Annotated in this window: 45 protein-coding genes, 1 tRNA gene, 1 other RNA gene and 1 pseudogene (1 of these 48 running past the window's edge); 39 read left to right on the forward strand and 9 right to left on the reverse strand. The window is 45.7% G+C overall.

Features of this window, described 5'->3' with window-relative positions; translation table 11 throughout:
- The 7 genes from ACTNDQ_RS05255 to ACTNDQ_RS05285 form a co-directional block, all read left to right on the forward strand.
- Positions 1 to 223, forward strand: the 3' end of a protein-coding gene (locus tag ACTNDQ_RS05255; RefSeq protein WP_015525637.1) for a class I SAM-dependent methyltransferase. The gene continues 947 nt to the left of window position 1, outside the view; the window shows 223 of its 1170 coding nt (coding positions 948-1170); its start codon lies off the left edge, out of view; its stop codon occupies positions 221 to 223.
- 1 nt (position 224) lies between these two features.
- The gene (locus tag ACTNDQ_RS05260; RefSeq protein WP_441064039.1) at positions 225 to 2678 is read left to right on the forward strand and encodes a hypothetical protein; all 2454 of its coding nucleotides are present in this window, start codon (positions 225 to 227) and stop codon (positions 2676 to 2678) included.
- Positions 2679 to 2817: 139 nt separating this feature from the next.
- A complete protein-coding gene (gene galT, locus ACTNDQ_RS05265; RefSeq protein WP_441064041.1) occupies positions 2818 to 4308 on the forward strand; it encodes a UDP-glucose--hexose-1-phosphate uridylyltransferase in 1491 nt (496 codons plus the stop codon).
- Positions 4309 to 4362: 54 nt separating this feature from the next.
- The gene (locus ACTNDQ_RS05270) at positions 4363 to 5844 is read left to right on the forward strand and encodes an InlB B-repeat-containing protein (protein WP_278795180.1); all 1482 of its coding nucleotides are present in this window, start codon (positions 4363 to 4365) and stop codon (positions 5842 to 5844) included.
- 203 nt (positions 5845 to 6047) lie between these two features.
- The gene (gene asnS, locus ACTNDQ_RS05275; protein ID WP_022426258.1) at positions 6048 to 7439 is read left to right on the forward strand and encodes an asparagine--tRNA ligase; all 1392 of its coding nucleotides are present in this window, start codon (positions 6048 to 6050) and stop codon (positions 7437 to 7439) included.
- Between the two features lie 111 nt (positions 7440 to 7550).
- Complete coding sequence (locus tag ACTNDQ_RS05280; RefSeq protein ID WP_278795178.1) at positions 7551 to 8657, forward strand: metallophosphoesterase family protein; 1107 nt, start codon at positions 7551 to 7553, stop codon at positions 8655 to 8657.
- Positions 8639 to 10186 (forward strand): ATP-binding protein, encoded by a 1548-nt coding sequence (locus ACTNDQ_RS05285; protein ID WP_441064044.1) that lies wholly within the window; start codon positions 8639 to 8641, stop codon positions 10184 to 10186. The genes ACTNDQ_RS05280 and ACTNDQ_RS05285 overlap by 19 nt, the downstream gene beginning before the upstream one ends.
- Before the next feature lie 163 nt (positions 10187 to 10349).
- Here ACTNDQ_RS05285 and ACTNDQ_RS05290 read toward each other — a convergent pair whose 3' ends face one another.
- The 4 genes from ACTNDQ_RS05290 to murC all read right to left on the reverse strand — a co-directional run bounded on the left by ACTNDQ_RS05290 (position 10350) and on the right by murC (position 15352).
- Positions 10350 to 11534, reverse strand: coding sequence for a ribose-phosphate pyrophosphokinase (locus ACTNDQ_RS05290; RefSeq protein WP_279199887.1), 1185 nt, complete (start codon positions 11532 to 11534; stop codon positions 10350 to 10352).
- A 1-nt stretch (position 11535) separates the two neighbouring features.
- Positions 11536 to 12522: an ATP-binding protein gene (locus tag ACTNDQ_RS05295; RefSeq protein WP_278795174.1), complete on the reverse strand. Its 987-nt coding sequence runs from the start codon at positions 12520 to 12522 to the stop codon at positions 11536 to 11538.
- A 22-nt stretch (positions 12523 to 12544) separates the two neighbouring features.
- Positions 12545 to 13642 (reverse strand): DnaD domain protein, encoded by a 1098-nt coding sequence (locus tag ACTNDQ_RS05300; protein WP_278795172.1) that lies wholly within the window; start codon positions 13640 to 13642, stop codon positions 12545 to 12547.
- Positions 13643 to 13972: 330 nt separating this feature from the next.
- Positions 13973 to 15352 carry a UDP-N-acetylmuramate--L-alanine ligase gene (gene murC, locus ACTNDQ_RS05305; protein ID WP_441064047.1) on the reverse strand — a complete coding sequence of 460 codons (1380 nt, stop codon included), beginning with the start codon at positions 15350 to 15352 and terminating at the stop codon, positions 13973 to 13975.
- A 313-nt stretch (positions 15353 to 15665) separates the two neighbouring features.
- On the opposite strand from murC, the gene ACTNDQ_RS05310 reads away from it, so the two are divergent.
- The 4 genes from ACTNDQ_RS05310 to ACTNDQ_RS05325 all read left to right on the forward strand — a co-directional run bounded on the left by ACTNDQ_RS05310 (position 15666) and on the right by ACTNDQ_RS05325 (position 20069).
- A complete protein-coding gene (locus ACTNDQ_RS05310; protein ID WP_015525650.1) occupies positions 15666 to 16943 on the forward strand; it encodes a glucose-1-phosphate adenylyltransferase in 1278 nt (425 codons plus the stop codon).
- The gene (glgD, locus tag ACTNDQ_RS05315; RefSeq protein ID WP_144093541.1) at positions 16940 to 18061 is read left to right on the forward strand and encodes a glucose-1-phosphate adenylyltransferase subunit GlgD; all 1122 of its coding nucleotides are present in this window, start codon (positions 16940 to 16942) and stop codon (positions 18059 to 18061) included. The genes ACTNDQ_RS05310 and glgD overlap by 4 nt, the downstream gene beginning before the upstream one ends.
- 57 nt (positions 18062 to 18118) lie before the next feature.
- On the forward strand, positions 18119 to 18415 hold the full coding sequence (spoVG, locus tag ACTNDQ_RS05320; RefSeq protein WP_015525652.1) for a septation regulator SpoVG: 297 nt from the start codon (positions 18119 to 18121) through the stop codon (positions 18413 to 18415).
- Between the two features lie 265 nt (positions 18416 to 18680).
- Positions 18681 to 20069 (forward strand): PcsB-like coiled-coil domain-containing protein, encoded by a 1389-nt coding sequence (locus ACTNDQ_RS05325; protein WP_441064050.1) that lies wholly within the window; start codon positions 18681 to 18683, stop codon positions 20067 to 20069.
- Between the two features lie 155 nt (positions 20070 to 20224).
- Here ACTNDQ_RS05325 and pduB read toward each other — a convergent pair whose 3' ends face one another.
- Positions 20225 to 20947 carry a microcompartment protein PduB gene (pduB, locus tag ACTNDQ_RS05330; protein ID WP_302468863.1) on the reverse strand — a complete coding sequence of 241 codons (723 nt, stop codon included), beginning with the start codon at positions 20945 to 20947 and terminating at the stop codon, positions 20225 to 20227.
- Positions 20948 to 21225: 278 nt separating this feature from the next.
- On the opposite strand from pduB, the gene ACTNDQ_RS05335 reads away from it, so the two are divergent.
- The 6 genes from ACTNDQ_RS05335 to ACTNDQ_RS05360 all read left to right on the forward strand — a co-directional run bounded on the left by ACTNDQ_RS05335 (position 21226) and on the right by ACTNDQ_RS05360 (position 28268).
- The gene (locus ACTNDQ_RS05335; RefSeq protein ID WP_441064052.1) at positions 21226 to 21777 is read left to right on the forward strand and encodes a biotin transporter BioY; all 552 of its coding nucleotides are present in this window, start codon (positions 21226 to 21228) and stop codon (positions 21775 to 21777) included.
- Complete coding sequence (locus ACTNDQ_RS05340) at positions 21767 to 22207, forward strand: DUF1284 domain-containing protein (RefSeq protein WP_021652861.1); 441 nt, start codon at positions 21767 to 21769, stop codon at positions 22205 to 22207. Before ACTNDQ_RS05335 ends, ACTNDQ_RS05340 begins: the two co-directional genes overlap by 11 nt.
- A gap of 403 nt (positions 22208 to 22610) precedes the next feature.
- A complete protein-coding gene (locus ACTNDQ_RS05345) occupies positions 22611 to 22961 on the forward strand; it encodes a hypothetical protein (protein ID WP_278795162.1) in 351 nt (116 codons plus the stop codon).
- A 6-nt stretch (positions 22962 to 22967) separates the two neighbouring features.
- Positions 22968 to 26117 (forward strand): Ig-like domain-containing protein, encoded by a 3150-nt coding sequence (locus tag ACTNDQ_RS05350; protein ID WP_441064055.1) that lies wholly within the window; start codon positions 22968 to 22970, stop codon positions 26115 to 26117.
- A gap of 209 nt (positions 26118 to 26326) precedes the next feature.
- A tRNA-Pro gene (locus tag ACTNDQ_RS05355) sits at positions 26327 to 26400 on the forward strand.
- A gap of 755 nt (positions 26401 to 27155) precedes the next feature.
- Positions 27156 to 28268 (forward strand): DUF6128 domain-containing protein, encoded by a 1113-nt coding sequence (locus ACTNDQ_RS05360; RefSeq protein ID WP_441064057.1) that lies wholly within the window; start codon positions 27156 to 27158, stop codon positions 28266 to 28268.
- A gap of 55 nt (positions 28269 to 28323) precedes the next feature.
- Here the strand turns inward: ACTNDQ_RS05360 and ACTNDQ_RS05365 are convergent, their stop codons facing one another.
- A complete protein-coding gene (locus ACTNDQ_RS05365) occupies positions 28324 to 29019 on the reverse strand; it encodes an anaerobic ribonucleoside-triphosphate reductase activating protein (RefSeq protein ID WP_021650953.1) in 696 nt (231 codons plus the stop codon).
- A 170-nt stretch (positions 29020 to 29189) separates the two neighbouring features.
- Here ACTNDQ_RS05365 and ACTNDQ_RS05370 point away from each other — a divergent pair.
- The 11 genes and pseudogenes from ACTNDQ_RS05370 to ACTNDQ_RS05420 form a co-directional block, all read left to right on the forward strand.
- Positions 29190 to 29378, forward strand: a pseudogene (locus tag ACTNDQ_RS05370) (family 1 glycosylhydrolase); the annotation flags it as partial.
- A 145-nt stretch (positions 29379 to 29523) separates the two neighbouring features.
- Positions 29524 to 29826 (forward strand): urease subunit gamma, encoded by a 303-nt coding sequence (gene ureA, locus ACTNDQ_RS05375; RefSeq protein ID WP_021977982.1) that lies wholly within the window; start codon positions 29524 to 29526, stop codon positions 29824 to 29826.
- 12 nt (positions 29827 to 29838) lie between these two features.
- Positions 29839 to 30198, forward strand: a complete 360-nt coding sequence (gene ureB, locus ACTNDQ_RS05380) for an urease subunit beta (protein WP_173761370.1) — start codon at positions 29839 to 29841, stop codon at positions 30196 to 30198.
- Between the two features lie 12 nt (positions 30199 to 30210).
- Positions 30211 to 31932: an urease subunit beta gene (ureC, locus tag ACTNDQ_RS05385; RefSeq protein WP_144093145.1), complete on the forward strand. Its 1722-nt coding sequence runs from the start codon at positions 30211 to 30213 to the stop codon at positions 31930 to 31932.
- 111 nt (positions 31933 to 32043) lie between these two features.
- Positions 32044 to 32550 carry an AmiS/UreI family transporter gene (locus ACTNDQ_RS05390; RefSeq protein ID WP_288786914.1) on the forward strand — a complete coding sequence of 169 codons (507 nt, stop codon included), beginning with the start codon at positions 32044 to 32046 and terminating at the stop codon, positions 32548 to 32550.
- Positions 32551 to 32568: 18 nt separating this feature from the next.
- Positions 32569 to 33048, forward strand: coding sequence for an urease accessory protein UreE (locus tag ACTNDQ_RS05395; protein ID WP_278795155.1), 480 nt, complete (start codon positions 32569 to 32571; stop codon positions 33046 to 33048).
- A gap of 9 nt (positions 33049 to 33057) precedes the next feature.
- Positions 33058 to 33771 carry an urease accessory protein UreF gene (locus tag ACTNDQ_RS05400; protein WP_330664830.1) on the forward strand — a complete coding sequence of 238 codons (714 nt, stop codon included), beginning with the start codon at positions 33058 to 33060 and terminating at the stop codon, positions 33769 to 33771.
- 20 nt (positions 33772 to 33791) lie between these two features.
- Complete coding sequence (gene ureG / locus ACTNDQ_RS05405) at positions 33792 to 34400, forward strand: urease accessory protein UreG (protein WP_144093139.1); 609 nt, start codon at positions 33792 to 33794, stop codon at positions 34398 to 34400.
- A 17-nt stretch (positions 34401 to 34417) separates the two neighbouring features.
- Complete coding sequence (locus ACTNDQ_RS05410; RefSeq protein ID WP_278795153.1) at positions 34418 to 35224, forward strand: urease accessory protein UreD; 807 nt, start codon at positions 34418 to 34420, stop codon at positions 35222 to 35224.
- 196 nt (positions 35225 to 35420) lie between these two features.
- A complete protein-coding gene (tadA, locus tag ACTNDQ_RS05415; RefSeq protein WP_227574179.1) occupies positions 35421 to 35981 on the forward strand; it encodes a tRNA adenosine(34) deaminase TadA in 561 nt (186 codons plus the stop codon).
- A 122-nt stretch (positions 35982 to 36103) separates the two neighbouring features.
- Positions 36104 to 36541, forward strand: a complete 438-nt coding sequence (locus tag ACTNDQ_RS05420; protein WP_022426683.1) for a GatB/YqeY domain-containing protein — start codon at positions 36104 to 36106, stop codon at positions 36539 to 36541.
- Between the two features lie 94 nt (positions 36542 to 36635).
- Here the strand turns inward: ACTNDQ_RS05420 and ffs are convergent.
- Together ffs and ACTNDQ_RS05430 are read right to left on the reverse strand one after the other, a co-directional pair.
- An RNA gene (gene ffs / locus ACTNDQ_RS05425) (signal recognition particle sRNA large type) lies at positions 36636 to 36897 on the reverse strand.
- A gap of 53 nt (positions 36898 to 36950) precedes the next feature.
- Positions 36951 to 37712 carry a hypothetical protein gene (locus ACTNDQ_RS05430; RefSeq protein WP_059086189.1) on the reverse strand — a complete coding sequence of 254 codons (762 nt, stop codon included), beginning with the start codon at positions 37710 to 37712 and terminating at the stop codon, positions 36951 to 36953.
- A 290-nt stretch (positions 37713 to 38002) separates the two neighbouring features.
- Here ACTNDQ_RS05430 and ACTNDQ_RS05435 point away from each other — a divergent pair, with 290 nt between their 5' ends.
- The 8 genes from ACTNDQ_RS05435 to ACTNDQ_RS05470 all read left to right on the forward strand — a co-directional run bounded on the left by ACTNDQ_RS05435 (position 38003) and on the right by ACTNDQ_RS05470 (position 45728).
- Positions 38003 to 39085, forward strand: coding sequence for a 6-phosphofructokinase (locus ACTNDQ_RS05435; protein ID WP_144093133.1), 1083 nt, complete (start codon positions 38003 to 38005; stop codon positions 39083 to 39085).
- Between the two features lie 70 nt (positions 39086 to 39155).
- Positions 39156 to 40778, forward strand: a complete 1623-nt coding sequence (gene dnaX, locus ACTNDQ_RS05440) for a DNA polymerase III subunit gamma/tau (protein WP_278795144.1) — start codon at positions 39156 to 39158, stop codon at positions 40776 to 40778.
- Between the two features lie 31 nt (positions 40779 to 40809).
- Entirely contained in the window at positions 40810 to 41166 is a 357-nt protein-coding gene (locus tag ACTNDQ_RS05445) for a YbaB/EbfC family nucleoid-associated protein (protein ID WP_015525666.1), read from the forward strand.
- Positions 41166 to 41762, forward strand: a complete 597-nt coding sequence (gene recR / locus ACTNDQ_RS05450) for a recombination mediator RecR (protein ID WP_278795142.1) — start codon at positions 41166 to 41168, stop codon at positions 41760 to 41762. The genes ACTNDQ_RS05445 and recR overlap by 1 nt, the downstream gene beginning before the upstream one ends.
- An 87-nt stretch (positions 41763 to 41849) precedes the next feature.
- Positions 41850 to 42968, forward strand: a complete 1119-nt coding sequence (locus ACTNDQ_RS05455) for a LacI family DNA-binding transcriptional regulator (protein ID WP_279201036.1) — start codon at positions 41850 to 41852, stop codon at positions 42966 to 42968.
- Between the two features lie 274 nt (positions 42969 to 43242).
- The gene (gene fsa, locus ACTNDQ_RS05460; RefSeq protein ID WP_015525668.1) at positions 43243 to 43896 is read left to right on the forward strand and encodes a fructose-6-phosphate aldolase; all 654 of its coding nucleotides are present in this window, start codon (positions 43243 to 43245) and stop codon (positions 43894 to 43896) included.
- A gap of 66 nt (positions 43897 to 43962) precedes the next feature.
- Positions 43963 to 44802: a transketolase gene (locus ACTNDQ_RS05465; protein WP_015525669.1), complete on the forward strand. Its 840-nt coding sequence runs from the start codon at positions 43963 to 43965 to the stop codon at positions 44800 to 44802.
- Positions 44790 to 45728: a transketolase family protein gene (locus ACTNDQ_RS05470; RefSeq protein ID WP_015525670.1), complete on the forward strand. Its 939-nt coding sequence runs from the start codon at positions 44790 to 44792 to the stop codon at positions 45726 to 45728. The genes ACTNDQ_RS05465 and ACTNDQ_RS05470 overlap by 13 nt, the downstream gene beginning before the upstream one ends.
- On the opposite strand, the gene yyaC is transcribed toward ACTNDQ_RS05470, so the two are convergent.
- A complete protein-coding gene (gene yyaC, locus ACTNDQ_RS05475) occupies positions 45701 to 46288 on the reverse strand; it encodes a spore protease YyaC (RefSeq protein ID WP_022426512.1) in 588 nt (195 codons plus the stop codon). The two genes, ACTNDQ_RS05470 and yyaC, sit on opposite strands and share 28 nt — an antisense overlap.
- Before the next feature lie 157 nt (positions 46289 to 46445).
- Between yyaC and ACTNDQ_RS05480 the strand changes: the two genes are divergently transcribed.
- The 3 genes from ACTNDQ_RS05480 to ACTNDQ_RS05490 all read left to right on the forward strand — a co-directional run bounded on the left by ACTNDQ_RS05480 (position 46446) and on the right by ACTNDQ_RS05490 (position 49692).
- On the forward strand, positions 46446 to 47675 hold the full coding sequence (locus ACTNDQ_RS05480; RefSeq protein WP_441064067.1) for a LysM peptidoglycan-binding domain-containing protein: 1230 nt from the start codon (positions 46446 to 46448) through the stop codon (positions 47673 to 47675).
- Between the two features lie 66 nt (positions 47676 to 47741).
- Entirely contained in the window at positions 47742 to 48974 is a 1233-nt protein-coding gene (locus ACTNDQ_RS05485) for a DUF5711 family protein (RefSeq protein ID WP_227574176.1), read from the forward strand.
- Positions 48975 to 48984: 10 nt separating this feature from the next.
- Complete coding sequence (locus tag ACTNDQ_RS05490) at positions 48985 to 49692, forward strand: CvpA family protein (protein WP_021650939.1); 708 nt, start codon at positions 48985 to 48987, stop codon at positions 49690 to 49692.
- Positions 49693 to 50162 lie beyond the last annotated feature (470 nt).

Genomic DNA, 50162 nt, shown 5'->3' on the forward strand with positions numbered 1-50162 from the left:
TGGTCTTCGTGCCGAGCTTCTGGAAAGCAAAGGATATGAAACCCAGCTTCTTGAATTTATCGATATGGAACATACACCAAAGAATATTCTGATCCGCGCAGTAAAAACCGGAAAGAAAAAGAGCAGGGACAGTTTTTCGGATACCATGAAGGCTCTTCATGTGGCTCCTACCCTGGACAGGCTTCTTTATCCGGAAGAGTCAGCCTCACAGAAGGGAGAATGACATGATGAAGATCCTACGTAAGGGAGTGATACTGCTGGTGATCTTTGTGGCAGTAGTAGCCGGGACCTCATTTCTGATGAACAGTCAGTCTACAGATAACCGCTCAGATATGAACGATGCCACACTTCCGGAGGTTATGGTAAAGATCGGAAGTACCCAGGCAAATAAGATGTATGGATACAGACAGCAGATGCAGACCGATTTCATGAGAGGAAGTATTACTCCGCTGGATACGACCAAAAAAGTGTCTTTTGAGATCAACCCATATGCTGATACAGTAACAGGGCTTGCTTATGAGGTACGGACTTCAGACGGAAGCAAGGTTATGGAGAACCGTAAGATCAAGAATCTCACGAAAGAGGACAACGGCTGTTTAAGTACAGAGATTGAGATCGGCAGTGACCTTCGCATGAACCAGGAGTATTCCATGCAGATCACGCTGGATACCAGTGAGGGGGAAGTTTACTACTATACAAGAGTGGTTTCCAGAACCCAGTTGAATACAGAAGCGTATCTTCAGTTTGTCAAGGATTTTTCCACAAAGTGTCTGGACAAGGAAAAGGCAGATACGCTGACCGGATATCTGGAAGCGGAGGATATTTCCGGCGGAACGAATTACAATAATATTTCCATCAGTTCCGGACTTTCCAATATCAGCTGGGGATCCCTTTCTCCGAAGCTCTACATGGAAGGAGTTCCGCTGATCGATGACATCAATGAAACGACTGCAAGTATCACGCTGGATTATCAGATTTCCGCACAGGATGATGAGGGTAAAACCGAAATTTATGATGTTACGGAATTTTACCGTATGCGTTATACAGAAACAAGGATCATGTTGCTGGATTTTAAACGTTCTGCAACGAAGGTATTTGATCCGTCTCAGAAGGTAGTTTCCGATGCAGGCCTGCTTCTGGGTGTCCGTGACAAGAATGTCACCTATGCTTCAGACAGCAGTGGAAAGATCGTTGCTTTTGAGCAGGATGGGGATCTCTGGTCTTATGCACCGTCCAGCGGAAAGATCACAAGGATCTTCAGCTTCCGCAAAGAGGAAGATAACGATTCCAGATATGTGCGCAACGAACATGATATCAAGATCATCCGAGTGGCAGATAACGGGGATGTGGACTTTGTATTGTACGGTTACATGAACCGTGGTGTTCACGAGGGATACAGCGGTGTCTGTGTTTATCACTACAACAGCGACCGTAATGTGGTGGAAGAAAAAGTATTCATACCAAGTACAGAATCCTACGAGTTTCTGAAGGAAGATCTTGGAACACTCACTTATGTAAACAAAAACAATCAGCTGTTTCTGCTGTTTGCACAGAAGCTGTATCAGGTAGATATTGAGACAGGAACCTCACAGGTTCTGGAAGAAGGAATCAAACAGAACCATTTTGTTGTGTCAGATACCAAGGCACATGCAGCATGGCTGATCGAATCCGGAGATGATGCAGGGAAGATCCGGGAAATTGAATTTGATTCTCTGAAAACAAGAGATATTTCGCCGGAAAGCGGAAAAAATCTGAGAGTTCTGGGATTTATGAATGAAGATCTGGTATATGGGATCCTTTCCGATGAAGACATTCTTACGGATGCCAACGGACATGAAACAGAGGGAATCAGTACATTCCGCATTGAAAGCTTTAAAGGAAAGGTGAAAAAAGAGTATCGTCAGGATGGCCTTTATATCACCAACGTAACGGTTGGTAGTACCATGATGGAGTTTGAACTTTCTGCAAAATCGGGGAATGCTTATACAGTCCAGAAAAAGGACAATATCATGAATAACAAAAAAGCATCCGGAAGCCAGATAGATGTAGCATTGATCACTACAAACCGTGCAGGAACGCTGATCCGCCTGACCATGACTCAGAAACCGGAGACAGACAGTCCGCTGCTTGTTTGTTCCAAGATCGAGAGTACTGAAGACTCATCGGTAACATTGGATACTACCGTTCCACAGGGAGAACTTTATTATGTTTATGCATATGGTTCTCTTGACCGTATCTATACCGATCCGGCTGCAGCTGTGAAACGCGCGGATGCGCAGACTGGAGTGGTACTTAACCGTGCGCAGCAGTATGTCTGGGAACGTGGAAACAAAAAAACAAAGCTCCAGATGAATATAGAGGATGTACCGGAAAGTATACGTACAGCCAACTGGAAGAAAAAAGAACTTCAGGATAGCCTTGGTGATATGGGAACGGTGATCGATCTGACCGGCTGCACTCTTGACAATGTTCTTTATGAGGTCAGTGCCCAGAGACCGGTGATCGCCAAGACAGGAGAAAATTCCAGTGTGGTGATCGTAGGCTATGATGAATATAATACCTATCTTTATGATCCGGCAACAGGGCAGATCAGCCCGTATGGAATGAATGACAGTACAGCGCTGTTTGAGAGTGCTGGAAATGTATTTCTCACCTATATAGAAAACGTCATAGAGTGATGCTTACAGAGCAGGCCGGATGAAGGCCATGGGGTTACAGCAGGATGGCAAGACGGGAGTTCCCGTTTGGCATAAATCGGAAAACAGGAAAAAAGTTCCTGTTTTCCGGGAAAAGCGCGACAGGAAAGGGGAAAAATCAATGTTAAGTGAAAGTATTAAAAAACTGGTACAGTATGGGGTGGAGAGTGGTATTACTCCGGAATGCGAAAGAATTTATGCAACCAATCTTCTTCTGGATGCCTTTGGGGAAAGCGAATATACAGAACCGGAGACAGAGTATGCTAAAATCAATCTTGAGGAGACTTTGAACGAACTTCTTGATGAGGCTGTAAAGAGGGGCATCATCGAGGACAGTATTGTGTACAGAGATCTCTTTGATACAAAACTGATGAACTGTCTGATGCCGCGTCCTGCCCAGGTGCAGAGAGAATTCTGGGATGCTTATAAAGAAAATTCGGAAAAAGCCACAGATTATTTTTATAAGCTGAGTCAGGACAGTAACTATATCAGACGTTATCGCGTAAAAAAAGATCAGAAATGGACAGTAGACAGCGAATATGGTAAGATCGATATCACGATCAACCTGTCCAAGCCGGAAAAAGACCCAAAGGCTATCGCAGCTGCCAAGCTGGTAAAATCCAGCAGCTATCCAAAATGTCTGCTTTGTCCGGAAAATGAAGGCTATGCAGGAAGAGTCAATCATCCGGCAAGGGAGAACCACAGGATCATCCCGATCACCATCAATGACAGTCCATGGGGCTTCCAGTACTCTCCATATGTTTACTACAATGAACATTGTATCGTATTTAACAGTCAGCATACTCCGATGAAGATCGAGAGAAATACATTTATCAAGCTGTTTGATTTTGTAAAGCTGTTCCCACATTATTTCCTTGGCTCCAATGCGGATCTTCCAATCGTAGGAGGTTCTATCCTCAGCCACGATCATTTCCAGGGCGGGCATTACACCTTTGCCATGGCGAAGGCAGAGATTGAAAAGCATGTGACGATCCCGGGATACGAAGATGTGGAAGCCGGCATTGTAAAATGGCCTCTTTCCGTACTGCGTATCCGCAGCAAAGACGAGACGAGACTGATCGATCTGGCAACACATGTACTGGCAGGCTGGAGAGGATATACGGATGAGGCTGCATTTATCTTTGCAGAAACAGACGGAGAGCCGCATAACACCATCACACCGATCGCACGTAAAGTGGGAGATACCTTTGAACTGGATCTGACATTACGTAACAATATCACAACAGAGGAGCATCCGCTGGGGGTTTATCATCCGCATGCATGCTATCATCATATCAAGAAAGAGAATATCGGTCTTATCGAAGTTATGGGACTCGCTGTTCTTCCGGCACGTCTGAAAGAAGAGCTGGAGCTTCTTGAAGAATACATTTTAAGCGGCAGGGACATCGCTTCCAATGAGAAAATCGAGAAACATGCTGCATGGGTTGCAGAATTTCTGCCAAAATATGAGAAACTTGATAAAGATAATATCCAGGAAGTCCTTCGCAGGGAAGTGGGCAATGTATTTGTTCATGTACTGGAGGATGCCGGTGTTTATAAATGCACACCAGAGGGCAGGGATGCATTTATGAGATTTATCAATACTCTGTAAAAAAGTACGGAGGCATCCGGGGATGGATATGTATTTCAGGAGGAGTTTGTTTATATGAAAAACAGGGAAAAAACCGGAAAGACCTTCCAGGTAAAATGGCTTTTGCTGGCACTTGTGGCAGCTGCACTGATCTTTGTGCCGGCTGCATCGCATAAGGTGTCGGCGGCGAAGCTTGTTTATACCGTTAAGTTCAATAATAATTCAGGTACCAGCAAAAGTAAGACGTATACCGCACTGACACAGAATGTGACATTAAATACTACGATCCGGCTTCCGGCAGTGCCCAAGGCTGTGGGATATCAGAATCTCGGATGGACTACACGGAAGGGGAGCAGTAAGGTAGTATATAAAGCAGGTGCCAGCGTAAAGGTCAGAAAAGATATGACTCTGTATGCGGTCCGCAGAAAGAGTAAGTATTATACCGTAAACTTCTATCTTGGAAATGGAAGCACCAATTCCGCATATAAGAAGCTGCAGAAAAAAGTAGAAGAGGGTACATATTACACATTGCCTGCAGTTCCATCCAGATCGGGATATGTAAATCTTGGCTGGTCAACAGCAAAGAACGGCAAGGCATCTACTGCAAAAAAAGCAGGAACGAAGATTAAAATCTCCGGTAATATCAGATACTATTCCGTACAGATGCAGTCAGTAAAGGTAAATCTCCGCAAGGCAAACGGAACCGTATGGAAGACAGTAACACTTGGAAAGGGCGGTTACCTTAAGCTCCCATCTGTATCCAATGCGACAGGTTATACGTTTATGGGCTGGTCTAAGACCAGACGGACCGGTTCTTCCACAGATCCGGATTATGAAGCCGGTGAACTTCTGCGGATCAGCAAAAACACCAATCTGTATGCGACGGTATTTAACCGTGCACTGGAGAAGGACATCAGTTCCGATGAGATGGCTCATCCGGCGATCGGTATGATGTACAGTAAGGTCATTTTTGTGGGGGATTCCCGTACTGCAGGAATACAGGCGACACTGAAAAAACAGATGAGCAGTTCTGTAACAAATGGGGTTTCTTTTGTTGCAAACCCAGGAAAGGGCTTGAGCTGGTTCCGGGATACAGGATATGCACAGCTTATAGAAGAGATCGACAAAACAGAAGGTTCCAAACCGATCGCCGTTATCTTTAATCTGGGTGTCAATGACCTGGGAAATGCAGGCAATTATGTCAGCTATATGACCAATATTGCATCCACACTGAAAAGTAAGAACTGTAAACTCTTTTATATGTCCGTAAACCCGATCAACAGTACCATGATCACAAAAGCAGGAAGAGGCGCCCGTACAGAAGCACAGGTAAGAGAATTCAACAGCAAGATCCGTTCCGGTCTTTCTCTGGATTACAAGTACATCGATATGTACAGCGTACTTATGAAAAAAGGCTACGGGACCAATACTTCCTACAATGGCACAGACGCTGACAGTGATGATGGACTTCACTACACAACAAAGACATTCAAGAGGATCTACTATTACTGCATTACTTATCTCAACACAGGAAGTATCAACGCATCTTATTATTAATGGTATAACAGACAGAAAAATCCCGTCTGCCGGAGACATTCCGCCAGGCGGGATTTTTCTGTCCGGCGGCCTGCTATTTTTCTGTCCGACAGGGCAATTACTCCTTGCACGAACCATGAGAATAGTCTATACTTAATTCGATACGGACGTTTGGAGGTCCGCAGGGACGTGTGATCCTGAATATGAGGAATGAGGTATAGATTATGAAACTGACAACAGTGAAAGAGATTTACAGAAACCGTGAACAGTATCTCGACAAAGAGATCACCGTAGGTGGATGGGTACGAAGTGTTCGTGATTCCAAGGCGTTTGGATTCATCGTACTTCATGATGGAAGCTTTTTTGAAACTCTTCAGATCGTATATCACGATAACATGGAGAATTTCGCAGAGGTTTCCAAGCTGAACGTTGGAGCAGCCATCATTGTTAAGGGAACGCTGGTAGCTACCCCTCAGGCGAAGCAGCCATTTGAGATCCAGGCAACAGAGATATCTGTAGAGGGAGCTTCCGCACCGGATTATCCACTTCAGAAGAAGAGACACAGTCTTGAATACTTAAGGACCATGACACATTTAAGACCGAGAACAAATACTTTTCAGGCTGTATTTCGTGTACGTTCTCTCTGTGCATATGCGATCCATAAATTTTTCCAGGAGAGAGGCTTTGTCTATGTGCATACACCGCTGATCACAGGAAGTGACTGTGAAGGTGCAGGAGAGATGTTCCAGGTAACAACACTGGATCCGAAGAATATTCCGCTGACAGAGGATGGAAGTGTTGATTATTCACAGGATTTCTTCGGAAAGGAGACAAACCTTACCGTAAGCGGACAGCTGAATGGAGAGACTTATGCACAGGCATTCCGCAATATCTACACATTCGGACCGACCTTCCGTGCTGAGAATTCCAACACTACCCGTCATGCAGCTGAGTTCTGGATGATCGAGCCTGAGTGTGCGTTTGCAGACCTTCAGGACGCTATGGAGCTTGCAGAGGCTATGCTGAAATACGTGATCCGTTATGTCTTTGAGAATGCACCGGAGGAAATGAACTTCTTCAATTCCTTCATTGACAAGGGGCTTCTTGACAGACTGAACCATGTGCTTAATTCTGAATTTGCGCATGTGACCTATACAGAGGCTGTTGAGATCCTTGAGAAGAACAATGACAAATTTGATTACAAGGTATTCTGGGGATGTGATCTTCAGACAGAGCATGAGCGCTATCTGACAGAGCAGGTCTACAAGAGACCGGTATTTGTTACAGATTATCCGAAGGAGATCAAGGCATTCTACATGAAACTCAACGAGGATGGAAAGACAGTTGCGGCTATGGACTGTCTGGTGCCGGGAATCGGAGAGATCATCGGAGGAAGCCAGAGAGAGGATGACTACGACAAGCTGAGAACACGTATGGATGAGCTGGGTCTGAAACCGGAGGATTACGATTTCTATCTGGATCTTCGTAAATATGGTTCCACACGTCATTCCGGCTTTGGTCTTGGATTTGAGAGATGTGTCATGTACCTTACAGGTATGGGCAACATCCGTGACGTGATCCCATTCCCGAGAACTGTAAAGAACTGCGATCTTTGATCAGAACACTTTTGCACAGCAGGACGTTCTGTGCTCCTGAGATCAGAGAACAGCAGAGAGAAATTGGCAACAGGTATTGATATGTGTGACTGACACACAAGGGAGAACATTATGAGATTTATTCATCTTGCAGACGTGCATCTGGGCGCGGTTCCCGACAGGGGCTGCCCGTGGAGCAAAGAGCGGGAGGAAGAAATCTGGAGCACTTTCCGCCGGGTTATTGCGGGCATCCGCGAAGATCCGGTGGATTTGCTATTTATATCCGGAGATCTGTTCCACCGCCAGCCTCTTATGAGAGAGCTTAAGGAAGTAAATTATCTGTTTTCCACCATCCCGGATACCAGAGTGTATCTGATGGCAGGAAATCATGATTTTATAAGCAGAGATTCTTTTTATAATACGTTTGAGTGGAATTCCAATGTTATATTTTTCAGGAGCAGGGAACTGACCTGCGTTAAAGATCCAAGGCTTGATGTCTATGTATATGGACTGAGTTACTATGACCGGGAAATAAAAGACGGACTTTATGATCAGGCTGTTCCTGTCCAGAAAGAAGGAATCCATATTCTGCTGGCCCATGGCGGCGATGAGAAGCATATTCCTCTCAGTGCAGCAGCTCTGGCGGCGTCAGGCTTCGATTATGTGGCGTTAGGGCATATCCACAAGCCGCAGATCCTGATCCGTGACCAGGCGGCCTTTTCCGGGGCTCTGGAGCCCATTGACAGGAATGATACAGGGGAACATGGATATATGGAGGGACGACTGATCAACGGAAGGATCCGTACAGAGTTCGTTCCCTTTGCCTGTCGTTCCTATCAGCAGCTGGTAATGACACTTCACGAGGAAACTACACAGATATCTCTGGAAGAAGCGGTAAAATCCCAGATTTTCCGCAGAGGAGGAAGGAATATCTACAGGATCGTTCTTCAGGGAATGCGTTCGCCGGATCTTCTTCTGATCCCTGAGAAACTGAAAAATCTCGGAAATGTTACCGATGTTGTGGATGAATCCTGGCCGGCGTATGATCTTGGTGAGCTCTACAAACGCTACAGCGGTACTCTGATCGGTGATTATATCGGCTATTTTCTGGCCAAAGAGGGTATGGATACCGTGGAAAAAAAGGCGCTGTATTATGGGCTTCAGGCATTGCTTGAGACAGGCAGCCGGCGTAAAGGGGCAGCACAGGAGGATAGCATAAGATGGTTATCAGACGTTTAAAAATAAAAAATTTCGGGAAGATCCGGGACAAGGATATGGAGCTTTCGCCTGGGATCAACGTACTTTACGGTGAAAATGAGAGTGGAAAAACTACCACACATACATTTATCCGCTCCATGTTTTACGGCGTTCGCAGACTGCGGGGAAAGGCTGCTCTGAACGATACATATACAAAATATGAACCGTGGGAAAATCCGGCAGAATATGGTGGGATCATGTGGTTTACAAGCAAGGGGAAGAAGTATCGTCTTACCAGGAATTTTTATAAAGAAAAGAAGCTGGGAGAGCTTCTCTGTGAAGATGATGGCAGTCTTGTGGATGCCGAACAGGGAGCTCTTGGGACTATTCTGGGAAATGTAAGTGAGGCAGTTTATGATAATACGGTGTCTGTGGCACAGCTGAAAAGCGTTACAGGAAAAGATCTCGTACGTGAACTGCAGAATTACATGGCCAGCTATCAGGGAACCGGTGACAGTTCCATTGACATGGGACGAGCCATGCAGATGCTGAAAATGTCCAGAAAAGGATATCTGACAGAAGCGGCCCGGCGAAAAAAGGAGCTGGAAAAGGAAAAAGAAAAGATTTCCGCAAACATGGAATATATCCGCAGAGAGATCCGTGAACTGGATGAGAAGCGTGATCGGATCATGCAGCAGCAGGACGGGATGAACATAGGGACCAGAGAACGGAGTACAGAGGATCTTCTTGAGCTTCGGATCGATCGTGTAAAAAGAAGACGGGAGCAGACAGATGCAGTTCTGGCAGTTGTGCTGCTTGGCGGGATTGCCGGTACCGGCTGCCTGGCGGCTTTTTCCGGGCAGGTCATTTTCAGTGTTCTGGCAGGCGTGGCAACTGCGGCGATTTCTGTAGCGGCATTGTTTTTTCGCATACGGCTCAGCAGGGAGCTGAATAAGAGAGAACGTCAGAGAGAGCGCTGGCATTCCAGACATGAGGAGCTGACCTGGAACCGGAACAGTCTGGACAGTGACTACGAAGAGAAGCATACAGCGCTGGAGAACCTGCAGGCAGAGTTGACGGAATGTGAAGAAAACACAGAAGTGATCACTCCGGAGGAAACGGAGATCCAGGCGTTGAATATGGCTATGGAGACGATTGAGGCACTTTCCGGAAACATTACGGATCAGGTAGGGGGCCGTCTGAAAAAACGTACATCTGAGATATTAAGTGAGATCACCGGTGGCAGATACCAGGAGGTTCTGATGGATGAGGCACTGCATATGTCTGTGAACACAGGGGAGCGTATCGTATCCATTGAGAGACTGAGCCGCGGGACACTGGAGCAGATTTATTTTGCCCTTCGTATGGCAGCAGGAGAGCTTTTCTGTAAAGAGGAACCGTTCCCTGTGATTCTGGATGATGTATTTGGCATGTATGATGAAGAACGTCTTGCAGCGGCTCTCAGGTGGCTGCATAAAGAAAACAGACAGGTGATCATAAGTACCTGCCATAAAAGAGAAATGGAGATCCTGGATAAAGAGAGGATTCCCTATCAGAAGCTTCCTATGTGAGCTTTTGCAGGAAGATTTCAGCATAAAGATCAAAAGCAAAGCAGACAGCAGATGCGGATCATGGATATCCGTCTGTTACAGAAATATAAAGCGGCTGCGCTTTCTGAGAAACTGTTATATCGTTCTCAGAAGGTGCAGCCGCTTTGCGTGCGTTATGATTTATTTATTTCTCATGCTGGCTCATGTAATTTGTTACGCAGCGTTTGATTCTGTCTGCCGGATTCAGAAGGTGGCTGACAGAGTTATCATGGTTCAGCGTATCAATGATCAGAGCAATATATTTGCTCATATCGCAACTGATGTAGTATGGCTTCTCAAGAAGCTCCGGTGACTGATAAACCAGGTTAGTAGTAAGGAGCTTATCGAAGTATCCCTTCTTGTAAGCATCGTCAAATTTATCAAGACCATCGGTAAAGAATCCGAAGGTAGAGCAGATGTAAACTCTGCCTGCTCCTTTCTCTTTCAGGAGAGACGCGATCTTAATGATCGTATCACCGGAGGAGATCATATCATCGATCAGGATCATATCCTTGCCCTCGATCTTTGGTCCGAGGAATTCATATGCTGCGATCGGATGACGGCCGTTTACATATCTTGAGTAATCCAGACGTTTATAGTACATACCCATATCAACACCGAGGACATTGGCGAGATAGATCGCACGGTTCATGCTTCCTTCGTCCGGGCTGATCGTCATGAAATGATCCTTGTCGATATGAAGTCCCTTTTCATTATTAAGAAGAGCCTTGATGAACTGGTAGGATGGCTGTACAGTCTCAAAACCATGAAGAGGAGTCGCATTCTGTACACGGGAATCATGTGCATCAAAGGTGATGATATTCTCAACACCCATATCGATCAGCTCATGAAGTGCATTGGCACAGTCAAGAGACTCTCTTCCGACACGTTTGTCCTGGCGACTCTCATAGAGATATGGCATGATCACGTTGACTCTGCGGGCTTTTCCGCCTACAGCGGCGATAACACGCTTCATATCCTGGAAATGATCATCCGGGGACATAAGATTCGTGTAAGGTCCGATCGGATAGGATAAGCTGTAATTTGTCACATCTACCATTACGTAGATATCATCACCGCGGACAGATTCGTTGATGGTGCATTTACCCTCACCGGAGCCGAAACGTGGAGTTTTGGCGTCAATAATGTAAGAATCGCGCTTGTATCCCTCGAATGCAAAGGAGTCCATTCCAGGATACTGTCTTTCGGCACGCCATTTGACCAGCCAGTCATTCACCTTCGCGCCTAATGAGCTGCAGCTCTGAAGGGGAATCAGTCCAAGTCTTCCTACCGGGAGTGTGGAAAAATCTTTTGTATTTACCTGTGCCATTTTAATTTCCTCCTAAAAATATTTTCTGTATACGGATGTCCTTCCCGATCAACGATATCATCTGATAGTTGCTGGCAATTCGGGAAAATGTTCTCTCGGAATAGGTATCCGAGAAATTTTTGAGCGTCAGATTCGTGGAAATGATCGTGGATTTCCTGCGCATGATCCGCTCATTGAGACAGAGAAAAAGCTGTGAAGATACGAAACTGTTGGTAAGCTCCGTTCCCAGGTCATCAATGATCAGAAGATCACAGTCATAGATCAGTTCCTCGTCTGTGCCGGTATCTTTTCGGGAAAAAGAATTCGCAGCCATCATATCAAAAAGATCGTAGGCGGAAAAGTACAGGACACAGTGGGTGGATTTGAGAAGCTCTCGGGCGATGCAGTGTGAAAGAAAGGTTTTTCCCACACCGGTATCACCATATAAAAACAGGTTTTCAAATTTATGGTCGAAGTTCTGCACAAAGCGCTGTGCAGTGTCATAGGCCCGTCTGGCTGTTTCCAGGGCAGACAGTCCCGTGGCTTCGTTTTTTATTGTAGCAGAATAATAGTCAAATGAAAAGCTGTCAAAATTCTCTTTTTCGAGAATTTCATTCAGATTGGACTGTGCATAAAGCAGTTCGATCTCAGCTTTTTTAAAACAGGTGCATTTTCGGCTGCCGATATAGCCGGTATCCTGACAGTCAGGGCAGGTGTAAGGCATCTCCAGATAGTCTCCGGGAAAGCCGTTTGCAACAAGAAGGGTGATCCGTTCATCGGAAAGCTCCTGGATGGCTGCCTTCAGATCCGAAGTTCCCTTTTCTTCGCCGTTTAAAAGGCGACGGACTTTGTCAGCACTTAAAGTTGCCACCTCGTCATCGATCTCTTTCAGACGGGGAATCTTTCCGTAGGCTTCGGCTGTGTGCTCCTCCAGAATACGGTGGTTCTGTGCCTGCCGGCGGCTGTATTCTCTCATTATAGTATCATATTGAAAATTCTGTAAAGGCATAAAGCGCTCCTTCCAGGTTCTGTTACTGATTATTTAAAAGACGTTTCTCATATTCCGCAAAATCATAATCACGCTGGTGGAAATTATTGAAGCGGTTGCTATTCTGAGGCTGAGTCTGGGGCTGCTTCTTCCTGGAAACGGATTTCTCAAGCTGGCGTTTTTTGTGTGCGGCATCCAGAAGCCGGATATCCTCCAGCGTATGTACGTTTTTCTTTTTCCAGTCGGAGAGGATCTTATCTGCATATTGGAAACTGGGCTGTCCGGTGGAAAGGACAGTACGGCTGCAGGCTTCCTGGATCAGCTCCAGATCAAAACCGTAGGTCTTGCGCCAGGTATCAATGTAAGTGATCTCGTTATCAACAGGATTGCGGCCGCTGATCCCCATAGCCTTCAGGATCGTGTAATAATCCTTGGAAAAACGGGAGCTGGCATCCCGGGCCATCTCGACGGTGGTGATGCCGTCTTTTGCCCAGGCGAGTGCAACAGTTTCAATATAACGCATACTCTTGCGGCCTCTGGAAACACAGTATTCCACCAGATATTCGATGAGATCCGCAGACATATGGAGTTCATCATAGAAAAAAAGGATCTTCTGCATTTCTGTAGGCGTCAGTGTTTTGGTCAGATACTGCTCTGTGATATAGAGAAGCTGACTGATCTCTTCGTTTTGCTTAAGTTCTCTGATCCGGTCAGGAGTGAGACTGAGAATGTAATCAGCGGAGCTTGGGACTCCCGGATCTGTGTTCTCGGAAACGGAAGCAGAATTGCCGGAACCGGTGAAAGTATCCACAGAAGCGCTGCTCTCTCTATGACCGGTATCCGCAAAGGGTTCCAGCAAAGTGATCCCGGAAAGCTTCTGATCTGCAGTATAGGTTAATGCGATCAGTTTCTCACCTTCCCAGTATTTCAGCGCACGGGAAATATCTCTTTCCGTGCAGAAAAGGCTGTCTGCCATATGCTCCAGGCTGAAAGAAGAAGGAGCGGCAGATACCATCCGGAGAAGGTAGATATATACCTTTACGAACTCCCCGTTGGCACGAGGCATGAAATTGTCAATAAAGCGATTGGAAAGAATTGTTACCTCCAGTTCAGAGGAATTCTGAAGTGAAATCAGGCTCATGATCAGCAGCTCCCTTTCTAAAATACAGCAGATATTTCAGGTGATATCCCAAAGTCCGCCATGCTAAAAAGGATTATAGCACAACCGCTTTTACTTGAGAATAGTCTATTTTCACAGAAGTTGTGCACCAATTTCCATGTGGAAAATGTGGATAGTGTGGAAAACTTTGAGGATAACATTATCAGCAACTAACAAAGACCTTAATTTTGTAAGAAAAATGCGGTATTTGTTGAATTTGGCTGTTGAATTATGTCAAGTAGGTTATACACAAAAAAATCCACATGCCAGGCACGTCTGAAATGTGCATAAGCATGTGGATAATGTGGATAATTATTTTCCGAGAAGGTGTTCTCCAATATTTACAACGTCTCCGGCGCCCATAGTTATCAACAAATCACCATGTGCACAACTTTTTAAGAGGAAGCTCTCGATCTCATCAAAAGTCGGGAAATATTCGCAGGGGGTTCCAAGTTCCTGGATCTGTTTCTGGAGATCCTGGGAAGAAATACCAAGATTGTCTGTTTCACGTGCGGCATAAATATCAGCCAGTACAACATGATCGGCCAGAGTCAGCGCTTTTGCAAATTCCGGAAGAAGAGCTTTGGTACGTGTGTAGGTATGAGGCTGGAATACACACCATACCTTCTGATGCGGATAATTCTTTGCAGCATGAAGGGTTGCCTCGATCTCGGTTGGATGATGCGCGTAATCATCAATGATGGTGATATCGCCGATCTCACCTTTATACTGGAAACGACGGTCTGTACCGGTAAAGCTTCCGAGACCTTTGACGATCACATCATCCGGAAGGTCCAGAAGGCGTCCTACGGCAATGGCGGCCAGTGCATTGGATACGTTGTGGATACCCGGTACACGCAGATAATAGCTGCCGATCTTTTTGCCCCGGAAGAGAACGGAGAAGGAAGGATGTCCGTATTTATCCCAGGTAATGTCTGCTGCGGTGTAATCGGCATCGTGCTCCAGACCATAGGTAAGAACATTGCATGGAAGCTCCCGGGTGATCGTCTCATACTCCGGTGTGTCGGCGTTGATGATCAGAGTACCGTCAGCAGGGAGAAGCTCTGCAAATTTCCGGAAGGAATGGCGGATGTCATCGATGTCCTTGAAGAAATCCAGATGATCGGCATCCATGTTCAGGATCACACTGATCTTAGGGAAGAAGCTTAAAAAGCTGTTGGTGTATTCGCATGCCTCTGTGATAAAGGTCTCAGAATTTCCAACGCGGATATTTCCGTGGATAGCAGGAAGGATTCCGCCAACACTGATGGTAGGATCACAGTCACCCTCAAGAAGGATATGGGAAACCATGGAAGTAGTAGTGGTTTTTCCGTGGGTTCCGGAAATTGCGATCGGTGTATTGTAGTTCCGCATGATCTGTCCCAGAAGCTCTGCGCGGGTGAGCATTGGAAGCCCTTTTTCTTTCGCACAGGCAAATTCCGGGTTGTCCGGGTGGATCGCTGCTGTATAGACAACCACATCTACATCATCCTTGATGTTGGAAGCGCGCTGTCCGTAATAGATCACAGCGCCACGTTCTTCCAGGGTGCGGGTCAGCGGGCTGGATTTGGCATCGGAACCGGAAATCCGGAAATTTTCTTCCAGAAGGATCTCGGCAAGGCCGCTCATGCTGATGCCTCCGATCCCGATGAAATGAATATGGAGCGGTTTATGAAAGTCTATCTGATACATAATAATCTCCTTATATATATGTTATTTTCGTAGCTCTTTTGTCTGTTTTATTATAACGCCAACAGAAACAATTGAAAAGTGGTTCTTTTGGCTAAAAAAGCGGTTTTTTCCGGAATATAAAAGTAACCAGAAAATAACATCGAAAAATGTTGAAAATTACCAGAGGAATGAAAAAAATGATGAGTCTTACCAATTTATAATATACAATAGCGATAAAAAAAGTAAAATACAGCTAAAATAATTGTAAAAAATGTTCACTAACACAGTAAAGTATGCTATAATGGAATAATCATAACATACAAGAGGTGATCGCATGATTAAGAAAGAGATGATTGCCATGCTCTTGGCCGGTGGGCAAGGCAGCAGGTTAGGAGTTTTGACAGAAAAGGTTGCAAAGCCGGCAGTCGCTTTTGGTGGTAAATATCGTATCATCGATTTTCCACTGAGCAATTGTATTAACTCGGGAATTGACACGGTGGGTGTGCTGACACAGTACCAGCCTCTCCGCCTGAATACACATATCGGTATCGGTATTCCGTGGGATCTTGACCGCAATGAAGGCGGTGTCACAGTCCTTCCTCCGTATGAGAAGAGCACAAGCAGTGAATGGTATACAGGAACTGCCAATGCGATCTATCAGAATCTGGCTTATATGGAGCAGTATAACCCGGATTATGTACTGATCCTTTCCGGTGACCATATCTATAAGATGGATTACGAAGTGATGCTGGATTTCCACAAGGCGAACAAGGCAGATATTACGATCGCGTGTATGCCGGTTCCCATTGAGGAAGCCAGCCGTTTTGGTATTATGGTTACTGATGAGAGCAGCCGTATTACTGAGTTTGAGGAGAAGCCGGAGCATCCAAGCAGCAATCTTGCATCCATGGGTATCTATATTTTCTCATGGCCGGTTCTGAAGGAAGCACTGATCGCCCTGAAGGATCAGAATGGCTGTGACTTCGGTAAACATATCCTTCCGTACTGTAAAGAGAAGGGGCAGCGCCTTTTTGCTTATGAGTACAACGGCTACTGGAAAGATGTAGGAACTCTTGGTTCTTACTGGGAAGCAAATATGGAGCTGATCGATATCATTCCGGAGTTTAATCTTTATGAGGAATTCTGGAGGATCTACACCAAGGGAGATGTGATCCCGCCACAGTATATTTCCGCAGATGCAGTTGTGGACAAGTGTATCATCGGTGAGGGAACAGAAATCTATGGTGAAGTACATAATTCAGTGATCGGTCCGAATGTTATCATCGGCAAGGGCAGTGTGATCCGTGATTCTATTATCATGAAGAATACAGCAGTTGGTGAGAACGTTGTTATGGATAAAGCCATCGTGGCAGAAGATGTTGTCATCGGAAATAATGTTGTGATCGGATGCGGCGAGGAGGTACCGAATGTTCTGAAACCGGCTGTATATTCCTTTGGACTTGTGGCTATCGGCGAAAACAGCGTGATTCCGGACAGTGTCAAAATCGGTAAGAATACCGCTATCGCCGGTGTTACAACAAAAGAAGACTACCCTGACGGAGAACTGGCAGCCGGCCAGGTAATTGCAGCAAAGGACGGTGGGAAAGAATGAGAGCGATAGGTATTATTTTGGCAGGCGGTAATAATAACCGCATGAGAGAATTATCAAACAAAAGAGCAATCGCGGCAATGCCTATTGCAGGAAGTTACCGCGCGATCGACTTTGCCCTCAGCAACATGGCAAATTCACATATCCAGAAGGTTGCTGTGCTGACACAGTATAATGCCCGTTCCCTTAATGAGCATTTAAGTTCATCCAAATGGTGGGATTTCGGAAGAAAACAGGGAGGACTTTATGTCTTTACTCCAACCATTACCAGAGATAACAGCTTATGGTATCAGGGTACTGCAGATGCGATCTATCAGAACCTGAGCTTTTTAAAAAACAGTCATGAACCCTATGCGGTGATCGCTTCCGGCGATGGAATCTACAAGCTGGATTACAATAAAGTCCTGGAGTATCATATCGCAAAGCGGGCAGATGTTACTGTTGTATGTACTACATGCAAGGATCAGAGCCAGGTTGAGAGATTTGGTGTTCTTCGCATGAATGAGGACTGTCGGATCGAGGAATTTGAGGAGAAACCGATCGTTTCCTCCTATAATACGGTATCTACTGGTATCTATGTCATCCGAAGAAGGCAGCTGATCGAACTGATCGAGCGTGCTGCCCGGGAAGGAAGGCATGATTTTGTAAATGATATTCTTATCCGTTACAAAAATCTGAAGAGGATTTACGGATATAAGATCGATAACTACTGGAATAATATCTCTACTGCAGAGGCTTATTATCAGACAAATATGGATTTCCTGAAACCGGAGATCAGGAACTATTTCTTCAAACAGGAGCCGGCGATCAAAACCAAGATCGCGGATGTACCTCCTGCTAAGTACAATCCGGGTGCAACTGTGAAGAACAGTCTGGTGTCCAGCGGATGTATCATCAACGGAACTGTGGAGAATTCTGTTCTGTTCCGTGATGTATTTGTAGGAAATAACTGTGTGATCAAAAACTCTGTGATCCTTAATGACGTATATCTTGGAGATAATACGCATATTGAGAATTGCATTGTTGAGAGCCGGGATACCATCCGGGCGAATTCATATTACTGCGGCGAAGAAGGAGAAGTGAAGATCGTCGTAGAGAAAAACGAACGCTACGTATTATAAATGCGGAAGATCAGTTTTCCGCAGATACGGTTAGCGAAATGAAAGGGGCAAGTAGCAATGAATATTACAGATGTACGTGTGAGGAAGGTAGCAAAAGAAGGGAAAATGAAGGCCGTTGTGTCTGTCACAATAGATGATGAGTTTGTGGTACATGACATCAAGGTGATCGAAGGCGAGAAGGGGCTGTTCATCGCAATGCCAAGCCGTAAGGCAAGCGACGGTGAATATCGTGACATCGCACATCCGATCAATTCAGCAACAAGAGAGCAGATCCAGACGATCATCCTGGACAAGTATCAGGAAGTAATGGCTGAGGAAGCTGAGAATGAGGTTCTTATGGAGGCTGCGGAGTAAGAGAAGCAGCTTCAGGGGGGATTACATCAGAGAAGTATTCTCGTAGCTGATGATCTTTGGATTGAAACAGCATAGAATAAAAACTGCCGTTTTACAGATAAATCTGTGAGAGGGCAGTTTTTTTATGCTCCGGAAAACAAAAAAACGCTTTTCAGTTCATAAAAATTTAAATTATTACGTATTTGTTACAGAAATAAAATAAAATTATTGCTTTTTATGAAAAATGTGTTATACTAGAATCCATGAAAGGATGAAAGGTGTTTATATGAAGAATAGAAAAGTTTTCACATTACTGCTTACAGGTATGCTGACCCTTTCCATGGGAAGCACCGTATATGCATCAGGTACAGACGCTGCGATCGCAGAGGCACAGGCGGAGAAACAGGCCGCTGAGGAGGGTCTTGCGCAGGTACAGAGCAGCATCGGCACACTGGAGAGCAAGAAGCAGGAGCTGGAGAGCTATCTGGCTGATTTAAACGCACAGTATGAGGATCTTACCAACAGCATTTCTGAGCTTAGTATCCAGGCTGCTGAGAAGGAAGATGAATTAAATAAAGTAAAAAAAGAACTGAAAAAAGCAAAGAAAGCTTCTGCAGATCAGTATGAATCCATGAAGCTTCGAATCGCATATATGTATGAAAATGCCGGAACTTCCGCACTGGAGACATTGCTTTCTTCCGAAAGCCTTGCAGAATTTCTCAATCGCGCGGAGAATGCGATCCAGATTTCTACATACGACAGAGACATGCTGGATAAATATGTGAGTCTTCAGAAGAATATCCAGGAGAATGAGAAAAAGGTTGAGACGGAGTCCGCAGAGATCGATGATCTGATGACGGAGCGTGCAGCCAAACAGCAGGAAGTGCAGTCCATGGCTTCCAGCACAAGCGATGATATTAACTCTTATGTAAACCAGATCAGCGCCAGCCAGGAAGAGGCTCAGCAGCTGATGGCAGATATCAGTAATGCAGACAGCAGTATTACCGCTCTGGTACAGCAGGCAGAGGCGGAGAAGGCTGCAGAAGAGAAAGCTAAGGCTGAAGCGGCAGCAGAGGCTGAGAGACAGGCAGCAGAAGCGGCATCCCAGGAAGAAGCCGATCAGGATAACGAGGACAGTGAAGAGGCTGATTCTGACGATGATTACGGCTATGATCCGGAGGAGGATACAACCGAGTCTTCCAGCAGCTCTACAAGTACAGACATTGTTGTAGAGGAGGAAGAGGAAGCGGATGATGTACAGTCCGGAAGTTCCGAAGATGTTTCCGAGGACAGCTCCCAGGAGGAGGTTTCTGAGGAGGTTTCCAATGATGAGACAGCTTCCGAGGAGACGGAAGATGCCTCTGCGGATACGTCCGATTCCGGTTCTTCCGGTCAGGGAACATATCTTGGAAACTTTACACTGACCGCATACTGCAACTGTGCACAGTGCTGCGGTACAGCCGGCAATCTTACAGCCAGCGGAACAGTTCCGACAGCAGGACGTACCGTTGCTATGGCAGGTGTTCCGTTTGGGACCAAGCTTCTGATCAACGGCACTGTTTATACGGTAGAGGATCTGGGAACTCCTTACGGACATGTGGATATCTATTGTGGAAGCCATTCTGAGGCGTTAAGCTTCGGACTTCAGTCTGCAGATGTATATCAGGTGGGCTGATCCGGAAAAATCCAGAGGAGAATATTTAAGAGAAATACAGCGCTGCAGGATCGTATGCTGATCCTTGCAGCGCTGCTTTTGTATGCATGACGCAGATATGTGTTTCGTGAAGTGTAGTGTGTGGAAATTCACAAATTTCCTGCAATCCGGAGATTTTACAGATACGGCGTACCCGGGATCTCCGGATAGGTTCCCATACCGATGAGAAGCTCAAGGCCTGTCTGACGGCCTTCCAGTACAGCAGCTTTTACAGCACTGGCATCACCGGAGATGGCGATGATCACTTCATTGGAATGACTGGTACCGATATTCGGAGTCATATATTGTGTAATGGATACTGCTGCGGATTTCACGGCATTATCTGCCATCACAAGACCGATAGCAGCCGGAGAACCTGCCATGAAACCAAATGCTTCACCCAGAGGTGTGTCGAAGGCTTTATGGATAGCAGGACCTGCACTTGCGGAAAAAGCAAACTCCAGGTGGCCGGATTCGCTGATGTAGACCTCACCTGCATATTTGTTAGTCAGTTCCAGAGCCAGAGAAATGGCGTGACGCACGTCGGATACATCATTTCCGCCAAGGACGATATAGTTTCCGTGACCGCCCCAGCCCTTGGTGTCTCTTGGAAGTTCAATGGAAAGGACTTCTGTATTTGTGGCTTTTACTGCATCGTCAATAGCTGTGATCTGGCCGGCAGCGCCTGTTCGGGAACTGAAAAGCCCCAGACAGTGGTATTGGGTACCTACGTTCATCTTTTTAAGCAGAGAATTATCAACTCCGGAGATCACGAGTCCGATTGTGTCAAGGACTGCGGTCCCTACAAATTCAGTCCGTGTGCAGTTGGTGCTGATGTTATGAATATCGTGTATATCCATGTGGAAAAATCCCCCTTTTTGCTGAAAACTCATTGGTTTCAGTATAGCATCAGAGAGGGGAATTTGAAAGTGAAAATTGACAATATCATTTGTAAATGGCAGGTTTACATAGTTGTAAACGGCATTGCAAAATGTAAACTTAAAAAATAAAATTAAGTTGACATTAAAATCCTGCTGTGTTAAATTGTTAACAGCGAAAGAGCGGATATCATTTATAAAGGACAGGAATGATCTTCCGACAGGAAAAGCAGAAAAGGAAAGAAAGGATACAGATTATTATGACAACAGTGGCAGCAGGCAGAAGCAAGACGTATGATCTTGTTTACATTGCAGTTTTTGCAGTAGTGATGGCAGTTTGCTCATGGATTTCCATTCCGGCACAGGTACCGTTTACTCTGCAGACATTCGGAGTATTTATGGCAGTTGGTGTGCTTGGAGGAAAAAGAGGAACTCTGGCAGTTCTGGTTTACGTTCTTCTTGGAGCAGTAGGAGTTCCGGTTTTTGCAGGATTTTCCGGAGGCATTGGAGCTCTTCTCGGAAATGCAGGTGGATATATCATTGGATTTATCTTTTCCACACTTGTTATGTGGGCAATTGAGCACGTTTTTGGCAGAAAGCCGGTTGTTCAGATCATTTCCATGATCGTTGGACTGATCGTATGCTATGCCTTTGGAACCGCATGGTTTATGTTTGCCTACACAAGAAGCACAGGTCCGGTAGGCCTTATGGCAGTTCTTGGCTGGTGTGTGTTCCCATTTATCATTCCGGATCTTATCAAGATCGCACTGGCTTATGTTTTATCAGGAAAGGTACGTAAATATGCAAGATAAAAGCAGTGCTGCGGCATATGCTTCTGATGAGGGCACAGAGGAAATAGTCATTCCTCTGCGCCCTCATCATGGTATGTGCCTGGCGTATTTTAAGGGGGAAGGCTACAGTAACGGTTTTACTGCACATATGGCCGAGATGCTGAAGATTTTTCTGGAGGGAAAGAAAATAAGGCTTCATGTGGATACGGATGAGATCTGCTCTGCCTGTCCGAATAATCTGGGCGGACATTGCGAAACCGGAGATAAAGTGGCAGAGTATGACAATGCCGTGTTGGAAAAATGTGGACTGAAGGCCGGACAGACATTGCACTTCAGCGAATTTACAAAAAAAGTACAGGAAAAAATCCTTGCGATGGATAAACGTAAGGAAATCTGTGGAAACTGCCAGTGGAACAGTATCTGCGAAGAACAGAAGAGCCGCTGGGCATAAAAGAAAGCAAAAATATAGAAATATAAAAAGTATATGATCTGAGAATGCCGGAGGAAATGGCAATGGCTGTTGCATTTCCTGAAATGATGTCTTGGAATATATACTTTTTTTATTTGAAATATCAGATAATAATATAAATATTTTGAAAACAATTTTCAGTTGAGAAAAAAATAACAATAACCGTGAGGCTTTTTTGCCAGATATGTATAGACAAATAATTTAAGCATTGATAAAATGACGATATGTTAGTTTAGACAAACTAAAGCGTGCTTGACAGAGCACTTCTGCAGAAACTGACATATGTTGAATATCCTGCAGAAGAAATTTCAATTAACCAGAGCAGCTGTAAGGTCATGATCTGGTATAAAGTTGTGTAATATAAAAGACAAAGAGGAGGACAGGTATGCATAAGTGGAAGCTTTTTAAGAAGTCAGCTGCACTCGTTCTGAGCTCAGCGGTGATCGCGTCAGGAGTGCCGGTAACGGCAATGGCGTCTGAGGCGGAAGTTTTTAGTGACGTGTCAGAAGAAACACAAGGAGATACAGCACAGGAAGAAGGAGAGAACGAGGATCAGGAGTCTGTTTCCCAGGGCCAGCCGGAAGTTGGTGAAGCTGATATCCAGTCGGAAGAGCCGGAAGAAAGTGATGCAGAAGCTATTCAGGAAGAAGTAGCAGAAATTTCAGCAGAAGAGATTCAACAGGAAGAGGAGCCGCAGATCCAGGATGATACAGAAGAGGTATTCGGTGATGGATAAGCATTTATGGCAGAAGCAGGCGAGGTTCTTCAGGATGCTTCTGAGATCACTGTTGCAGGAGTGAAATATCTCTGGTCCATGCAGCCGGCAGAGGGATATACACAGATAGGAACAACAGGCGTTTATGTAAAAGCAGCAGACGGGCAGACAGCTCTGAGCGGAAAGCTGTACGGAACGACAACCTTAAGTTATTCGGAATTTTATGCCGGGGATACCACTCAGGAGAGCTATGACGCTATCACTTCGGCAACAACGAGTAAAAATCAGATTTTTGCTAATGAGGACAGCACAGAGGTGACCTCTTCCGGATATCAGATCCAGGGTGTGAAGAATGTAAGTGTTGCAGTGGACGCGGAAACCTATGTAGATGCACAGGCGCTGAAAGCTGCTTCCAAGCTTCCGAGAGAGGGTGTCTATACAGAGGCAGCAGATATTACGCTGAATGAAGCACCGTCACAGGAAACAGGACAGTATAAAACTCTGAATACAGACGGAACATATAGTGCAACAAAATTCGATGTAAAAGCAACGGTCACAGATGCATCCGCTCAGATCCGGGCACCGTCGATCTGGGGCGATTACATGCTGGTGGTAAAAGAAGCCGACACAAAATATCTCCGCAATTCCAGACAGGATGATTTTGCTGTAGGCGGAAATACACTGGGAGTGATCCTTGAAACTGCCAGTGGTAAGAAGGTAGGACTTCGTCATACCTATGAAATCTGGGTACAGCCCTACGAACTTGCGTTTTCAGCAGGATCCGGGCTTATCGGGGAAAAAATTTCAAAGGTGACTTATATTACTCCGGACGGCTCCTATGTATATGAGTTCGGAGACAAAGCTCCTTTTGTAAAAAAACAGCCTGAAGCAGGAATGAAGGTACAGGCAGCTTTTGTAAAAGAAAATACAACCCAGGTTAAAGTTGATGACCTTGACAAATATGAAAACCCTAAGGTTTCCGTATACTATACAACAGGAAGTGGTCATGGTAAAAAAACAACATATGTTGTAGATCATGCAGCGGCAGAGAACGGAGTGGTAACCTTTGACAGCAGTGTAGCCAGGGCAGGGGATGAGATCTACACGGTTATGATCTCAAGCGACAATTATGTGGATATGACAAAAAATATCACACTGACTGGCCAGCCGATCACGGTTTCCAATGTTTCCTATTACTGGGTAAAGGGAGCAGTGGATGGATATACACAGATTCCGGGAACAGATATTTATTATAAGGCGGCAAATGGACATCAGGCACTGACAGGAACACTTTACGGTACGGCATCTCTGTCATACGAGGAATTTTATGCAGGAGATGCAACGAGCCGCAAATATGATTCCGTTACATCTGCCACAACCGGAAAAAGCACTGCTTTCGGAAATGCAGATGTTCAGAATCTGACAGAAAATGGTTATGAGATCGCAGGAGTAAAAAAGGTTAATGTAGCTACAGATGCAAAAACGTATGTAGAGGCGCTGATCCTTTCAGAAGCGGGAGAACTTCCGGAAAGCGGAGTATATACAGAAGCAGCAGGGATTACCCTGGGACATACTCCGACGGTAGAGCCTGGGCAGTATAAAACATTGAATACAGATGGAACATACAGTGCTACAAAATTTAATGTAAAAGCAACTGTGACAGATGCGGAGGCAACACTCAATACATCTTCTCATTGGGGAGATTATGAGATCGATGTAAAAGAAACCAGCACAAAATATCTCCGCAACACAAGGAGTGATGCTGATTTTGCAGTTAACTCCGGGATCCAGGGAATGATCCTGGAAACAACAGACGGCGGAAAATATGGTATGCGTCATATGAACGAGATGTGGCTGCAGGTATATGAGGTTGCGTTTGCAAAAGATGCAGGTCTTGAAGGAAAAACCGTAAACAGGATCACGTATATTATGTCAGACGGTGCGTATGTATATGAATTTGCAGATGGTATTTATATCAAACCGCAGGCAACAGAAGAGATGGATGTTTCTCCGGAATTTACGGACAGCACTCATGTAAAGCTTGCAAATCTTGATAAATACAAAAATCCGAAGGTATCAGTTTTCTATACAACAGGTGTCGGATATGCTTCAAAGACAACATATCTTGTACAGGATGGTGTAGCCGCAGATGGAGTGGTTGCTTTGGATTCTACTGTGGCGAGACCGGAAAATGAAACCTATACAGTAAGAGTCTCCAGTGATGATCACGCGGATGTTTCTGTTCAGCTGGTGTATGGAACGATTGCTTTTAAAGAAAATTCAGGAGTTCTTTATATCGGAAGCTCCAGACAGCTTGAAGCAGCAGGCGAAAATTGCGAGGATGTAACATACGCTTCCGATAATGAAACGGTTGCATCTGTAGACGAGAACGGAAAAGTAACTGCAAAAGCAGCAGGAATAGCTGTGATCACAGCAACATCTGCAGCAGGAAAAACTGCACAGTACAAGCTTACTGTAAAAACCCCATCTGTAAAAATGAATGCATCAGCGAAAACGCTTTATGTAAAAGGATCTCCAGCTACGGTGACTCTGAAAGCAACGACCGCAGGTGTTACCGGAAAAGTAACCTATACAAGCAGTAAACCATCTGTTGCAGCTGTAGCCGCAAATGGAAAGGTAACTGCAAAGGCGGCAGGTACAGCTGTGATCACAGCGAAATGCGGAAATTATAAAGCAACCTGCAAGATCATAGTCAAGAAGCCGGCTGTAAAAGCTTCGGCTTCAGCGAAAACTGTATTTGTGGGTGGAACAAGCCAGATTAAAGTGGAAAAAACAGGCGTTAGCGGAAAAGTTACTTATACAAGCAGTAATAAATCCGTTGCAGTGGTAAGCGCAGGCGGAAAAGTAACAGCAAAAAAAGCAGGAACAGCTACAATTACAGTAAAATGCGGAAGCTACAAAGCAACCTGCAGGATCACAGTAAAAAAAGGCAGTCTGAAGATCACATCCAAAACAGCTGTAAGTGTAAAAGCAAAGAAAACAACAGCCATCAAGGCAGCTGCTACTTCAAAGGCAAAGATTACCTACAGAAGCAGCAATACAAAAGTTGCTACTGTAAGCAGCAAAGGTGTTGTTAAAGGTGTGAAAAAAGGAAAAGCTGTTATCTATGTAAGCAGCAACGGAATCACAAAAAAAGTAACAGTTACAGTGAAATAAGCATATATTTCACCTGAATATATTTGATATGTTATAAAGAACCTTTCCCAAAACTGCTTCGGGTCTGCGAAAATGCATGCCCGAAGCAGGAAAAAAGAAAAAATTCGATTTTTTTGAAAAATTTTAATTTTTTCTATTGACAAAGTACAGAAACTCTAATATAATAGCTCTTGCAGTTGAGCAACACACAAACAACTGAAACAGAATAACGAAGCGTGGCTCAGTTTGGTAGAGCGCTGCGTTCGGGACGCAGAGGTCGCAGGTTCAAATCCTGTCGCTTCGACTAACAGCTTGAGAATCCCTTGGTTGAGGGATTCTTTTTTTGCTTGTGAAAAATGAAAGAACGTAAGTTTGTGTTACCTCAATGAGAAAAGAAAGTAGAAAGCCTTTGGTGAATGTCCCGAGCATGGCCCACCAGAGTTTTTTTTATATTTACAGATGAAAATATTCTTGAATGCTTTAAATAGCAGTGCTATAATACAGATATAAAGAACAACCGCCCACAAGGGGTTGACCTTATAAGAGAAGATTAGAAAATCCCACCCTGTACTCGGCCAAAGTTTTGGGGTGGTTTTTCTATGTAAAGAATTACTTACAAAACGTTAATACGAACGTAAGCAATGCTAGAATGAACATGCCAAAAGCCATAAGATCTTTGAAGTCAAAATAATTGTTGTTCATCAGCACCACCTCCATCCTTTTGGGACTAGAGGTCAGCCACCCTGTAACACGATTGTTCCCGTACAGTGTAGCATATACGGAAAATCCTGACAAGCGCAGAATGTTCTAAGATAGTAATGCTTTTTTGAAAAATGCGCAAATTTTCTGTACGTCTTAATTCTTCACCTGTCTGTTAATATTCTGTTTCGGTGTACTGATTCGGGTATAGCCGTATTCTTTCGACTAACAGCTTGAGAATCCCTTGGTTGAGGGGTTCTTTTTTATGTTTGTACATCCTGGAGCTTTTTTCAGTTGATGGAATGATTTCTCTCGATCTTCATATATATTAACGAAACCGAAATACCGGAGGGACGTGCGTTGGCTGGATATCAGCGTTTTGTTGCGTATGTGTACGAGTATCGGAAAGGAAAAAAAGATAGCAGCAGCGGTTATGTGAGGGTGGAGGCCAGAGATAGGAAATGCCGTGTGGAGGTTCATCTGCGCTGCGTTGGACTGGAGCCTGGAAGTCGGTGCAGAGTGTATGGGTTTGTGCGGCAGGAAGGGCTGATGGATGGTATTTTGATCGGAAGCTGTGTTACCGGGCGGGAACGGATCGAGTGCGCACTGGAGACGGATACAGGGGATATTGGAGGCATGGGAAAAAGTCTTCAGGAGCTTGGAGGACTGCTTCTGATCTCCGATGCCGGCGGATTCTGGGGAACGGAATGGGATGATCAGCCGATCCGGCCGGAGAATTTCCGCGAGTGGAAGAAAAAAGAAACGGAATCTCGGAAGGAAACGGAGAAAACAGGAACGGAATATCAGAAGGCGGCGGAGAAAAAAGGCAGAGAGCGGGAAGAAAAGGAAGAAGAAAATCAAAAAGATGGAACCTTGCCAGAAGTGCAGGAAAATCAGAAGGAGTCAGACAGGATCATGACGGTGGAGGAGATTCAGGAGGATGTATTAAAGACATCGGAAACCGGAAATTCATATCAGGCTCCCGGTCCGCATCCGCCGGAACCACCGCGACCAGGCCAGCCATCACCGCATCCGCCGGAACCACCACGACCAGGCCAGCCGTCACCGCATCTGCCGGAACTACCACGGCCAGGCCAGCCGTCACCGCATCCGCCGAAACCACCGCGACCGGAACCATCTCGTCCACTTCCGGGAATACCCTGTGATGATCCCTTTAACGACGGCTATTTCACAGACTGCCGCAAGATCAGACCATCGGACTGCAGTGCCTTATGCAGAAAAAACGGCTGCTTCTGCAGCAACCGTTTTGTCATGTACGGATATCAGAATTTCGGCCATCTTCTGCTGTGCAGAAATCCCCGGGGACAGTACATACTGGGAGTACCCGGTGGATACAGCCAGCAGGAACGGTTTATGGCCAATATGTTTGGCTTTCCCTACTTTAAGGAATGTCCGGATATTCATATCCCAGGCGGAAAGGGAGGATACTGGTACTGTTTTATTAACATCTGATCAGAAAAATTTCGGCATCCATGCAGATAAGCAAACAGTTTTGCAAATCCGCAGATCACAGCTCCATACCACGAATTTCTACTACCGGGATCGTCTGAGACAGGATATCCCGGTAGTTTTTCATTTCTTCCTCGGAGCAGGCAGAGAATCCCGGTATCAGAACTCCGTCGGAATCCCGGTAAGCCTGGAGATAATAAGCTTTTGCACCGCTTAACCACCGGCTGATCTCCTGAAAATCTTTTTCGGAATGAAGTTCCCTCACAACTGTTGTACGAAATTCATAATCAAGGTGTCCGTCCAGCAGCCATCCGGCAGTTTCCCGGATCCCATCCAGATCAGCATGTACACCAGTAAGCACATGATAGTTGGAAGGACAGGCCTTGATATCCATGGCAACCTTGTTGATCAGGTCAGCTGCTGCGAGATTTTTTACCACGGAGGGGCGGGAACCGTTGGTATCGAGCTTCACATCATAGCCCAGCTCCCTGATCCTGCTGAGAAATTCCGGCAGCTCCGGTGCAAGTGTGGGTTCACCACCGGAAATACAGACGCCATCGAGAATCCCCTTTCTTTTTTTTAGAAAAGCTAGGATTTCCTCCTGGGAATATTCAGGCTGGGTGTCAGGCTCCACGACAAGAGCTCCATTCTGGCAGAATGGGCAGCGGAAGTTGCAGCCGCCTAAGAATATGGTACAGGCTACCCTTCCCGGATAATCCAGCAGGGTTGTTTTGTTAAATCCACATATTTTCATAGGAAAATCCCCTTGTTTCTCTTATTTATGATACTACAAGCATACTCTTCCCCGAAAAAAGCTGCAAGCCTTTTTAACCGAATCAAGTAAGTTTCCTGCGGAGTTGCGAAAAGCAGTAAGCAGTAAGCAGAGATGGGGACTTGCTCATGGAAGAAAAAAACATATAATTTATGGGCTACACCTCCTGGGGCTGCATTGACCTTGTCAGTGCATCTACAGCAGAGCTGAAAAAACGCTACGGCTACATCTACGTGGACCGCAACGACGATGGAACAGGTACACTGAACCGTTATAAGAAAAAATCCTTCTATTGGTATAAAGATGTGATCGCTACCAATGGTGAGTCACTTTACAAATAATCTGGTTGCTTGACTTTCCGGAAAAAAGCAGATATAATGCATTCATTGACGCAGACAATGGAGTTCGCGAGAGCTTCCGTTGTCTGCGTTTTTTTTACTGGACTAAATTAGTAAAGACTAACAGGCGAAAAAGGAGGAAGAAACAATGAGACTTACCCCGAAGGAACAGGAAAAACTCATGCTCCATATGGCCGGAAATCTGGCGAAGGAGAGGAAAGAACGCGGACTGAAACTGAATTATGTAGAAGCGCTGGCTTACATCAGCTCCGAACTTCTGGAGCTGGCACGGGATGGCAAAACTGTCGTAGAACTGATGCAGCTTGGAACCACTATTCTCACAAAGGACGATGTGATGGAAGGTGTGGCAGACATGCTTGGTGAGGTGCAGGTGGAGGCAACATTTCCTGACGGAACAAAGCTTGTGACTGTACACAATCCGATTCAGTAAGGAGGAATTGACATGAAGATTGGCGAAATTATTCCCGCAGACAGAGAGATCGTACTTAATGAAGGAAAAAAAACTACAAAGATCCTGGTTGCCAACAAAGGCGACCGTCCTGTACAGGTAGGCTCTCATTTCCATTTTTTTGAAGTAAATAAATGTCTCTCTTTTGACCGTGAGGCTGCATACGGTTATCATCTGGATATTCCGTCCGGTACTTCTGTCCGCTTTGAGCCGGGAGAAGAAAAGGAAGTGCAGCTGACTGAGATGGGCGGCAGAAAACGCGTATTTGGTCTGAATGACCTGACAAGAGCAAGAGCAGCAGAGGACACCAAGAAGGCCTCCATGGAAAAGGCAGCATTAAAGGGATTCTTATAAGGAGGGACATAAATGAGCGTAAAAATTTCCGGTGAAAAATATGCAATGATGTACGGCCCTACAACTGGTGACAAGGTAAGACTTGCAGACACCAGCCTTGTAGTGGAGGTTGAGAAAGATTACACAACATACGGTGATGAAGTGAAATTCGGCGGCGGCAAAACCATCCGTGACGGAATGGGACAATCTGTAAAAACCTGCAGCCGTGACGGCGATCTGGATCTGGTGATCACCAATGCCCTGATCGTGGATACCACAGGGATCATCAAGGCTGATATCGGAATCAAGGATGGAAAGATCGCAGGGATCGGAAAAGCAGGAAACCCGGATATCATGGACGGAGTGACACCTGGAATGACGGTCGGTGCGTCTACAGAGGCACTGGCGGGAGAAGGAATGATCGTCACAGCAGGTGGTATTGATACCCATATCCATTTCATCAGTCCGCAGCAGATCGACTGTGCGCTGTACAGCGGTGTTACCACCATGATCGGAGGAGGAACAGGTCCTGCAGACGGAACCAATGCAACTACCTGTACACCGGGACCGTGGAATCTCCGTATGATGCTGAAAGCAGCAGAGGAATATCCTATGAATCTCGGATTTCTCGGAAAGGGAAACTGCTCAGATGAGGCTCCGCTGATCGAACAGGTAAAAGCAGGTGCCATGGGACTGAAGATCCATGAGGACTGGGGTGCCACACCGGCAGTTATCGATCATTGCCTGAATGTTGCAGATGAGTATGATGTACAGGTTGCGATCCATACAGATACTTTAAATGAGGGTGGATGCGTGGAGGATACTCTTGCTGCGATCGGTGGAAGAACGATCCATACGTATCATACAGAAGGAGCCGGCGGCGGACATGCACCGGATATCATCCGTGCCGCAGCTGCGGGAAATGTTCTGCCATCCTCCACAAACCCGACCATGCCATATACCGTAAATACCCTGGATGAGCATCTGGATATGCTGATGGTATGCCATCATCTGGACAAAAAGATCCCGGAGGATGTGGCATTTGCAGATTCCCGTATCCGTCCTGAGACCATTGCTGCAGAGGATGTCCTCCACGACATGGGAATTTTCAGTATGATGAGCTCTGACTCCCAGGCTATGGGACGTGTAGGTGAGGTTATCACACGTACCTGGCAGACAGCCAGCAAAATGAAGGATGAGCGAGGAGCCCTTCCGGAGGACGAGGGAAAAGGAAATGATAATTTCCGTGTAAAACGCTATATTGCCAAATATACCATCAATCCTGCCATTACACATGGAATTTCCAGCTATGTAGGTTCTGTTGAGAAGGGGAAATTCGCAGATCTTGTTCTGTGGAATCCTGCATTTTTCGGAGCAAAGCCGGATATCATCATCAAGGGCGGTATGATCATCGCTTCCAAGATGGGCGATGCCAACGCATCGATCCCGACTACACAGCCGGTAATGTATCAGCCGATGTTTGCAGCACATGGAAAAGCAAAGAACGAAGCCTGCCTTACCTTTGTTTCCCAGGCTGCATATGAGGCAGGGATCAAAGAAGCCTATGGACTGGAAAAAACAGTAGTTCCTGTAAAAGGCTGCAGAACTATCGCCAAGAAGGATATGGTATTTAACAGCCGTACGCCGAAGATCACGGTAGATCCGGAGACTTATGAGGTAACAGTAGACGGGGAGACTATAACTTCCAAGCCTGCGGAAAAGCTTCCGCTTACACAGCTCTACAATCTGTTCTAAACGACACAGCAATTATCATTCTTTGTCCGGACAGCAGTCCCCTGGTGTTCGCAGGAAGACTTCGGGACTGCCTCCGGACTGACTGACTTTACCATAAGGAGGAAAAAACAGATGTTAGGAGTATGTCTTTTGTTTGTGGGAATCGTTCTGATCAATAATGGAATGTGCACCTTATATAATGTAGACGGAAAATCCACTGCAGTTATGAATATCTTTACAGGTGGACTTTCGCTGTTTATCAATTTTGTGAATCTGGTACAGGGAAATTATTATGCGGCAGGAACAGGCCTTCTGTTCTGCTTTACCTACCTGTTTGTAGCTTTTTCCAGGATCCTGAAGCTGAGTCCGATCCCATTTGCGTGGTTTTCCACATTTGTAGCTGTTAATGCGGTAATATTTGGAACGATCGAGGGATTTCTGGGAAGTAAAGCACTGGGGATCACGCCGGATATCCGTTGGGCAGGAATCTGGTATCTCTGGGCAATTCTCTGGGGAACTGCCTTTGTGGAAGATATCATGGGCAAAAAACTTGGAAAATTTGTTCCGGTGCTTCAGGTGATCGAAGGCGTGATCACGGCCTGGGTGCCGGGAGTGATGCTGCTCCTTGGAGTATGGTAGGAATAGAGGAGAAAATTTATGCTTTGTGAAAAAATTCTGGGAAAATTAAAGGATTTTGATCTGACCGGAAAAATGGTGGAATATGTGGATATTGAGTGGCATGAGGCATTTAAAAGGATCCACAGAAAAACCACGGACAGCGGTCGGGAAGTAGGGATCCGTCTGGATGATTCTGTACTCACAAGAGGACTTTTTCAGGATGATGTGATCTACGCAGATGAAAATCTGGTGATCGCAGTGAATACACCACCCTGCGAGGTGATAGAGGTATCTCTGGAACCGGGACATGAAAAATATGTGGCGAAGGTCTGCTATGAGATCGGAAACCGCCATGCACCGCTTTTCTGGGGAGATCAGGAAAACACATTTATTACGATCTACAATGAGCCGATGATGGTTATGCTGGAAAAGCTTCATGGTGTAAAGGCAGAGAAAAAAACTGTGAAGCTGGATTTTGACCGCAGGATCTCAGCTGCTATACATAATCATCATCACTGAGGAAGCCATATGGACAAAATGAAAGAAATCCGCCGCTTTTTTCTGCTGCAGGTAAACGATGCTCTTTTTCCAATAGGAGGCTATTCCCATTCCCAGGGACTGGAGACATATATCCAGAAGGGAATCGTGCACGATGAAAAAACAGCGGCAGAATATATCAGCAGAAAACTGAAATTGAACCTGGCCTGTACCGATCTTCTGGGAGTGCGTCTGGCTTACGAGTATGCACAGAAGGAAAATGTGGCGGCACTGGATACTCTGGAGGAGATCCTTGGGGCATCCAGGATCCCCATGGAGCAGAGGGAAGCATCCAGAAAAATGGGCTCTCGTTTTACAAAGACGATCTGTAAGCTGCCTCAGGAAAATATCCCTATGGAAAAAAGGAAGATCTTTGAAGAATATCTGGAAGCCCGGAAGGGGAAGCCTGTAAGCCATTGCTGCGCATATGGAGTTTTTTGTGCAGCGCTGGGAATTGAGGAAGAGGAAACTCTGTATCATTATCTCTATGCCCAGACCTCTGCAATGGTGACAAACTGTGTAAAAACCATTCCGCTGAGCCAGAGTGCAGGACAGGAGCTTCTGTGTGGATGCTATGAGGAATTTGAAGAAATACTGTCCTGTATTTCGGACTGTACAGAGGATGACCTCTGTCTGTCGGCTCCGGGATTTGATATCCGGGGAATCCAGCATGAGAAGCTTTATTCCAGACTTTATATGTCGTAAATCAGAGAGGAGCGATTTTTATGTCATATGTAAAAATCGGTGTTGCCGGACCGGTCGGCTCCGGAAAAACAGCATTGATCGAAGCTTTATCAAGAAAGATGGCAGGTGATTATAGTATCGGTGTTATCACAAATGATATTTATACCAAGGAGGACGCACAGTTCCTTGCAAAGAACAGTGTACTCCCGGTAGAGCGCATCATCGGTGTAGAGACGGGCGGATGCCCGCATACAGCGATCCGTGAGGATGCATCCATGAATCTGGAGGCTGTGGATGAGATGATGGAACGATTTCCGGATATCCAGATCCTTTTTATTGAGAGCGGCGGAGATAATCTTTCCGCAACCTTCAGCCCGGAGCTTGTAGATGCAACTGTTTTTGTTATTGATGTGGCTGAGGGAGACAAGATTCCGAGAAAAGGCGGTCCCGGTATCACAAGATCCGATCTTCTGGTGATCAATAAGATCGATCTTGCGCCGTATGTAGGTGCAAGCCTGGAGGTAATGGACCGTGATTCCAGAAAAATGCGTGGGGAAAGGCCTTTTGTTTTTACAAATATCCGCGGAGATGAACATGTGGATACCGTTGTGGAATGGATCAAAAAAAACGTGCTTCTGGAAGATATGTAGGAAAGGCGGAACAACCTTTGACAGAAAATAAATTTGGAAAATTGTCCAGACTGTTTCTGCGGACCGGTTTAAGAGAAGGAAAAACGATTCTGGAGGATGTGTCTTTTACAGCGCCTTATAAGATCATGAATCCTTTTCCCAAGAAAGACGGAGGAATCTCCGTGATGCCTTTGTGCGCATCCGCAGGGATCATGGAGGGAGACAGGCAGGAATTTGATTTTTTTGTGACAGAGGGAACCAATCTGGAGTTCCTGTCACAGTCTTTTGATAAAGTCCATAAAATGAAGGAAGGGGAGGCTGTTCGCCATGTGAAGGCACAGGTGGAAAAGAATGCTGTTTTTTATTATTATCCGCAGCCAGTGATCCCCTATGCACAGTCAGCCTTTGAGAGTACTATGGAATTTGATCTGGCGGATAAAAGCTCCGGGCTGTTTCTGCTGGAGATCATTTCCTGCGGCAGAAAGGCATCTGATGAAAGGTTCCGGTACCGGAAATTTGCTTCCAGAGTAAATATCAGACGGGACGGTCAGCTGATCTACCGTGATAACACCCGCTATGAGCCCCATAAAACGGACATGGAAGGACTGGGAATGTATGAGGGCTATACTCACATGGCAAATATTTTTCTGAGTGGTCCGGCCATGAATATGCAGGAGCAGATATGGGAAGTCCTGGAAAATGAAAAAGAATGCGCGGGTGGTGTGACTCAGCTGGTGCAGGGAGATCTTGCTGTCCGTATTCTGGGACATCGGGCACAGAAGCTGCAGGAAACAGCCGAGGAAATAAAAGCGATCTTTGAAGAAACAAATAGTGGTAATGAATAAGAAAACGCTGCAGAAATTAGTGTGGAAAAATTTCTGTGGCGTTTTTTGTGTTGCAAATATCTGTTTTGCAGCAGATTGACATGAAATACCGGAAAAGCTATAATCGAACGGACAGAAGGCTGAGAGCAGTCTTAGTATGAACAGATAGAATCCCGGAGCTTTTTCCGGAATGTGAAGTTACAGGAGGAGTAAAAACGTGACAGATCAGGAACGTTTTATGAAAGAGGCAATCCGCCAGGCAAAAAAGGCCCGTGCATTGGAGGAAGTGCCGATTGGCTGCGTGATCGTGCATGAGGGAAAGATCATAGCCAGAGGCTACAATCGCCGCAATACAGATAAAAATACCTTATCTCATGCAGAGCTTAATGCTATCCGAAAGGCCAGTAAAAAGCTGGGAGACTGGCGTCTGGAGGGATGCACCATGTATGTAACGCTGGAGCCTTGTCAGATGTGTTCCGGTGCACTGGTACAATCCAGGATCGATGAGGTGGTGATCGGCTGTATGAACCCGAAAGCAGGCTGTGCCGGATCTGTGATGAATCTTCTTCAGATCGAAGGATTTAATCATCAGGTAAAGATCACAGAAGGGGTATTGGAAGAGGAATGCTCCGAAATGCTTTCCACATTTTTCAGGGAACTGCGGGAGAAAAAGAAGCAGGCAAAAATTCTGAAGAAGCAGGAAGCAGAGCGCCTTGCCGGGCAGACACAGTCAGAGAGAGCGGAACAGAACGAAAAGTCCCGGGAGATTTACTCTTGACAGAATCCTGTGAAAATATCAAAATAAAATCATAAATGGATTTCGCTATTACAGACAGAAAATCCATTCAGGTCAAACGAAAGTCGTTGATACAGGAACGACAGAAAATGGAGGAACAAAAAATGGAACTTGAAGCTTTAAGAAAAGACATGGTAGCAGCAATGAAGGCCAAAGATAAGGTAACAAAGGAAGCAGTTTCCGCACTGATCGCAGCAGTAAAAAAAGCTGCCATTGATGAGGGATGCCGTGATGACATCAAAGGAGAGCTTGTAGACAAAGTTATCCTGAAAGAGCTGAAAACAGCAAAAGAGCAGATCGACACCTGCCCTGCAGAACGTACAGATTTGAAAGAGGAGTATCAGGCAAGATATGATATCATTGCGAAATATGCTCCGAAGCAGATGGATGAAGCAGAGATCAAGGCTTATATCGAGGAGAAATTTGCAGATGTTCTGGCAACAGGAAATAAAGGCCAGATCATGAAGGCAGTTATGGGAGATCTGAAGGGAAAGGCAGACGGCAAGCTGATCAATCAGGTAGTTGCCGGATATTGTAAATAAAATAATAGTACAAAAAATCCCGCCGGATCAGTCATAAATGACGGACCCGGCGGGAATGCTGTTTATATAGAGATCATATATTATAACCTTTTTTACGCGCGCCGCACCTCGGAATGGTCTCACAGACGTTACCTTTACAGTTAACTCAGCCCAGGCACCCTCACGGCACACAAGAGCTTCTGCTTAGTGCTGCTGCATTCCTGCCCTGACACGGTTCACAGATTCCTGTTGCGTAAGACCCAGACGTCAACGCCACTTATAAAGGGCTGCTCTGCAAGATACAAGCCTCAGATTGGCATCACCCCTGCTGTAGCGGATTGCAGGTACAGGGCACCGCTATCTCCCCGGCTGCGCGGAATTTAATTATAGACTCTGAAACCAGATTTGTCAAGGTACAGACCGAAATAAATCAGTTCATATTAAGTGTACAGTACTGTACCGCCCCGTTTTTGGTGTTGCGAAGGGTGAAGCTGATATAGGCGGACTGCTTCGCGGAAAGGTTTCCGATACGGAGCGTGGAAGAAGAAGCCCCGCTGTTAGGAGCGTTGTAATTGGTACTATACTGTGTATGGGTCCGGTTGTTGTTGAAAGAAACGCCTGTGATCTTCCAGCCATTTGCAGCGGTGCATTTCATGACAGCATTCTTCTGTGCCTTGTTGGCGTAACGAAAGGCGTTATGGCCGGAGCTTTTGAATTTTCCGGCAAGATTGCCTTTTACACCTGTGATGGAGACGGATTTCAACGGGTTGACATAACGAAGCACCTTGATGGTGGAAGTATAGGTTTTGTTTCCGACCTTGAAGGAAATCTTTCCGGTTCCCGGCTTTTTAACGGCAAAACCGATATTGTAGAAATGATCGGAGTGAGTGTACGGTTTTGCACCCTTGCGGAAAGCCTCCGTGGTACTTTTGAAGCTGCTGGAACCGAAGGAATCCAGTGCGATCACAGAACCGCCGCTGACCACTTTAACATTGGATTTGAGAATGTTCTGTTTAGCAGGAATATTGCTGATCGAGATCTCATCGTATCCCAGGTCCTTTCCGGATGTGGGCATATAAACGATCCGGGTTTTGGAATAATTGATCGCTGCACTGGCGGCGAGAGGAGTCATGGCGCATACCATGGCTGCGGCTAATAAAGCGCAGGATAGTTTTTTGAGGATTTTTTTCATAGGACGCTCCTTTCCTGGTGAAAATTTTCTGTAAACATACGAAAGTTACTGATAATTTTATTTTACGATGAGATACAGGTAAAGTCAATCAATACACTCGCTGTTTTCGTGCTTTTTTGGCTATTGTACACTGCCTGAAAATGCTTTATAATATTATATTGTGTAAAACTCTGTGAAAAGAGAGGATACAGTAGTTGTTCTGCAGAAATACGTCAGGTGGAATATCTGTCTTATATGCAGACAGCAACAAATAAAATGTGCACATAAGAGGGCACAGAATGGAGGACGCTATGATTAAAAGAATCGGTCTGCTGACAAGCGGTGGTGACTGTCAGGCACTGAACGCAACCATGAGAGGCGTTGTAAAGGGTCTGAGCAACAGCGTTGAGAACCTTGAGGTTTATGGATTTGATGACGGATATAAGGGACTGATCTACGGGAAATACCGTATGCTTACAGCCAGGGACTTTTCCGGAATCCTGACTCAGGGCGGAACTATTCTCGGAACATCCAGACAGCCATTCAAACTGATGCGGGTTCCGGATGAGAAGGGACTGGATAAGGTTGAGGCCATGAAACAGACTTACTATAAGCTCTGTCTTGACTGTCTTGTGATCCTCGGCGGAAACGGAACGCAGAAAACCGCCAATCTTCTCCGCGAGGAAGGCCTGAATATCATCCATCTTCCGAAGACCATTGATAATGATATTTGGGGTACAGATATGACCTTTGGCTTCCAGAGCGCTCTGGAGATCGCAACAAATGCCATTGACTGCATCCATACAACAGCTGCATCTCATGGACGTGTATTTATTGTTGAGATCATGGGACATAAGGTCGGAAGCCTTACATTGAATGCCGGTGTTGCAGGCGGAGCAGATGTGATCCTGATCCCGGAGATCCCATACGATATCAATAAGGTTGCAGAAGCCATCCAGAAGCGTAACAAGGCAGGCAAGCGTTTTACCATTCTTGCAGTAGCTGAGGGAGCTATCTCAAAAGAAGATGCAGAGCTTCCGAAGAAAAAATACAAAGAAAAGCTTGCGGAAAGAGCGAAGAAATATCCGTCTGTATCCTATGAGATCGCAGACCAGATCCAGCAGGTGACCGGAAGTGAGGTACGTATCACAGTTCCGGGACATATGCAGCGAGGCGGAGAGCCATGTGCATATGACCGCGTTCTTTCCACAAGGATCGGTGCCGGTGCAGCGCAGGCGATCATGGATGAGGAATACGGTGTTATGATCGGTGTCATCAATGGCAAGATCAAGAGGGTTCCTCTTGCTGAATGCGCAGGCAAGCTGAAGATGGTATCTCCAAAGGATCAGCTTGTAAAAGCAGCCAAACAGATCGGAATCAGTTTTGGCGATTAATGAATTATGAGTCATCTGGCCGCCGCGGGAGTCTTTCCGCGGCGACTGTGGCGAAGAGAAGGAGAGTTTTATGAGTTATACTGCTCTTTACCGTAAATTTCGTCCCGACAATTTTGACGATGTAAAAGGACAGGATCATATTGTGACAACACTGACCAACCAGATCAAGGCGAACCGTATCGGACACGCATACCTGTTCTGCGGAACGCGTGGTACCGGAAAAACTACGGTTGCAAAGATCCTGGCGAAGGCAGTAAACTGTGAACATCCTGTAAATGGCAGCCCCTGCAATGAATGTGCCATGTGCAAGGCCATTCAGGCGGGAACTGCCATGAATGTGATCGAAATCGATGCAGCCTCCAACAACGGTGTTGATAACATCCGTGAGATCCGTGAGGAAGTGGCTTATCGTCCAACAGAGGGCAAATACAAGGTTTATATCATCGATGAGGTGCATATGCTCTCAACAGGTGCATTTAATGCTCTTCTGAAAACATTGGAGGAGCCGCCTTCTTATGTTATTTTTATCCTGGCGACTACAGAGGCTCACAAGATACCGATCACAATACTGTCCAGATGTCAGCGCTATGACTTTCACCGGATATCCATTGATACCATTGCTGCCAGACTTTCCGAGCTTCTGACAGCAGAAGGGGTGGAAGCAGATGAGAAGGCTGTACGCTATGTGGCAAAAAAAGGCGACGGGTCCATGCGAGATGCCCTGAGTCTTCTGGATCAGTGTATTTCCTTTTATCTGGGACAGGTGCTTACTTATGATAAAGTCCTGGATGTTCTGGGAGCTGTGGATACAGAGGTATTCAGCAGACTTCTCCGAAAGGTTCTTTCCGGCGATGTGACAGGTTCCATCCATGTGCTGGAGGACCTGATCACAGGCGGCCGGGAGCTGGGACAGTTTGTATCAGATTTTACCTGGTATATGCGAAATCTTCTGCTTGTGAAGACTTCCGAAAATCCGGAGGAAGCCATTGATGTTTCTTCTGAGAATCTGAAGCTTCTGAAGGAAGAGAGCGGGATGACAGATGTGGAGACGCTGATGCGTTACATTCGTATTTTTTCCGATCTGTCCAATCAGATCCGTTTTGCAAGCCAGAAGCGTGTATTGGTGGAAATCGCACTGATCAAGCTGTGCAGACCGGCCATGGAGACAAATCTGGACTCTGTTCTTGACAGGCTTCGTGTCCTGGAAAAGCAGATGGAGGAACGGCCTGTGCAGCAGGTGATCGTTCGGGAGAGCGAGGCCGGTGGAGCCGGGGAACCGGGGACGGCAGTGACCGGTGCAGCAGCGGTACAGCAGCAGAAACCACAGAAGGCAGCCCCTGAGGATCTTCAGAAGATCGTGGCAGGCTGGCGTGCCATCGTGGGTCAGACTACCGGACTTTTCAAGCAGTCCCTGCAGCGTGCAGTCCCCAAGTATAACGGAGAAACAGGAGATCCCATCCTTTATGTGGAATTCCAGGATTTTCTGGGGATGAATTATGTAGACAATCCGGAGGCGAAGAAAGAGCTTCAGGACATTATTGCTGCCCGGACAGGCAAAAGCGTGGAGATACATATGCTGGTAGCCAACAAACATCAGCACACCAATCTCGCGCAGATCACAGTAGACGATGCACTTCGGGAGAATATCCACATGGATATCGTAGTGGAAGAAGACCCGGATGAGGAGTCATAAATCCGTAAACAAAAAACAGGAGGAAAGTATTATGGCAAAAAGAGGTGGATTTCCTGGCATGGGTATGCCGGGAAACATGAATAATCTTATGAAACAGGCGCAGAAAATGCAGCGTCAGATGGAAGAAAACCAGAAAGCTCTTGAGGAAAAAGAGTTTACAGCAACAGTAGGCGGCGGAGCTGTTTCCGTTACAGTTTCCGGTAAACGTGAAATAACAAAGGTCACACTTTCCGAGGAAGCGGTAGATCCGGATGATATCGAGATGCTTGAGGACATGATCGCGGCAGCAACAAATGAGGCGCTCCGTCAGGTTGAGTCCGAGTCAGCAGCAGTGATGTCCAAACTCACAGGCGGCCTTGGCGGTCTTGGCGGAGGTCTTCCTTTCTGATGGAATATTACAGCAGCCATATCAATAAACTTATTGAGCAGCTTTCCCATCTTCCGGGGATCGGAGCCAAATCTGCCCAGCGCCTTGCATTTCATATCATGAATATGCCGAAGGACCAGGTTGAGCAGCTGACCGCCTCCATTACCGATGCAAGGCAGAATGTTCAGTACTGTAAGTGCTGTTACGCGCTGACAGATCAGGAGCTTTGTCCGATCTGCGCCAATCCCAAAAGGGATCACAGCACGATCATGGTAGTTGAGAATACCAGGGATCTGGCAGCATATGAGAAAACAGGTAAATTTGACGGTGTATATCATGTACTTCATGGTGCGATCTCCCCGATGCTTGGGATCGGGCCGGATGATATCAAACTGAAGGAACTGATGAAGCGCCTTCAGGGGGATGTAAAGGAAGTTATTGTGGCAACCAATTCCAGTCTTGAAGGTGAAACGACAGCTATGTACATCAGTAAGCTGATCAAACCGACCGGGATCAAAGTAAGCCGTATCGCCAGCGGAGTTCCGGTGGGCGGTGATCTGGAGTATATTGATGAGGTGACACTTCTCCGGGCACTGGAAGGAAGAGTGGAGCTTTAACCGGATCAGGTAAAAAATTCCCTGAGGGATTGCAAAAAGTGATAAGCAGCCAGGAAATTTCCCCAGGTTATAAAGGAGGTGAGACTGGTGGCAAAAAAGAAAGCAACCTCATCGGATGTGGCAGCACGCGCAGGAGTTTCCCAGGCAACGGTATCCATGGTGCTGAACCGGAAATATAATGTTTCTTTTTCGAGAGAAACTGTGGAGCGGGTGGAGCAGGCGGCCAGAGAGCTTGGCTATGAGCTTCCCGGACGTCGGAAACAGAAAGCTGACAGAAAAGAAAAGCTGATTGTTGTTTTCTGCCCCACACTCACCAGTCCCTATTATGTACTGCTGCTTCAGGGGATAGAGGCTGTGGCCAATGAGCAGGGATATGGGGTATTTATCTGCAACACCCAGCGCGATGCGGGGCTGGAAGAAAAATATCTCCGTATGATGCAGACCATGCGGCCGGCAGGGATCATCTATACCTGCAATCCTCATCCGGATTTCCAGCATCAGGTAGAAAAGATTGCAAAAGAAACACCGCTGGTCATCATCAGCAACAAGGAAAAAACAACCACGGTAGATGCTATCAATCAGGACAACACAGTGGTAGGAAGGCTGATGGCCAGACATCTTCTTGATCTGGGGCACACGGATGTGGCATTTATCACGCCGCCACTTACCAGACGGCAGTGGCAGCGATCCAAGCGTGTGGAGGGCTTTGTCCGCGAGTTTGAAAAAGAGGGAAAAAAGGATCATGTGCTCATCAAGGCGGCAGATGAGTCCAATGACAGAAAGATCCCGCGGATGGATTCCGAGTATGCCATGGGCTACGAGCTGACCATGGAGCTTCTCCAGGAAGGACAGAAATTTACGGCTATCGCAGGACAGAATGACATGATGGCCATAGGCGCCATTGATGCGCTGCATGAAATGAGGATACACGTTCCGAAGGATGTTTCTGTCATAGGGTGCGACAATATTTTTTATTCTGGCATCCGCAGGATCTCCCTGACAACCATTGATCATTTTGTTGCGCTGAAAGGAAGAGATGCCTGTGACATCATCATCCGTAAGATCGACATGAATGATAAATTTTACCTGGATGAAAGACCTGCCAGCCTGTATAATATCGAATATACCCCGAAGCTGATCACGCGCCGCACGACGGGGTATGCAAGACTGGACAGAAACCAGTCTGATGAACAGAAAAATAAATAATGGCGCAAAAATTATTAATAATAATATATAGAGAGAGTTTCCATGACACATTTGAATAGAAACCTTGTTAGCTACGATAATTACGGCGATATTCGAATTGAGGAAAATGGAAAGAAGCTGTTTTGGGTGAAAAAATTGACAGGCACTATTAATAAAACGTTATTTTATTAATAAAATATTTATTAATAAAAAACAGGTGCCTTGACCCCCGCAATGAGTTTGTTATAATGGAATCATCAAGAAAAAGAACGAACGTAAACAGGAGGAAAAAACAATGAAATTTTTTATCGACACAGCTAAAGTAGAAGATATCAGAGAAGCAAATGACATGGGAGTTATCTGTGGAGTTACAACAAACCCGTCTCTGATCGCCAAAGAAGGAAGAGACTTCAACGAGGTGATCAAAGAGATCACAACGATCGTTGACGGACCGATCAGCGGTGAGGTTAAAGCTACCACAACAGATGCTGAGGGAATGATCCGTGAGGGACGTGAGATCGCAGCGATCCATCCGAACATGGTTGTTAAGATTCCTATGACAACAGAGGGACTGAAGGCAGTTAAGGTTCTTTCCTCTGAGGGAATCAAGACAAACGTTACTCTGATCTTTTCTGCTAACCAGGCACTTCTTGCAGCAAGAGCAGGTGCTACATATGTATCTCCGTTCCTTGGAAGACTGGATGACATCTCCACAGATGGCGTTGAGCTGATCCAGCAGATCGCTGAGATGTTTGCAGTTGCAGATATCCCGACAGAGATCATCGCAGCAAGCGTTCGTCATCCAATGCATGTAACTGCATGTGCACTTGCAGGCGCAGATATCGCTACGGTACCGTTCAAGGTAATTGAGCAGATGACACATCATCCGCTGACAGATGCAGGTATCGCTAAATTCCAGGCTGATTACAAGGCAGTATTCGGTGAGTGATCGAAACCTCTTTTATATACAAATTCCCTGTGAACAGCAGGGCACTAAAAAGGAGACATTAATAACATGGATAAGTTAGAACTTCAGAAAGTTGCCAACGAAGTCCGCAAGGATATCGTAACAGCAGTCCATGCAGCAAAGGCCGGCCATCCGGGCGGATCCCTTTCTGCAGCAGACGTGTTCACCTATTTATATTTTGAAGAGATGAACATCGATCCGAAGGATCCTAAGAAGGCAGACCGTGACCGTTTTGTCCTTTCCAAAGGACATACAGCACCGGGACTCTATTCTGTACTTGCAGAGAGAGGATATTTTCCAAAAGAGGATCTGAAAACACTTCGTCATCTGGGCTCCTATCTTCAGGGACATCCGGATATGAAGCATATTCCGGGCGTTGATATGTCCAGTGGTTCTCTTGGTCAGGGAATCTCTGCAGCAGCAGGTATGGCTCTTTCTGCCAAACTCAGTAATGATGACTATCGAGTATATACATTGCTGGGTGATGGTGAGATCGAGGAAGGCCAGGTGTGGGAGGCAGCTATGTTCGCAGGCTTCCGTAAACTGGACAACCTGGTTGTGATCGTAGATAACAATGGACTTCAGATCGATGGTGACATTGCAGATGTATGCTCCCCGTATCCGATCGACAAGAAATTTGAAGCTTTCAATTTCCATGTGATCAATGTTGCGGACGGCAACGATATGGATCAGCTGAAGGCTGCTTTTGATGAGGCAAGAGCTACAAAGGGTATGCCGACAGCTATCATCATGAAAACAGTAAAAGGTAAAGGCGTTTCCTACATGGAGAACGCAGTAGGCTGGCACGGAAAAGCTCCGAATGATGAGCAGTATGCACAGGCAATGGAAGATCTGGAGAAGGTAGGTGAAGCATTATGTCAGAAGTAAAGAAAATCGCAACGAGAGCAAGCTACGGCAGTGCCCTCATAGAATTAGGAAAAAAACACGAGGATCTTATCGTTCTTGACGCTGACCTTGCTGCAGCTACACAGACAGGTATGTTTAAAAAAGAATTCCCGGAGCGTCACATTGACTGCGGTATCGCAGAGTGCAACATGATGGGTATTGCAGCAGGAATCGCTTCCACAGGTAAGGTTCCCTTTGCAAGTACTTTTGCAATGTTTGCAGCAGGACGTGCTTATGAGCAGGTTCGTAACTCCATCGGATATCCGAAGCTGAATGTAAAGATCGGAGCAACTCACGGCGGTATTTCTGTAGGTGAAGACGGCGCCACACATCAGTGCTTGGAGGATTTTGCCCTGATGAGAGTGATTCCGGGCATGGTCGTTGCAAGTCCTTCTGATGATATCGAAGCAAAAGCTATGGTTGCTGCTGCTTACGAGCATCAGGGACCGGTATACATGAGATTCGGACGTCTTGCTGTTCCGGTTATCAATGACAGACCGGATTATAAATTTGAGCTTGGTAAGGGCATCGTTCTCCGCGAGGGAAAAGATCTTACCATCATCGCAAACGGACTTTGCGTTGCACCGGCTCTTGAAGCAGCTGAGAAGCTTGCAGCAGACGGAATCGATGCAAAAGTGATCAATATCCATACCATCAAGCCTCTGGATGAGGACCTTGTTGTTGCAGCTGCCAAAGAAACCGGCAAGGTTGTAACTGTTGAGGAGCATTCCATCATCGGCGGTCTTGGCGGAGCTGTATGCGAGTGCCTGGCTGAGAAGGCACCGGTACCGGTTAAACGTATCGGAATCCATGATGTATTCGGTGAGTCCGGTCCGGCATTAGAGCTTCTTCATAAATACGGTCTCGATGCAGAGGGTATCTATAAGCAGATCAAGGAGTTCGCATAATCAAGATCAACAGGGGATAAGTCTGTTTCTGCAGGAAGTATCTTAAGGATTCCACAGGCGATCACATCTGCAAGTGCTACCACGGTGGAGAGCCGGGTAGTCTGCAGGGTAAGCTGCTCCATGATTCCGGCAGTATTTACAATGCCGGTGATATGGATGTCCCCTACAGGTGGAAGATCTTTCTGAACACCAGCACCTGGGTAAAGTGCACCATTTCCAATGGTCACATAGCCCAGGTGTTTTTTTTGTCCGAGAGAAGCATCTATGGCGATTACAAGGGCGTGTGGATGAAGCCTTGTGATAAGCGATGAAGTTTTTTCCAGGTTCAGGGCATGGACTGGGCAGGAAAGAGTGCCGTAGACAAAAATATGTCCGGTTTCATGAGGATGAAGAAGGTGTCCGATATATGGGCCTAAACAATCTCCGGTAACACGATCACTGCCAATGCATAAAAACACGATCTCGGTCCATTTTTTAGGACAGTGAAGAATGCATTTTTTCAGAAGATAAGCAATCTCGCCGGATGAACCGTTTTTTCCGGCATCAATGTAAAAAGCCATGAGAAACCTCGATTCTTTTTTCACTCTATCATATCCTGAAAAAAGGAAAAATATGCATGGTGCGGAATCTGTCGCTAAATTCTGTGGACAGACTCTTACATTCTGCTAAAATCCGCATTTTTACTGTGCTATGCTTGGACAGAAGGAGTGATATGAGATGATAGAAGTCATTTATAAGGAGGACACAACAGAACAGGAAGCCGCACAGGAATCGTTTTCCATGCCTAGAAATGTAAGGCAGATCGGGCTGGCGAACGGAGATTACAGGATTTATATAGAAGATTATGTATACACATTTCTCTGCAGCCTGGCAGAGGATGAAAAGCCGGAAGGCCAGGGAAGTGTGGCGGTACTTACAGGTGAAATTCAATGGACTGCAGATATGACCTGTATTTTTATAAAAGGTGCCATTGCAGCAGACGGCATGGAGGCTGCGGCAGAACATATTGACTTTTCGGAAAAACTCTGGCAGAAACTGCAGGAGGATAAGGATCAGTATTTTCCGGAGCAGGAGATCGTGGGATGGTTTTTTGCACAGCCTCAGATAGCAATGGAGATCACGGAGCTTTTTGTGAAAGTACATCTCAGACATTTCGGAGGGGAAAAGATCCTGATGCTGATGGATCCTGGAGAACGGGAGGATGCCTTTTTCCGTTATGATGGCGGCATGATGGCAAAACTGAGCGGGTATTATATTTATTATGAGAAAAATTCTCAGATGCAGACGTATATGATCGAACGCAGCCAGAAAGAGGGCGGAGAAGCATCCGAGAAAGTGGAGGACAGGGCTGTCAGAAATTTCAGAAAGATCATAGACAGTAAAAATCCGGAGGAACGGGGAGAAGAGAAAACTTCTGCTTTTTCTTATGCGGCTACGGTGTGTCTGGCACTGGCAGTTCTTGTGGCTGGAGTGGGCTTTTATCGGAATCAGCAGGAAAAAACAGAGGTTCCGGAAGATTATCGCGCTGCTTCTGCTTCGGTGGTGCAGATAACACCTGCAGTAACAGAACCGGTGCAGAGTGTATCGATTTCGCCAAAGGCAGTGCAGACGCAGAAACCGGTGCAGACACAGGAAGCTGTGCGGGGAACTCCGGCCCCGACGGAAACCACACAGAAAAGAGAAAAAATCTCAATAACACCGGAACCTCGAAGGTCAAAAAAACAGTCTGTTTCAGAAGCAACGCAAAAAAAGGATAATAAAACAGAAGAGACTTCAGTGGCTGCAGAAAATCCAAGGGAAACTTATGTGATCCGCCCGGGAGACACCTTGTATCAGATCAGTCTGAACCGCTATGGCACTGTAGAGGCGATGGAACAGATCTGTGCATTAAACGGAATTTCTGCCAATGAGATCATTTATCCCGGGCAGGTAATTGTACTACCCTGATGGAGTGTGCTATAATAACTGGAAAACCAATTACAAAATAAAATACTTAAGGTAAGGGATACAGTTGTGAATATCATAAAAAAAATACAGAAAAAACAAAAGCGCAAAAAGCTGATGAGGCAAAAAGCCAGGCTTGCACAGGAACAGGCTGCACAGGAAGGCGCTCACTACGGGAGAACTTCTCATCGCCGAAGAATTTCAAGAAAGGGGAAAAAGGTGATCACAGCGGCAGTGATCGCTGCAGCAGTCTGCCTGGTTTTTCTCTATGCAGAAAAAAGAAGCTATCACAGCTATAAAGTATTAAATACAAGCGAACAGGAAGATGTTGTGTCCACACAGTATGTGGACATGGATGGAGATATCCTGAGATACAGTCCGGATGGAGTATCTGTTGTGGACAACAGCATGAATACGATCTGGAATGAAACCTATACAATGCAGAATCCTATTGCAGATGTGAATGGAAGCAGGGCGGTTGTTGCAGACAGCGAGGGAACATCGCTTTATATCTGCGACAAAAAAGGTGTGACCGGAACTGTAACAACATCTTATGCTATTGTAAAAGTGCGGATCGCATCGAATGGAATGGTTGCAGTGATCCTGGACAATGATGATAATACCTGGATCAATTTTTATAATCCGGATGGCAGTCTGGTCGCGGAAAATCTGACTAAGATCGATGATCCGGGATATCCCATGGATGTAGCAGTGTCTGATAACGGAGTGATGATGGTAACATTCCAGTATGTTGATGGAAGCAAGACTACCAGCTATGTGGCATTTTATAATTATGGGGATGTAGGGCAGAATGAGGATGATCGGATCGTAAGTGGTTATACCTATGAGAATGTAGTGATCCCGCAGGTGGAATGTATCAGTGACAGTAAGTATATTGCTTTGCGAGATGATGGATTTTCTACTTACCAGGGAAGCCAGATCCCCAAAGAAAGCAAAACAGTCAATGTAAAACAGGAGATCGTAAGTACATTTTTCAGTGATGACAGGATTGGCCTGGTATTTAAAAACAATAATAAAGATGATCTGTATACAATGGAAGTCTATAGTATGAGCGGACAGCTGAAATTCCGTAAAAATTTCAATATTCCATATACGACTATAAAAATGAGCGGAGATAATATCATCATGTATAACAGCTCGCAGATCTGCGTGATGAACAACCGTGGCGTACAGAAATATGCCGGAAATGTAGATGGAACGATCCGGGATTTCTTTAAGATCGGATGGAATAAATATCTTATGGTACTGGATACAGGCGTCAGCACCATAAAATTCAGTTAAGGGGGCAGATATGAACTGGACATGGCTTGGACTGGCTGTGCTGGTCCTGCTTGCCTTTTCCATGGTGGATGGATACAGGCATGGCTTTGTAAAAGAAGTAGTATCTGCATTGCTTGTTCTGATCTCCGTTGCTCTGGTATGGCTGATCAATCCTTATGTGAATCAGTTCATACGTGAGAATACGTCTGTTTATGAAAAAATCCAGACTGCCAGCGGATCATTTGTGGATTCTCTGGCAGATGGAAAAGAAACCATGGATGAGGAGGAACAGAAGGCATTGATCAGCAGTATGGATATTCCGGATCTCCTCCAGAAGGGGATAACAGAAAATAATACGGCATTGGTGTATCAATATCTGGCGGTTAATACATTTGCAGGGTATATTTCCGGATATCTGGCCAATGTAGCAGTGAACTGTCTTTCTTTTTTGGTATCATACATACTTTCCTCAATCCTGATCCATGTGCTGGCGTATGCCATGGATCTCCTGGCAAGATTGCCGGTCATCCGTGGGATCAACAAAATAGCCGGCGCCGTAGTAGGAGGCATGAAGTGTATTGTTTTTGTATGGGTCGGAATGCTGGTACTTACGATTTTATGCAACACGGAAATAGGGCAAAAGGGTCTGGGACTGATCCGGGGTGATACAGTACTGGATTTTCTTTATGATAAAAATATTTTTATCCGTATTTTTACAGGAATATTTTATGGTGGGTAAAAGAAACCGCATTTTGCAGACGGAAAAGCACCAGGATACAGGTGGTGACCATGTCTGTGAAATGCGTTTTTTGGCGAAAAAATACGTTTTTCAGAAAAAAATGAAATTTATGTAAAAAACATGTTGACAGCTAATGGAAAAAATGCTATTCTATCAGAGTTGTTAGGAACAAATTGTTTTTAAGAAACAGATAAATATATCTGCTTTCAGAAAAAATAAAAAGTAGTTGACAAAAGACAGAAGATATGATAAAGTATCCAAGTCGTCAACGAAACGACAACAAAATCTTAACTCAAAAATGTTTGAAAAAAACTTAAAAAAGTGCTTGACAAACAAAAAGAGATGAGATAAAATAAACGAGCTGTCTGAGAGACAGACACAACAAACCTTGATAACTAAACAGTGAAACACATACGATTCTCGAAAATTTCTTTACATTTAAAGAACGGTTTAAACAAACCAAAAGCAGT

The organism is Blautia massiliensis (ex Liu et al. 2021) (assembly GCF_052064225.1).
Lineage (GTDB): Bacteria > Bacillota > Clostridia > Lachnospirales > Lachnospiraceae > Blautia_A > Blautia_A fusiformis.

What these genes read in the sequence shown, in the direction of transcription:
- ACTNDQ_RS05465 (WP_015525669.1), top strand. Translation starts at nt 43,963, where the DNA reads ATGGATAAGTTAGAACTTCAGAAAGTTGCCAACGAAGTCCGCAAGGAT.
- ACTNDQ_RS05280 (WP_278795178.1), top strand. Translation starts at nt 7,551, where the DNA reads ATGAGATTTATTCATCTTGCAGACGTGCATCTGGGCGCGGTTCCCGAC.
- ureA (WP_021977982.1), top strand. Translation starts at nt 29,524, where the DNA reads ATGAGACTTACCCCGAAGGAACAGGAAAAACTCATGCTCCATATGGCC.
- ACTNDQ_RS05395 (WP_278795155.1), top strand. Translation starts at nt 32,569, where the DNA reads ATGCTTTGTGAAAAAATTCTGGGAAAATTAAAGGATTTTGATCTGACC.
- glgD (WP_144093541.1), top strand. Translation starts at nt 16,940, where the DNA reads ATGAGAGCGATAGGTATTATTTTGGCAGGCGGTAATAATAACCGCATG.
- ACTNDQ_RS05445 (WP_015525666.1), top strand. Translation starts at nt 40,810, where the DNA reads ATGGCAAAAAGAGGTGGATTTCCTGGCATGGGTATGCCGGGAAACATG.
- ACTNDQ_RS05350 (WP_441064055.1), top strand. Translation starts at nt 22,968, where the DNA reads ATGGCAGAAGCAGGCGAGGTTCTTCAGGATGCTTCTGAGATCACTGTT.
- ACTNDQ_RS05345 (WP_278795162.1), top strand. Translation starts at nt 22,611, where the DNA reads ATGCATAAGTGGAAGCTTTTTAAGAAGTCAGCTGCACTCGTTCTGAGC.
- ACTNDQ_RS05295 (WP_278795174.1), bottom strand. Translation starts at nt 12,522, where the DNA reads ATGCCTTTACAGAATTTTCAATATGATACTATAATGAGAGAATACAGC.
- ureG (WP_144093139.1), top strand. Translation starts at nt 33,792, where the DNA reads ATGTCATATGTAAAAATCGGTGTTGCCGGACCGGTCGGCTCCGGAAAA.
- galT (WP_441064041.1), top strand. Translation starts at nt 2,818, where the DNA reads ATGTTAAGTGAAAGTATTAAAAAACTGGTACAGTATGGGGTGGAGAGT.
- ACTNDQ_RS05340 (WP_021652861.1), top strand. Translation starts at nt 21,767, where the DNA reads ATGCAAGATAAAAGCAGTGCTGCGGCATATGCTTCTGATGAGGGCACA.
- ACTNDQ_RS05300 (WP_278795172.1), bottom strand. Translation starts at nt 13,642, where the DNA reads ATGAGCCTGATTTCACTTCAGAATTCCTCTGAACTGGAGGTAACAATT.
- ACTNDQ_RS05480 (WP_441064067.1), top strand. Translation starts at nt 46,446, where the DNA reads ATGATAGAAGTCATTTATAAGGAGGACACAACAGAACAGGAAGCCGCA.
- ACTNDQ_RS05260 (WP_441064039.1), top strand. Translation starts at nt 225, where the DNA reads ATGATGAAGATCCTACGTAAGGGAGTGATACTGCTGGTGATCTTTGTG.
- ACTNDQ_RS05390 (WP_288786914.1), top strand. Translation starts at nt 32,044, where the DNA reads ATGTTAGGAGTATGTCTTTTGTTTGTGGGAATCGTTCTGATCAATAAT.
- fsa (WP_015525668.1), top strand. Translation starts at nt 43,243, where the DNA reads ATGAAATTTTTTATCGACACAGCTAAAGTAGAAGATATCAGAGAAGCA.
- ureB (WP_173761370.1), top strand. Translation starts at nt 29,839, where the DNA reads ATGAAGATTGGCGAAATTATTCCCGCAGACAGAGAGATCGTACTTAAT.
- ACTNDQ_RS05365 (WP_021650953.1), bottom strand. Translation starts at nt 29,019, where the DNA reads ATGAAAATATGTGGATTTAACAAAACAACCCTGCTGGATTATCCGGGA.
- spoVG (WP_015525652.1), top strand. Translation starts at nt 18,119, where the DNA reads ATGAATATTACAGATGTACGTGTGAGGAAGGTAGCAAAAGAAGGGAAA.
- pduB (WP_302468863.1), bottom strand. Translation starts at nt 20,947, where the DNA reads ATGGATATACACGATATTCATAACATCAGCACCAACTGCACACGGACT.
- ACTNDQ_RS05270 (WP_278795180.1), top strand. Translation starts at nt 4,363, where the DNA reads ATGAAAAACAGGGAAAAAACCGGAAAGACCTTCCAGGTAAAATGGCTT.
- ACTNDQ_RS05420 (WP_022426683.1), top strand. Translation starts at nt 36,104, where the DNA reads ATGGAACTTGAAGCTTTAAGAAAAGACATGGTAGCAGCAATGAAGGCC.
- ACTNDQ_RS05285 (WP_441064044.1), top strand. Translation starts at nt 8,639, where the DNA reads ATGGTTATCAGACGTTTAAAAATAAAAAATTTCGGGAAGATCCGGGAC.
- murC (WP_441064047.1), bottom strand. Translation starts at nt 15,352, where the DNA reads ATGTATCAGATAGACTTTCATAAACCGCTCCATATTCATTTCATCGGG.
- dnaX (WP_278795144.1), top strand. Translation starts at nt 39,156, where the DNA reads ATGAGTTATACTGCTCTTTACCGTAAATTTCGTCCCGACAATTTTGAC.
- ACTNDQ_RS05310 (WP_015525650.1), top strand. Translation starts at nt 15,666, where the DNA reads ATGATTAAGAAAGAGATGATTGCCATGCTCTTGGCCGGTGGGCAAGGC.
- ACTNDQ_RS05290 (WP_279199887.1), bottom strand. Translation starts at nt 11,534, where the DNA reads ATGGCACAGGTAAATACAAAAGATTTTTCCACACTCCCGGTAGGAAGA.
- ACTNDQ_RS05470 (WP_015525670.1), top strand. Translation starts at nt 44,790, where the DNA reads ATGTCAGAAGTAAAGAAAATCGCAACGAGAGCAAGCTACGGCAGTGCC.
- yyaC (WP_022426512.1), bottom strand. Translation starts at nt 46,288, where the DNA reads ATGGCTTTTTACATTGATGCCGGAAAAAACGGTTCATCCGGCGAGATT.
- recR (WP_278795142.1), top strand. Translation starts at nt 41,166, where the DNA reads ATGGAATATTACAGCAGCCATATCAATAAACTTATTGAGCAGCTTTCC.
- ACTNDQ_RS05335 (WP_441064052.1), top strand. Translation starts at nt 21,226, where the DNA reads ATGACAACAGTGGCAGCAGGCAGAAGCAAGACGTATGATCTTGTTTAC.
- ACTNDQ_RS05430 (WP_059086189.1), bottom strand. Translation starts at nt 37,712, where the DNA reads ATGAAAAAAATCCTCAAAAAACTATCCTGCGCTTTATTAGCCGCAGCC.
- ACTNDQ_RS05435 (WP_144093133.1), top strand. Translation starts at nt 38,003, where the DNA reads ATGATTAAAAGAATCGGTCTGCTGACAAGCGGTGGTGACTGTCAGGCA.
- ACTNDQ_RS05400 (WP_330664830.1), top strand. Translation starts at nt 33,058, where the DNA reads ATGGACAAAATGAAAGAAATCCGCCGCTTTTTTCTGCTGCAGGTAAAC.
- ACTNDQ_RS05325 (WP_441064050.1), top strand. Translation starts at nt 18,681, where the DNA reads ATGAAGAATAGAAAAGTTTTCACATTACTGCTTACAGGTATGCTGACC.
- ACTNDQ_RS05490 (WP_021650939.1), top strand. Translation starts at nt 48,985, where the DNA reads ATGAACTGGACATGGCTTGGACTGGCTGTGCTGGTCCTGCTTGCCTTT.
- asnS (WP_022426258.1), top strand. Translation starts at nt 6,048, where the DNA reads ATGAAACTGACAACAGTGAAAGAGATTTACAGAAACCGTGAACAGTAT.
- ureC (WP_144093145.1), top strand. Translation starts at nt 30,211, where the DNA reads ATGAGCGTAAAAATTTCCGGTGAAAAATATGCAATGATGTACGGCCCT.